Source organism: Oerskovia sp. NPDC057915, from assembly GCF_042887685.1.
Classification (GTDB): domain Bacteria; phylum Actinomycetota; class Actinomycetes; order Actinomycetales; family Cellulomonadaceae; genus Oerskovia.
Genome location: NZ_JBHVOS010000019.1, coordinates 53,158 through 105,979, shown reverse-complemented (window position 1 = coordinate 105,979; position 52,822 = coordinate 53,158). Strand labels below are relative to the sequence as shown.

The following is a 52,822-nucleotide window of genomic DNA, read 5'->3' as shown; positions in this document are numbered from 1 at the left end:
CGGGCGCTCCCCCGCCGGGGCGCGGGGGCCCCGCGGGGGCGCCCGCCCGGGGGGGGGGGGGGGCCGCCCCCCCCCCCCGCGCCCGTCGGGTGCCGGAGCCCCCGGCTGGCCCTCCCGAGCCGCCGGGAGGCCGGGGGCCAGGAGGCCGGGAGGCCGGGGTCAGCCTCGGCTGACGTCCGCGCCCAGCGCCTCGAGCTTGTCCTGGAAGTACTCGTACCCGCGGTCGATCAGGCCGATCCCCCGCACCGTCGAGGTCCCCTTGGCCGCGAGCGCCGCGATGAGGTGGCTGAACCCGCCGCGCAGGTCCGGGACCTCGATGTCGGCCGCGGACAGAGGGGTGGGGCCGGAGATGACGGCCGAGTGGTGGAAGTTGCGCTGCCCGAACCGGCACGGCAGGCCGCCCAGGCACTCCTTGTAGACCTGGATGGTCGCGCCCATGCCGCGCAGCGCGTCCGTGAAGCCGAAGCGGTTCTCGTAGACCGTCTCGTGGACGATCGACAGGCCCTTGGCCTGCGTGAGCGCCACGACGAGGGGCTGCTGCCAGTCCGTCATGAAGCCGGGGTGCACCGCGGTCTCGAGCACGATCGCGTTGAGGTCGCCGCCCGGGTGGTAGAACCGGATGCCGTCCTCCTCGACCTCGAACTCGCCGCCGACCTTCCGGAACGTGTTGAGGAACGTCATCATCTCGGGCTGCGTCGCGCCCTTGACGGTGATGTCGCCGCCGGTCGCGAGGGCCGCGGACCCCCAGGACGCCGCCTCGATGCGGTCGCCGAGGGCCGTGTGCTGGTAGCCCATGAGCTTGTCGACGCCCTCGATGCGGATCACGCGGTCGGTGTCGACCGAGATGATCGCGCCCATCTTCTGCAGGACGGCGATGAGGTCCATGATCTCGGGCTCGATCGCGGCGCCCGACAGCTCGGTGATGCCCTCGGCGCGCACGGCCGTGAGCAGGAGCTGCTCGGTCGCGCCCACGCTCGGGTAGGGCAGGGAGATCTTGGTGCCCTGGAGGCGGCGCGGGGCGCGGATGTGGATGCCCTGCTCGCGCTTGTCCACGACGGCGCCGAACTGGCGCAGGATGTCCAGGTGGTAGTTGATGGGCCGGTCGCCGATGCGGCAGCCGCCCAGGTCCGGGATGAACGCCTCGCCCAGGCGGTGCAGGAGCGGGCCGCAGAAGAGGATCGGGATGCGGCTCGACCCGGCGTGCGCGTCGATGTCCGCGACGTGCGCCGACTCGACGTCGGTCGGGTCGAGGTGCAGGACGCCCCCGGCCTCGTCCGAGACGACCTTGACGCCGTGCAGCTCGAGCAGTCCCGTCACGACGCCGACGTCGCGGATCTGCGGCACGTTCCGCAGCACGCTCGGCCCCTCCCCGAGCAGGGAGGCCACCATCGCCTTGGAGACGAAGTTCTTCGCCCCCCGCACGGTGATGGTCCCGTTGAGCGGAGTGCCGCCGTTGACGTACAGCAGATCGTTCATGTGGTCGTGGTCGCCTAGCTCTCTCGAGGATCGTCCGGATGGTCGTGCGTCCGGCGCGGGCTGCCCGCCCGTGCCGTCGTGCGGTACCGCTCGCGGTGCCGCACTCCCCCGTGCCCCAACGCAGGGCATCCGAAGATTATTCACCCACCGGGGCCCGCCCGACGACGACGCCCGCCCCGAGCGGTCGCTGACCAGCAGGAACGCGGTCGGCACGGGCGGGTCGCACGGCCGTCGTCCTGCCGGACTTGCCCGGCAGGACTGACATGCCCGGGGTGCCCGGGGTGCCCGACGGCGGAGGGTCGCCTCGCGCGTGAGGCGCGCTCCGCCGTCGGGCAGCTTGTCATGCCTGGGTGGGCTCGTACTGCTCGACGTAGCGGTCGATCTCCTCGAGGTACGCCGCGCGACGCTCCGCGTCGATCCACGAGGCCTCGAACGAGTTCTTCGCGAGCGTCACGACCTCTTCGGACGTGAGGCCGGCCTTGACCGCGACCGCGGCGTAGTTGTCGGCCACGTACCCGCCGAAGTAGGCCGGGTCGTCGGAGTTGATCGTGATCTTGACGCCGTCGCGCAGGAGCTGGGCGACCTCGACGGCCTTCATGTCGTCGGTCACGAAGCTGTTCGACACGGGGCAGCTCGTCAGGCCGATGCCGCGGGCCTTGACCTCGGCCACGAGCGCGGGGTCCTCGACGATGTTGGTGCCGTGGTCGATGCGGTCGACCTCGATGGTCTCCAGCACGGTGCGGATGTTGTCGATGCTGCCGACCTGGTCGATGTCGCAGTGCATCGTCAGGCGGTAGCCGAGCTCGCGGGCGCGGGCGAAGACCGCGGTGAACTTCTCGGGCGGGTTGCCGCGCTCGTCGGAGTCCAGGCCCACGCCCAGGATGAGGTCCTTGAACGGCACCGAGGCCTCGAGCGTCTCGGCGGCGCTCTCGGCCGAGAGGTCGCGCAGGAAGCACAGGATGAGGTCGGCGTCGACGCCGAAGTCGGCCGCGGCGGCCGCGGCCCGGTGGTAGCCCTTGACGACGGCCTCGAACGGGACGCCGCGCGCGGTGTGCGCCTGGGGGTCGAAGAACATCTCGGCGTGCTTGACGCCGTTCGCGGCCGCGCGCAGGAGGTACGCGTGGGCGAGCTCGAAGAAGTCGTCCTCGGTCTGCAGGACGTCCATGGCCGGGTAGTACACCGCGAGGAAGCTCGTGAGGTCGGTGAACCTGTACGTCGCCTGCACCTCCTCGACCGTGGTCTGGCCGATGTCGATGCCGTTGCGCTCGGCGAGGCGCAGCTTGAGGTCCGGTTCGAGGGTGCCCTCGAGGTGCAGATGGAGCTCGGCCTTGGGCAGCCCGGTGACGAAGTCCAGGGTGGGCTGGAGGGGCAGGGGCATGGTTCTCCTTCGTGTGGGGGTCGTCCTCCCATCATGCCCTGCGGGTCCTGGTGGTCCGGGCGGGCCTCGGTCCCGGGCTAGCCCCGGCGCAGGGTGACCACATCGCGAGACGCCCTGCTCGCCCTGCGGTCGCCGTCCTTACCGTGGGACGCGAAGTTACCGGGTAGTACGGTCCCCCTCGATGCCCAGGGGACCTCCTCGACGCTTCCCCGAACCCCGCAGGAGCACCTCCGTGACCACGACGGCAGCACACTCGACCGCCGACCCCTCCGGCACGACCGGCACCCCGGACGTCCCCGCCAACAGCAAGGGGCGCGTGATCTTCGCGAGCCTCATCGGCACCTCGATCGAGTTCTACGACTTCTACGCGTACGCGACCGCCGCGGTCCTCGTCTTCCCGGCCGTGTTCTTCTCGGCGCTCGACGGCAGCACGTCCCAGCTCCTCGCGTCGTTCGCGGTGTTCGGCGTCGCGTTCGTCGCACGGCCCCTCGGGTCGATCGTGTTCGGCCACTACGGCGACCGGATCGGCCGCAAGGGCACGCTCGTCGCCTCGCTGCTGACCATGGGCGTCGCGACGTTCCTCATCGGCCTGCTGCCACCGTCGTCGACCCCCGGCTGGTCGGTGCTCGCGCCCGCGCTGCTGGTCCTCATGCGCTTCTGCCAGGGCCTCGGGCTCGGCGGCGAGTGGAGCGGCGCAGCGCTGCTCGCGACCGAGAACGCCCCCGCGGGCAAGCGCGCGATCTGGGGCACGTTCCCCCAGCTCGGCGCCCCGATCGGGTTCATCCTCGCGAACACCACGTTCCTGGTCCTGGCCGAGACGCTGACCGACGAGCAGTTCTCCTCGTGGGGCTGGCGCGTGCCGTTCCTGGCCAGCGCGCTGCTCGTGATCGTGGGCCTGTGGGTGCGGCTGCGCCTGGTCGAGAGCCCCTCGTTCCAGAAGGTCGTCGAGACCGGCGCGGTCGCCAAGCTGCCCGTGGCGCAGGTGTTCCGCAGCTCGTGGCGCCAGATCGTGCTCGGCACGTTCATCATGCTCGCGACCTACGTGCTGTTCTACCTCATGACGACGTTCACGCTGACGTTCGGCACCGCGCCCGCAGAGGTCCCCGCGGGGAGCGGCGGCGCGCCGGGCCTGGGCTACGAGCGCACCGACTTCCTCGTGATGCTCATCGTCGGCGTCGTGTTCTTCGGGATCTTCACGCTCGTCTCCGGGCCGATGGCCGAGAGGTTCGGGCGGCGCAAGCACCTCATCTGGACGACGGTCGCGATCATCGCGTTCGGCGCCCTGTTCGTGCCGCTGTTCACGGGCGGGACCGTGGGCGTCATGGCGCTCCTCGTGGTGGGCTTCACGCTCATGGGCCTGACGTTCGGCCCCATGGCCGCGATCCTGCCCGAGCTCTTCCCCGCCAACGTCCGGTACACCGGCTCGGCGATCGCTTACAACCTGTCGTCGATCCTCGGCGCGGCGGTCGCGCCGTTCATCGCGGTCGCGCTGTGGGAGCAGGCGGACGGCTCGCCCGTGCTGGTCGGGGTCTACCTGTCGGCCATGTCGGTCCTGACGCTCGTGGCGCTGCTCGTGAGCAAGGAGACCAAGGACGTGGAGTACACGGACAACGTGAGCTGAGGCTCCCCGGCACTCGTCGCTCCCGCCGTCGGGCATTGCGGGTCAGGTCCGGATCACTCGAAGAGCGTGGTCTGCAGCGTGGTGTACAGGATCGTGTGGACGCGGTCACGCAGAGCGTTGCCCACCCCCACCGGGTCCTGGTCGACCGCGGCCTTCGTCGCCTTGTCCGAGCCCGGGAGCATCGCGAGCATCAGGTCGTTGCCGTAGCGGGCCGCGAGGCCGGGATCCATCCAGGCCCCGAGCACCGCGTCGGTCGAGACGACGCCCTGGAAGCCCCACTCGCCGCGGAGCACGTCCTGCAGGAGCTGCTCGTTGCCGCCCGCCCACACGCCGCCCATGTTGATGAACGAGCTCATGGCACCGGTCGGGTCGGCCTCCTTGACCGTGATCTCGAAGGGCTTGAGGTACAGCTCGCGCAGCGTCTGCTCGTCGACGAAGACGTTCACGCCGGTACGGGCGTTGACCTCCTGCTCGTTGAGCACGAAGTGCTTCATGAAGGTCAGGACGCCCTTGCTCTCGGCGCCCGAGACCATCGCGGCCGACATCATGCCCGACAGGTGCGGGTCCTCCGAGAAGTACTCGAAGTCGCGACCACCCAGGGCCGTGCGGTGCAGGTTCATGCCCGGGGCGTACCAGCCCTCGATGCCGTAGGCGTTCGCCTCGGTCCCCACGGACTCGCCGACCGCGCGGGCGAGGTCGTCGTTCCACGTCGAGGCCACGACGATCTGGGTCGGGTAGGCGGCCGCCTCGAGCGAGCTGAACAGGGAGTTCAGCCCGGCCGGACCGTCGAGCAGGTCCATCGCCGGGATGCCCAGGCGCTCGACCTCGTGCGTCCGGTACGCGCCCTTGGCGAAGAGGTCGACCTGCTCGTCGAGCGTGAGCTGGTCGAGGAACTCGTCCCACCGGGGGTCGTCGCGGTCGAGTCCCGCGAGGTCGGCCAGGACGAGGCCGTTGTCGGCGCCGTAGGTCGGCGTCTCGCCCTCGGCGGGCTCGATCTCCGGGTCCATGCGCGCGAGCAGCTCGTCGGAGGCCGTCGCGCCGGCCTCGGGCGCCTGCGGATACGTGCCCTCCCAGTCGGCGCGCGAGAGGTAGGTCAGGTCGCCCTCGACGTAGTCGAAGCGGTTGGTGAGCTCGTGCCCCGTGTCGGCGTCCGTGGCGTAGACGACGTCCTCGGCCACGACGTGGTCGAACCGCGCGACCGGGGTGTGGACGTCGGTGCGGACGGACACCTGGTAGGTCCCGGCCTCGAGCAGGTACGCGCCGTGTCCCTCGGTGTCCCAGGAGGCCATGTCGCGCACGTCGAACGTGACGGTCACGGTCTCGGACTCCCCCGGCTGGAGCATCGCCGTCTTGTCGTAGCCCGCGAGCTCGATCGCCGACTTCTCGATGCCGCCCGGCGTGTACGGGGCCGAGAAGTACACCTGCACGACGTCCTTGCCCGCCGTGCCGCCCGTGTTGGTCACCGTGACGTCGACGCTGATCGTCTCGCCGTCGACGCGCGGCGCCGCTGCCTCGTGCGCGAACGTCGTGTAGCTCAGTCCGTGGCCGAAGGGGAACTGCACGGCCTGCGCGTAGCCCGCCTCGTCACCCGCGTAGCGGGTCTCGTAGTAGCGATAGCCGACGTAGATGCCCTCCTCGTAGTCGAGGTAGGAGCGCTTGACGTTGGCGTAGTCGAAGTCGCCCACGTTGGCGACCGCCGGGGCGCTCGTCACGTCGTAGGCGTAGGTGTCGGTCAGGCGGCCCGACGGGTTCACGTCGCCCGTCAGCACCTTGGCGAGCGAGACCGCACCGCGCGGACCCGGCGTGCCGATCCACACCGCGGACCGGATCTGCGGGTACTCGTCGAGGAAGCCGAGCTCCAGCTGGTTGCCCGAGTTCACGACCACCACGACGTCGTCGAACGAGGCCGTGACCTTGTCGAAGAGCGCGCGCTGCTCGTCGGTCAGGCGCAGCTGCTCGGGGCTCATGTCCTGGCCCTCGACGCCGTCGTTGCCGACGACCACGAGGGCCGTGCCGGAGAACTCTGCGGCCTGCGCCATGACGTCGTCGGTCAGGTAGTCGGGGGCGGGCTCGCCCTCGTCACCGCCGCCGATCATCGCGCCCGCGATCTGCAGGAGCCCGTTGGCGCCGCCCGTCTCGGTCGTGGCACCCGCCTCCTCCATGGTCGCCTTGAGGTCCGGGTTGACCGTGATCCCCTGGTCGGCGAGGGCGTCGTAGAGCTGGACGGACTGCGACTGGTTGCTGCCGCCGGACCCGCCGCCCCCGAGGATCAGGTTGAACGACGCGAAGCTGAACACGTTGAGGGTCTCGTCCGCGAGCGGCAGGACACCGCCCTCGTTCTTGAGCAGGACGATGCCCTCGTCCGAGACGTCCTCCGACACCTGGGCGGCGTTCTCCCGGGCGGCCACGCCGGCCGGCGAGGACGAGTCGTACTCGATCGACATGAGGAACCCGATCGAGCTCGCGAACGGCGCCACGAGGGCGCCGATCCCGACCACGGCCACGGCCGTGACGCCCCAGCCGACAGCGCGGCGGGGCCGGTGCTCGACCTTGCGGTTGACGCGCGCGCGGCGCCTGTCCTCGCGGCGCTCGGCCCGGGTCATCCCGGCGCGCGCCGCGGTCCGCTCCGCCTTGGCGGTCTTGCGCGCCTCACGGGCCGCACGCTTGTCGGCGGCCTTGGCCGCCCTGCGCTCCTGCGGCTCCATCGCCTTCAGCTCGGCGCGCCGGGCCCGCCTGGTCGCGCGCAGCTCCTGTGCGCGCGCGACGGCGTCCCGCTTGATCTCAGTGCGTGTCGCCATTCCTTCTCAGTCCTTCTTCCGAGCCCGCGCGGCCATCGCGTGGGCACGCCATGCCGGGACCAGGCGGCGGACACCGCGCCAGAACCGGCCGTTGACCATCAGCAGCAGGCCGTCGAGCATCGCCTCGTCGACCGTGCCTGCGCTCATCCGCGACACCGACCGGAACGGCAGGTCGAGGACGAAACGGGTGTTGTTCGCCGCGTGGGGACGCCCCAGCAGCATGAGCAGCCGTCCGGCGGCGTCGATGAGCCGGACCAGGCCGCCTCCCACGCCGCCACGACCGCGCGCCTGGGCGATGATGTCGGCGCGCGTGAGCGGACGGCCCGCGGGCCAGTCCTGCGCCGGGGGCGTCCGCCCCAGCAGCGCCGCGAACTCGTCGTCGGGGACGCGGTCCACGTGGCCGCTCGCGTAGTGCGGGAGCCCCGCGGTGTCGGGGGCCCACGGCTCGCCGTCGACAACGACGGGCGCGGACACCCGGAGGTCGCGTGACGACGCGCCGACCTGGACCGTGTAGGTGCCCGGCACGGTGCGCCACTCGTGGCTGCCCGTGTCGTAGGCGTCGAACGCGTGCTCGGCGAGGTCGACGGTCACGCTCGCGCTCTCCCCCGGTTCCAGGGTGACCTTCGCGAACCCGGCGAGCTCGCGGGGCGCGCGGAACTCGCCCCGGGCCGCGCCCGGCGCCTCGACGTAGACCTGCACGGTCTCGGTGCCGGCACGCTCGCCGGTGTTCGTGACCGTGACCCGGACTCTCGTGCGGTCCGCGGCGAGGTCGCTGTGCTCGAACGTCGTGTAGCTCAGGCCGTGCCCGAACGGGTAGCGGACCGGCAGACCGACCTTGTCTGTGTGGCGGTACCCGACGTAGATGCTCTCGCGGTGCTCGGACGTCGCCTCGGTCCGCCCGAACGTCGCCGACGACGGCACGTCGGTGTAGCGCAGCGGGTACGTCTCGGCGAGGCGTCCGGCCGGGTCGACCACGCCGGTCAGCACGTCGGCGATCGCCTGGCCACCGCCCTGACCACCGAGGTAGCCGTGCACGATCGCGTCGACGTGCTCGGCGAACGGCAGCTCGACGGGCGCGCCACCGGCCAGCACGACCACGACGGGCACCCCGAGCCTCGTCAGCTCACGCGTGAGGGCGAGCTGGTTGCGGGCGATCCGCATGTGCGTCCGGTCGACGCCCTCGGCCTCGGCCGACTCGTCCAGGCCGAGGAAGAGCAGCACGACGTCGGCGCGCTCTGCGAGGCGCACCGCGCGCCGGCGGCGGCGGGCCGACGACGGCGAGTCCCACGCGCCCCGGCCCCCGTCGCGGCGGGCGAAGCCCTGCTCGTAGCCCACGACGTCCAGGCCGCTGGCTCGCAGCGCGTCGAGCGGCACGTCCACCCGGGTCGGGTTGACGAGCGAGCTGCCCGCGCCCTGGTACCGGGGGGTCGCCGCGAAGTCGCCGATCACCGCGACACGCCCCGAGTGCCGTCCGAGCGGCAGGGTGCCGCGGGCGTTGCGCAGCAGGACGACCGAGCGCTGAGCGGCCTCGACCGCGAGCGCGTGGTGCGCGTCGAGGTCGACGGGTGCGGCGCCGTCGGGCGTGGTGGTGCCACCAGGGCGCGCGGTGCTGTCGAGGGGCGCGGCGCCGTCGGGCCGGTCAGTCGTGGCGCCCTGGGGGCGCGCGGTCTCGGCGCGTGCCGACTCGGTGCGCTCGATGAGCGTGAGCAGCTCGTCGACGCGGGCGTCGAGGACTGCCTCGTCGAGGCGCCCCTCCTCGACCGCGCGCACGACCTCGGCGTCGGTCACGCCGTCGGTCGACGGCATCTCGAGCGCGTTGCCCGCGACGAGGCCCGCGACGCGGTCGTTGTTGCCGCCCCAGTCGGTCACGACCAGGCCGTCGAAGCCCCACCGCTTGCGCAGGATCTCGTCGAGGAGCTCGCGGTGCTCGTTCGCGTAGGTCCCGTTGACCTTGTTGTACGAGCTCATGACGGTCCAGGGCCGGCCCTCGGTGACCGCGATGCGGAACGCCTCGAGGTAGGTCTCGTGGAGTGCCCGCTCGTCGACGACCTCGTCCATCGTCATGCGGTGCGTCTCCTGGCTGTTCACCGCGAAGTGCTTGGCGCTCGCGCCCACCCCGCGGGACTGGATGCCGCGGATCTGCGCCGCGGCGAGTCGGCCCGCGAGCAGCGGGTCCTCGGAGAAGTACTCGAAGTTGCGGCCCGCGAGCGGGTTGCGCTTGATGTTGAGGCCGGGGCCCAGCAGGACGCTGACGTTCTCGGCAGCGGCCTCGGTGCCGAGCGCCTCGCCGACCCGCTCCACCAGGCCCGGGTCCCAGCTGTTGGCGAGCGTGGCGGCCGTCGGGAAGCACGTGGCGGGGATGCTCGCGTTGAGACCGAGGTGGTCGGCCGCCCCGCCCTGCTTGCGCAGACCGTGCGGGCCGTCGGTGAGCATGATCGAGGGAACACCGAGGCGGTCGACCGGCTTGGTGTTCCAGAAGTTCGCGCCTGAGGTGAGCGAGGCCTTCTCGGTGAGGGTCATCTCGCTACGGGCACGTCGTCGGGCGTCAGGAGGAAGCACGGCCCAATGCTAGCCCAACGTCCACCACTTGGTGGAATTACGTGAGGGGGTAGCCTCTGACCTCGGAGGGGATGCACCGTGACCACGCAACAAGCAGCCACGACCGGGCGGTCGGGATACGCCACCGGGCGCGCGACCAAGCAGTCGATCGTCGCCCGAGCCGCCGAGGCCTTCGCCCAGAAAGGGTTCTACGGGGCCTCCCTGCGCGGCATCGCCCGCGAGGCCGGGATCGACCACTCGACCCTCCTGCACCACTTCGGCAACAAGACCGCGCTGCTGCTGGCAGTCATCGAATGGCACGACGCACAGCACGCACCACCGTCGATGCCCTCGGAGTTCACCGCCGACGACCTCGTCGACGGGTTCGTGCACGTCGCCGAACGCAACCGGGAAGCGCCCGGCCTGGTCCAGCTCCTCTCGACCCTCTCCGCCGAGGCCGGGACGCCCGGCCATCCCGCTCGGCCAGTGCTGCAGGAACGGCACCAGGTGCTGGTCTCGATCATCGGCGGGATGATCCGGACACAGCGTTCTCGTGGGGTGCTGGACGACGCCGGCGCCTCGCCCGACGAACGCGCCGCACTCTTCATCTCCACCTGGGAAGGGCTGCAGGTGTACGACGCGCTGCACCCCGGGGCCGTAGACGTGCCGGGGATGGTCGGGGAGATGCTGCGGCGGGAGTTCGGGGTCGGGTAGGCCCCGTGGGCGCCCGGGGCGCAGGCCCCCCAAGGTGCACGACGACGGAGCGCGCCGTCGCGCGGAAGGTGGGCTCCGGCGTCGGGAGCGCTCGGCAGCATCTAGCATGAGCCGCCATGCGACCTGTCGTGACCGTCCGCCCAGCCCGTCCCGACGACGCCGATGCCATGGCGAGCGTCCACGTCGAGTCCTGGCAGCAGACCTATCGAGGGCTGATGCGCGACGAGGTGCTCGACGACCCGGACCTGCTCCCTGCGCGCCGCCGCTTCTGGCGGGCCGTGCTCACCGAGGAGCGGTACGGGTCGTTCCGGGCTGCTGTCGCGGTGGACGATGACACGGTCGTCGGCATCGCCCTCGCCGGGCCGGCGACCGATCCCGACGTGACGTGGGACGCGCAGCTGTACGTCCTGTACCTCCTGGAGGCGTTCCATGGCAGCGGGGCTGGACACGGACTGATGAACGCCGTCCTCCCGGGCGGTGACTCCGCCGCGCTCTGGGTCGCAGACCCCAACCCACGAGCCCAGGCGTTCTACGCGAAGCAGGGCTTCGAGCCCGACGGAGTGGTGAAGGTGGAGGACGGGGTGAGCGAGGTGCGGTTGGTTCGGACAGAGGCACGCGTTGACCCCGGCAACTGAAGCTCGCGGCTCGGCAGGCACATCGTCGGGCCCCTCGGCCCGCAGTGGCCCTGACCGCGGACAACCTTCATAGTCACCTCGATGTAGCAGGACCCACACCATGCCGAACGGCCCCCTTCGCTCTACGTCGTTCACGCAACTGAACCGCCCCCATGCGCAACACCCCTGCAACACCGAGCTCAAGGGGGTGAAATTCCGTCGTGGTCGCCACTCAACCAGTGATCCTCGCTATGGTCTCGACTGAACTGGGGCAAGTGACCGGGCAAGGATGACCGGGACAGCGTTCCGACAGGCCTCAGCGTTGGACGGTGCACGCACACCCTCATCCGGGCGGCTGCAAGCACAACTTCCCCCTCAAGAACCAACCTACTCGACGAAGCGAACCGCAAAGGACAGCCACTCAGCATGGAGATCTTACTGACGATCCTACTTGTCGTCTTGGCGTTTACAGTCCTGCCTCCCGCGATTCGGAGTATTCGCAAGAGGCGATACTTTGCAAGCGAAGAGTTCCTTGCCCAGAAGAACGCGATCACGTCGGTCGTGACCGAGCATAACGAGGTTGCAGCGTACACCTCGGAAATACGTTCCCATGGCTCCTATCGGCTTGGCGCGTCATCAACGGGAGCCCAGGCGCACCTGGCCTCGTTTCAGAACACAAGCAATTACAATTACCGACGGGACAGGAATGTTGCAGCATACAACGCCCCGAACGTGCACAACTGTTCGCTGCAAGTCGTGCGAAACGCCAGTGCGGACCCTCTCAAATACTTGATGAAGTACTTCAACATCAAGTCCGACGAGCCTACCCTCGCCGACGTGGAGAGACTCGGCGAGAGCATCGCGCGGCTTGAGGATGCCGTGAGCAACCTCCATCAGCGCGAGGCCGACATCACGAAATCGATCAATCCGCCCGCGTTCATTCTGAAGCATTACTCAGATGAGTTCATGGCACACGTCGGGGTCGATCTGTCTCCCATCAATGTGCCATACCCCACCTACTTCTTCGAGTACGTCAGTGCTGGCGGGAACAGCTCTCAGCGGACAAAGATCGTTCTGGACACCCGAACCATCGACGCCCTTATCGAGGTGCTTTCACAGAAGATTCGCTTTCGAAAAAGCGCTGCCGGACAGCGTGCCCTGATGACCGCTCGACTACGCACCTTCATCAAGTCGCGCGACAACCACGCATGCCGGTACTGCTCGGTCTCGCTCGCAGCGGAGCCTCACCTGCTTCTCGAGGTGGACCATGTCATCCCGGTTTCGAAGGGGGGGCTCTCCACTCCCGACAACTTGCAGACCTTGTGCTGGAAATGCAACAGGAGGAAGTCGAACAAGCTCCCGGTTGTCTGACAACCTGCGAGGGGCCCAGACTCGATGAGTCTGGGCCCCTGAACGGCCGGATTAACCTTGGCCGACGTACTCTTCGGTCAGAAGTTGATCATGTGCCCCGCGAGCCCATGGATCGCCTCCTGCACGGCCTCCGACAGCGTCGGGTGCGTGTGCACGTTGCGCCCCAGCTCGGACGCCGTGAGGTCCCACTTCTGCGCGAGGGTGAGCTCGGGCAGCAGCTCGGACGCGTCGGGGCCGATCAGGTGGCCGCCAAGGAGCTCGCCGTAGCGGGCGTCGGCGACGAGCTTGACGAAGCCCGTGGGTTCCCCCAGGCCGTGCGCCTTGCCGTTGGCGGTGAAGGGGAACTTGGAGACCTTGACGTCGAAGCCCTCGTCGCGGGCCTGCTGCTCGGTGAGGCCGAAGCTCGCGATCTGCGGCTGGCAGAACGTCGCGCGCGGCATCATGCGGTAGTCGCCGAGCGTCATGGTCTCGGCGCCGCCGATGGTCTCGGACGCGACGACGCCCTGCGCCTCGGCGACGTGCGCGAGCATGAGCTTCGCGGTGACGTCACCGATCGCGTAGATGTGGGGGACGTTGGTGCGCATGACGTCGTCGATCGCGATCGCGCCGCGGTCGGTGAGCTGCACGCCCGTGTTCTCGAGGCCGAAGCCCTCGACGTTGGGTGCGAAGCCGACGGCCATGAGGACCTTGTCGACCTCGATCGAGCCGGGCTTGTCGTCCTTGACGCCCTTGTAGGAGACGGTCACGGACGAGCCCCCATCCACGACGGTCTGCACCGCGGTCGACGTCAGGATGTTCACGCCGAGCTTCTTGTACTGCTTGGCGATCTCCTTGGAGACCTCGACGTCCTCGTTGGGCAGCGCGCGGTCGAGGAACTCGATGATCGTCACGTCGACGCCGTAGTTCTTGAGGACGTACGCGAACTCCATGCCGATCGCGCCCGCGCCGACGATCGCGATCGAACGCGGCAGCTCGCGCGTCAGGATCTGCTTCTCGTACGTGACGACGTTCTCGCTCAGCTCCACGCCCGGCAGCAGGCGGACCTTCGAGCCCGTCGCGATGATGACGTTCGCGAACGTCACGGTCTCGGTCTGGCCCGAGGACAGCGCGACGTCGATCGTGTTCGCGTCGCGGAACGTGCCGCGGCCGTCGAACTCGGTGATCTTGTTCTTCTTCATGAGGAAGTGCACGCCCTTGACGCGGCCGTCGGCGACGTCACGGCTGCGGTCGAACGCCTTGCCGAAGTCGAACGACACGTCACCCGTCATGCCGAAGAAGTCGGCCTGGTGCGTGTACAGGTGGGCGAGCTCCGCGTTGCGCAGGAGCGCCTTGGAGGGGATGCACCCGACGTTGAGGCACACACCGCCCCAGTACTTCTCCTCGATGATCGCGACGGACTGGCCGAGCTGGGCCGCGCGGATGGCGGCGACGTAGCCGCCGGGGCCCGCGCCGAGGACGACGACGTCGTAGTGGTTAGCCATGGGGACCAGCCTAGGACGTCTGCCCGACGGCGGAGCGACCGATCGCGTCACACGTCGCCCGGGGAGCGCCGAGGGTGACGCCCAGAACCGCCGACGGCGACGTACCTGTTCGCCGACGGTGACGCCCGAGACCGCCGACGGTGACCACCTGGTCGCCGACGGTGACCGCACGAGCCGCCGAGGGTGACGGACCCGAAGGCCAAGGGGACACGCCCCCGGGAACTGAGCGACGCCGTCGGGCAGCAGACGTGTCACTTCGACGGGCGAAGCCGTCGCCCTCAGCGGGCGCGAGCGTCACCCTCGGCGGGCGCGAGCGTCACCCTCGGCGGGCGCGAGCGTCACCCTCGGCGGACAAGTACGTCACCCTCGGCGGACGCGGGCGTCACCCTCGGCGGGCGCGAGCGTCACCCTCGGCGGGCGCGAGCGTCACCGTCGGCGGCCAAGTACGTCACCCCCGTCCCGCGGACGGGTCGCGACGGCCGGGCGCCCGAGTCGTTACGATGCGCTACAGCCGCGTCGATTCCCGACCTCAGGGCTCGTGGGCGGCGACACGGGCCTCGTGGAGACCTCATGGCCGTTGGACTCGCAGCCCTCCTGGACGACATTGCAGCGTTCGCCAAGCTGGCGGCCGCGTCCGTCGACGACATCGGCGCCGCGGCGGGGCGGGCGAGCGTCAAGGCGACCGGCGTCGTGATCGACGACACCGCGGTCACGCCCCAGTACGTCGCCGGGCTGGCCGCGAAGCGCGAGCTGCCCGTGATCAAGCGCATCGCGATGGGCTCGCTGCGCAACAAGCTCCTGTTCATCCTCCCCGCGGCCCTGCTGCTGAGTCAGTTCCTGCCGTGGCTGCTGACGCCGCTGCTCATGGTCGGTGGCGCCTACCTCGCGTTCGAGGGTGCGGAGAAGCTCTGGGAGATGGTCTCGGGCAAGCACGGCGAGGCCGTCGACGACGCCGCCGCCAAGAAGGCCGTCGACGAGGACAGCGTCGTGTCGAGCGCGGTGCGCACCGACTTCATCCTCAGCGCGGAGATCATGGTCATCGCGCTCAACGAGGTCGCGGCGGAGGGCTTCTGGGCCCGCGCGATCATCCTGGTCGTCGTCGCGCTTCTCATCACGGCGGTCGTGTACGGGATCGTCGGGCTCATCGTGAAGATGGACGACATCGGCCTGCACCTCGCGGGACGCGAGACCGGCTGGGTCAAGTCGTTCGGCCACGGCCTGGTCAAGGCGATGCCCCGCGTCATGGCCGTCATCTCGATCGTGGGCACGGTCGCGATGCTGTGGGTCGGTGGACACATCCTGCTCCAGGGCACGTACGACCTGGGCTGGCACGCGCCCTACGACCTGCTGCACGTCCTCGAGGACGCCGTGCACGGCGTGCCGGCCGTGGGCGGGTTCCTGGTGTGGCTCGTCGACACCCTGGGTTCGGCGATCATCGGCGTCGTGGCGGGAGCGGTCGTCGTGACGGTCGTGCACTTCATCCCACGCAAGAACAAGCACCACTGACCCTCGCCCTCGCAGGGCGCTGCGGGCGGGTTCCCGGTCCTCCGGGAGCCCGCCCGTCGTCGTTCTCGCGGCGCGTGTGGGTGGCCGCCCCTACCGTGGGAGGACCGCCAACGAGTCGCAGGAGGATGTCATGGGCTTGCAGTTCGGGTTCGTCGGGAGCTTCGGTTCCGCGTCAGAGCTGGTCCAGATGGCCCGCGAGGCCGAGGAGCACGGTTGGGACGGCTACTTCACGTGGGACGGCATCAGCCTGCCCGGCATGGAGGGCTACGACCCGTGGGGCATCCTCGCCGCGGCGGCCGTCCAGACGCAGCGCGTGACGCTCGGTGCGCTCGTGTTCGCCCTGCCGCGCAGGCGCCCGTGGGAGCTCGCTCGCCAGGCGCTGACCGTTGATCACCTGTCCGGCGGTCGGCTGGTCCTGCCTGCAGGGGTCGGGGTGCTCGACGACGCCGGCTTCAGCGCGGTCCCCGGTCAGCTCACGTCGCTGCGTGAGCGGGCCGAGCTGCTCGACGACGTCCTCGCGTTCCTCGAGCGTTCCTGGTCCGGTGAGGCGTTCTCGTTCGACGGGAAGCACATCTCGACCGGCGAGATGACGATCTCACCCCAGCCCGTCAACGGGCGCATCCCGGTGTGGCCCGTGGGCGTCTTCCCGAGCGAGAGGTCGATGAGCCGCGCGGTGCGCTGGAACGGCGTGACCGTCCAGCTGCGCGGCGACCGCGGCATGGACCCGCTCACGCCCGACGACGTGCGCGAGGTCGCGAGCTGGGTCGCCGAGCACCGCGACCCCGGCGCCGGGGAGTTCGAGCTCGTCGTCCAGCGCGACTTCGCGACCGACCTCGACGCTGCCGCCGAGGACGCGCGGGCGCTCGAGGCGGCAGGCGCGACCTGGTGGATCGAGGCCGGCTGGGACCCGACGAAGGTCACCGCCGAGTCGCAGCTCGCGAGGATCCGCCAGGGCCCGCCGCGCCCCTGAACGAGGGCTGCACGCCGAGGGTGACGCGGTCGCCCGCCGAGGGTGACGGGACTGCCCGCCGAGGGTGACCGCCCGGCCCGTCGGCGGTGACCCGAGCGCGGCCGCGGTAGCGGTCGGCGCCTCCTGCGATCCTCCGCAGGGCAACTTCAGCACTGGTACCCGTCACCCTCGGCGGCCGTGTCCGTCACCTTCGGCGCACCAGCACGTCACCCTCGGCGGCCGTGTCCGTCACCTTCGGCGCACCAGCACGTCACCCTCGGCGGGCAGTTCCGTCACCCTCGGCCGGCGTGTCGGTCACCGTCGGCGCACCTCGCCGTCACCGTCGGCGACAGCCCGCGCACCCAGGGACCACACGCCGACGGCGCCGCTCCCCACCCAGGGGAGCGGCGCCGTCGGGCCGGTTCACACGCGCGTCACGCGGACGGGCGTGCCGCCTCGATCTCGACCGTCGGCAGGTGCTTCGCCGGCAGCGTCTTGGGACGCCACGACGCACGCGTCTGCTCGAACGCCGTGATGTCGGCCTCGTGCTGGAGGGTCAGGCCGATGTCGTCGAGGCCCTCCATGAGGCGCCAGCGCGTGTAGTCGTCGATCTGGAAGCGGACCACGACGTCGTCGGCCGTGGCGGTGCGCTCGACCAGGTCGACCGTGACCTCGGTGCCGGGCTTGGTCTCCAGGACCTTCCACAGCAGCTCGATGTCCTCCTGCGCGACGATGCCCGCGACGAGGCCCTGCTTGCCCGAGTTGCCGCGGAAGATGTCCGCGAAGCGCGAGGCCAGGACAACCTTGAAACCGTAGTCCTTGAGGGCCCAGACGGCGTGCTCGCGCGACGAGCCGGTGCCGAAGTCGGGGCCCGCGACCAGCACGGAGCCGGACGTGTACGCGGGCTGGTTCAGGACGAACGCGGGGTCCCCGCGCCACGCCGCGAACAGGGCGTCCTCGAAGCCCGTGCGCGTCACGCGCTTGAGGTAGACGGCGGGGATGATCTGGTCCGTGTCGACGTTGCTGCGGCGCAGCGGGACACCGACACCGGTGTGGGTGGTGAACTTCTCCATGATGCTTCTGCTTCCTCGATGAGTGTCGTCAGGTGGCCTGCCGGGGTGGGTGGCGCCCCGCGCGGGGCGCCGGGTCCCGGTGTCAGACCTGCAGCGGGACGCGCGGGTCGAGCGGCGCGAGCGGCGTGCCGTCGAACGACGTGATGTCGACGTCGGCGGGCAGGTCCAGGTCCGCCAGCGAGGACAGGGTCCCGCGGATGGCGGTCGCGGCCGCGACGAGCGGCGAGACGAGGTGGGTGCGCCCGCCCTTGCCCTGGCGACCCTCGAAGTTGCGGTTGGACGTGGAGGCCGAGCGCTCGCCGGGGGCGAGCTGGTCGGGGTTCATGCCCAGGCACATGGAGCAGCCGGCGTTGCGCCACTCGGCACCGAAGTCGAGGAAGATCTGGTCGAGCCCCTCGGCCTCGGCCTGGAGGCGCACGCGGGCCGAGGCGGGCACGACCAGGACGCGCAGCGAGTCGGCCTTCTTCTTGCCCTGGACGACCTTGGCGACCGAGCGCAGGTCCTCGATGCGGCCGTTGGTGCACGAGCCGATGAAGACCGTGTCGATCGCGATGTCGCGCAGCGGCGCGCCCGGGGTCAGGCCCATGTACTCGATCGCACGCTCGGCGGCTACGCGCTCGTTCTCGTCGGCGATCTCCGAGGGGACGGGGACGTTCGCGGACAGGGGCAGGCCCTGGCCGGGGTTGGTGCCCCACGTGATGAACGGCTCGAGGTCGGCCGCCTCGAGGACGACCTCCTCGTCGAAGGTGGCGTCGTCGTCGGAGCGGAGCGTCTTCCAGTACTCGACCGCGGCGTCCCAGTCGGCGCCCTCGGGCGCGTGCGGGCGGCCCTTGAGGTACTCGAACGTGGTCTCGTCGGGCGCGATCATGCCGGCGCGTGCGCCTGCCTCGATCGACATGTTGCAGACCGTCATGCGGGCTTCCATGGTCAGCTTGCGGATGGCCTCGCCGCGGTACTCCAGGACGTAGCCCTGGCCGCCGCCGGTGCCGATCTTCGCGATGATCGCGAGGATGATGTCCTTGGACGTCGCGCCCGGGGGCAGCTCGCCGTCGACCGTGATGGCCATGGTCTTGAAGGGTGCGAGCGGGAGGGTCTGGGTCGCGAGCACGTGCTCGACCTCGGACGTCCCGATGCCGAATGCGAGGGCCCCGAACGCACCGTGCGTGGAGGTGTGGGAGTCGCCGCACACGACGGTCAGGCCGGGCATGGTCAGGCCGAGCTGCGGGCCGACCTGGTGCACGATGCCCTGGTCCGCGTCGCCGAGCGAGTGGATGCGCACGCCGAACTCCTTGGCGTTGTTGCGCAGCGTGTCGATCTGGGTGCGGCTCGTGAGGTCCGCGATCGGCAGGTCGATGTCGAGCGTGGGGGTGTTGTGGTCCTCGGTCGCGATCGTCAGGTCGGTGCGGCGCACCTGGCGGCCGGCGAGCCGCAGGCCCTCGAAGGCCTGGGGACTGGTGACCTCGTGGATGAGGTGCAGATCGATGTAGAGGAGGTCGGGCGACCCGTCGGTGCCACGTCGCACCAGGTGCGCGTCCCAGACCTTCTCCGCCAGCGTGCCGGCCATGTTGGTTCTCTCCTACCTGTGTCCTGCGGTGGTCGCTCACGCGGGGGCCGTGGGCGACGATCGGGGGGTACATCTCGGTCCTGGCCCGGGGCGAATCTCCCGGCCCTTCGTCGACACGACACCCGCTGACTTGCATCTCACTGTGCGAGACGTCAATATCGACCTATGGACAATTCTAGCGGAGTCGGCGTGCTGGACAAGGCGGCGTCCGTTCTGGGCGCCCTGGAGTCCGGACCAGCCACCTTGGCCCAGCTCGTCACCGCCACCGGACTCGCCCGTCCGACGGCTCATCGCCTCGCAGTCGCGCTCGAGCACCACCGCATGGTGGCCCGCGACATGCAGGGCCGTTTCGTCCTCGGGCCGCGCCTGAACGAGCTCGCGACGGCAGCAGGCGAGGACCGCCTGCTCGCCGCGGCGAACCCCGTTCTCACGGCCCTGCGCGACCACACCGGCGAGAGCGCCCAGCTCTACCGGCGCCAGGGCGATCATCGCATCTGCGTCGCCGCGGCCGAGCGTCCCGTCGGCCTGCGAGACTCCATCCCCGTCGGCGCGACGCTCACCATGGGCGCGGGCTCCGCGGCCCAGGTGCTGCTCGCGTGGGAGGAGCCGGACCGCCTGCACCGCGGCCTGCGCGAGGCCGTCTTCACGGCCACGATCCTCTCGGGTGTCCGACGGCGCGGCTGGGCCCAGTCCGTCTCGGAGCGCGAGCTCGGGGTCGCCTCGGTGTCGGCGCCCGTCCGCGGGCCGTCCGGGCGCATCGTCGCCGCCGTCTCGATCTCGGGCCCGGTCGAGCGCCTGACCCGTCAGCCGGGCCGCCTGCACTCGGGCTCGGTCGTCGCCGCGGCCAACCGCCTGACCGAGGTCCTGCGCCGCGCCGGAGAGTAGTCCTCCATCGACCTGGGAACGTGAGGGGCGGGCACCGCGAGGTGCCCGCCCCTCACCGTGCCCGGGCTCACGAGCGGGCGAGCGGTCTCGCGCCGCGCCTGTACCGCCTTGTCATGACACAGGCCCCACGACCGATTCGGGCGAAACGCTAGACTCGTCGTCGGCGCGCCTCCGACGGTGCTCCGTCCGCTCTGGTCACCATGGCGAGCAGAGCCGAGAACCGCCCCGATCGACGACGTGAGGACCACACGATGCCCGGCAAGGCCAAGACCATCCTGATGTGGGTCGTCATCGTCTTCCTGCTGTACGCGGTCGTCCAGAGCCCCGACCGCGCAGCAGACATCGTCCAGGCCATCTGGGACGTCATCCTGGGCGCGTTCCAGAGCTTCGGGCAGTTCGTCCAGTCGCTCATGAAGTAGGCGAACCGTGGCGCAGGACCTCCCCGCACCGGCGCACGAGTCCGCGCCGCGCCTGAGCGCGCGCCACCTGCGGCGGTACATCCTGCCCGGCGAGCGCGTCGTCCTGGCGACGCGCGCCCACTGGGGCAAGCTCGCCGAGCCCGTCGCCACGACGTTCGCCGCGTTCGTGCTCGCGGCCTGGCTCGTCAGCGTCCTGGCCCCGGCCGTGGGCGAGGGCTCGCTGCTTCTCTGGTGGGCCTGGGTCCTGGTCGCGCTGCGACTGCTGTGGAAGGTGCTCGACTGGCGCAACGAGTGGTTCGTCGCGACCGACAAGCGCATGCTCCTGATGTTCGGCCTCGTGACCCACAAGGTCGCGATGATGCCCCTCGGCAAGGTCACCGACATGAGCTACAGCCGCTCGATCCTCGGGCGGATCCTCGGCTACGGCCAGTTCATCCTCGAGTCCGCCGGTCAGGACCAGGCCATGAGCCGCATCAACTGGGTCGCCAACCCGGACGCCACGTACCGCAAGCTGTGCGACACGATCTTCATCCCCGGCGGGCGCGGCGGGCCGTGGGGCCAGCATCCGCAGGGCGGCACACCGGGTGGGGGCGCGGCTCCCCCGCCCACCGCACACCCCGGACCAGCCCCGCTCGCGACCCCGCAGCAGGCGCCCACCCCCGTCCCTGGCCGGTTGAGCTGGGCACCGACGAGCGACGGGCCGGAGGGCGACCTGTCCGCCGCCGCGACACAACCCATCGCCGTGCGCTCGGTGCAGGCGGGCGGGCAGGGTCACCTGTTCGTCGCACCCCGCGGGAGCTCGCCCCGGCTGGCCGGGACGGACCGACCCGTCATGGCTCCCCCGCCGCCACCTCCCGCGGCCGATCGACCGGTCTCGCGTGACGACCGGCCGGACACACCTGCCGACCTGCTCGATGACGGGACCTCCGGCGAGGCCGATGGCCCGGCGTGGGAGGTCTCCGACGACGACCGGGGCCGGTTCGTTCCCGTCACGCCCTGGGACCCGCAGAGCGGTTGGCAGGCGACGGACCCGTGGTCGCGTCCCGACGATTCCTCGGGCCCGACGGCGACGACCGGTCCGCCCGTCCCACCACCGCCCGGCTGACTCGCTGGACGAACCCACCGCCCAGGACGCACGTCGGGCATGCGTGACTCCTCCACCAGGTTCGGGTCCTTCGACCCTGTTCTCGACCCGGGTCTCCAACCTACGGTGCAGTAACCACCCGCACCCAGGCCTGAGAAGGGTCCACCTGTGACCACGCTGTCCCTGCCCGTCCCCGCATCGTTTCCGCCCCTGCCACGAGTGATCCAGGGCGGGATGGGGATGGCGGTCTCGTCCTGGCGCCTCGCGTCGGCCGTCGCGCGCACCGGGCAGCTCGGCCTGGTCTCCGGGACCGCGCTGGACCTCGTCCTGGCGCGCAGGCTGCAGAACGGCGACCGCGACGGCGCGGTCCGCCGGGCGCTCGACGCCTTCCCGGTGCCCCGCTTCGCCCAGCGTGTGCTCGCTCGTTACTTCCGCCCCGAGGGGCGTGGTGAGGACCAGCCCTACGCTCCCGTGCCACGCCTCGCGCTCCGTCAGACCCGTCTCGCGCAGGAGCTCATGATCCTGGGGAGCTTCGTCGAGGTGTGGCTCGCCAAGGAGGGGCACGACGGCCGGGTGGGGATCAACTTCCTCGAGAAGATCCAGATGGCGGCTCCCGCGGCCACCTACGGGTCGATGCTCGCGGGTGCCGACTACGTCGTGACCGGCGCGGGCATCCCGCGCGACATCCCGCACCTGCTGGACCAGCTCGCAGGCCACGAGACTGTCCAGTTCCCCGTCTCGGTGGTCGGTGGCAGCCACCACACGGTCGACCTGGACCCCGACTCGCTCCTCGGCGGGTCGCTGCCGCCCGTGACCCGGCCGACGTTCCTCGCCGTCGTCTCCGCGCACGCCCTGGCCGAGCACCTGGTGCGCGAGGACCGCACCCGGCCCGACGGCTTCGTCGTCGAGGGTCCTCCAGCAGGCGGGCACAACGCCCCTCCCCGCGGGCGGCTGACGCTCGACGAGGCCGGGCAGCCGGTCTTCGGCCCGCGAGACCAGGCCGACCTGACGAAGGTCGCCGCGATCGGCCTGCCGTTCTGGCTGGCGGGCGCGCAGGGCACCCCGGAGGCGCTGACCGCTGCGCGCGAGGCCGGAGCGGCGGGCGTCCAGGTCGGCACGCTCTTCGCCCTGTCGACCGACTCGGGGCTCGACTCCGCGCTGCGGGAGGACGTGCTCGCGCAGCTGCGCGCCGGGACCCTCGACGTCCGGACCGAGCCCCTCACGTCACCGACCGGCTTCCCGTTCAAGGTCGCCCAGCTCGCGGGGACCCTCTCGGACGTGGACGTCGCGGCGGCGCGGCCCCGGCTGTGCGACCTGGGCTACCTCCGCACCCCGGTCGAGAAGGACGACGGCAAGGTCACCTACCGCTGTCCCGCGGAGCCGGCGCACATGTTCGAGCGCAAGGGCGGAGGGGCCGACGACACCGTCGGGCGGTCGTGCCTGTGCAACTCGCTCGCGGCGGACGTCGGGCTCGGTCAGACGCGTGCGGACGGCTACGTCGAGCTGCCCCTCGTCACCCTGGGAGCGGACGTCGCCGGGGCGGCACGGCTCGCGGAGCGGCACGACGGCGCGTGGTCGGCCGGCGACGTGCTCGACTGGCTCCTCGACGAGGAGGGAAACGGCCCGACGGGCTGAGGTCGAACGAGAGTGCCGTCGAGCGGGAGTGCCGGCGAGCCGGTTCGCCTGCCTCAGCCCGGGGTCGGGGAGCGGCGGGACCTGACCCGCTCAAGCTGCGCCGCGAGGTCCCAGTCGGCAGGCCGCGCTTCGGGGGACGACCAGCGTGCTCCGGCGTCGACCCAGGCCTTGCGGGCACGCAGTGCGGTGCGCCAGGACACGTCCTCGACGCCGCTCTCGGATCCGCAGCAGTCGCAGATGACGTAGAGGGGGACTCCCCCGTGCCAGAGTTCCTCGGGGTCCGTCGGAGCGGACCAGCCACAGACCCTGCACGTCTCGTCGATGAGCATCGCAGGAACGTAGCACCTCACCGGCGCCCTCCGGGCGGGCGACCGGCTCCCGGACCGGGCCGGTCTCCCTCAGCGCACCCGCTCGGGGGCACCCGTCCGTAAACGCCGGAGAGCAGGGTCCGGGTGCGCCCGTCCACGAAGCACGGCCCGGGAGCGCCCGTCCACGAAACGACAAGAACTCGATCATCTTCCGATGATCGAGCTCTGTGTTGGTACCCCCAACGGGATTTGAACCCGTGTTACCGCCGTGAGAGGGCGGCGTCCTAGGCCGCTAGACGATGGGGGCCAGGACCGCTCCCCCACTCCGAGGAGTGAGTGAGCGTCATCGAGGCCCGGTCATCTGACGATGGCCAGGCCTCGCACGTACCCCCAACGGGATTTGAACCCGTGTTACCGCCGTGAGAGGGCGGCGTCCTAGGCCGCTAGACGATGGGGGCCTAAGCTCGTCACCCCGAGGGGCGCCGTGCCGTTGAGAACTCTACTGCACGTTTCGTGTCGGTTTGACCGACTCGATGCGCTGCATGCTCTGCGCTGGGGTACCAGGACTCGAACCTAGAATGACGGTACCAGAAACCGTTGTGTTGCCAATTACACCATACCCCAAGGAGGTATCAGCGCCGCGCCCTCGTCCCGTTCCCGGGCCGCGGGTGAGCGCCTCACCGAGAGAAAACATTACCGGACACTTCCGGCCCGGCCAAATCGCCTCCTCTCCCCGGTCGGCTCCCCGCTCCCTCCCGTCCGGACCGCCAGTCCGGCCCCCCAGTCCGTCCGGAGCTCCTGGCCCACCCAGTCCGTCCGGCCCACCCAGTCCGTCCGGCCCACCCAGTCCGTCCGACCCCCAGTCCCTCCAGCACGGCCGACCCGTCCAGCCCGCCCGGCAGCGGCAGCAGCCCGCACCCTGCGACACGTCGTGCGCCAGATGTGGACCTCGCCGCCCGGACGTGGCACCGTCGAAGACGTGAGCACCGACGACGCCTCGACCCCCGCCACTCCTCGCGCCTCGCACGCCGAGCGTGCGTCCTCGTTCGGCGCCGGAGCGGGTGAGTATCGCGCCGTCCGCCCCTCGTACCCGGACGCGGCGATCGACTGGATGCTCCCCGCAGGCGCACGGCACGTGCTCGACCTTGCTGCGGGTACGGGCAAGCTCACCGAGCGCCTCGTGGCGCGCGGGCTCCACGTGACCGCCGTCGAGCCCTCCGAGGGCATGCGCGCCGAGCTCCAGGACGCGGTGCCGGGAGCCCATGTCCTGCCCGGTACCGCCGAGCGGATCCCGCTCGAGGACGGGAGTGTCGACGCGGTCCTCGTCGCCCAGGCGTGGCACTGGTTCGACGTCGCGACCGCGGTCCCGGAGATCGCGCGGGTCCTGCGCCCCGGCGGGCGTCTGGGTGTCGTGTGGAACGTCCGCGACCACACGGTCGACTGGGTCGAGAGCTTCACCGAGATCATCCACCGGGGCGACTCGCTCGAGCCGGTCCACCGGACCCCGACGATCGACGACGCCGACGGGGCCTTCACGCCGCTCGAGCACGCGACGTTCTCCTGGGCGGACCACCTGCCGGCCAGGTCGCTGAGGACGCTCGCGTCGACGCGCAGCCATCTCCTGACCCTGCCGCCCGCCGAGCGCGACGAGCTGCTCGACGCCGTCGACCGGCTCGTGGCCACGCACCCGGCTCTTGCCGGGCGCACCGAGATCGACCTCCCGTACCGCGCCGAGTGCTGGCGCGCTGACCGCGTCCGCGGCACCGACGCCGACGCGGTCGACGCATGAGCGCCCAGCCGGAGGACGTCTCGACCGCGCTGGCCCCGGGACCTGTCACGCCCGACGACGTCCGCACGGCCTCCCGCTGGCTCGCCGACGGCGTCGCGCGGCATCCTGACGCCGCCTTCGACGCGCAGGCGGGTCCCGTGCGGTGGTCGTGCTGGGCGACCGCCGAGCACGTGGTCGACGACCTCCTGGCCTACGCGCTCCAGGTCGCGGGCCTCCCCCTGCTCGACTACCTGCCGCTGGCCGGCCCCAAGGGCGAGGACGAGATCGCGCACGTCAAGCGCGACGCGGGTCCCGCGGGCCTGGCCGAGGTCATCGTGGCGGGCGGCGAGCTGCTCGCGGCCCAGGTCGCGGCCCGACCGTCCACGGCCCGCGCCTACCACCCGTACGGGCTCTCGGACCCGGAGGGCTTCGCGGCCATGGGGGTCGTGGAGATCCTCGTCCACGGCCGGGACGTCTTCCAGGGGCTCACGGGTGCGGCCCCGTCGCCTCCTGCGGGGCTCAGCGACCGGGTGCTCGCCCGGCTCTTCCCCGACCTGCCGCCGGCAGCGCTCGACCTTCCCGCGGACGACGCCCTCGTGTGGGCGACGGGCCGCAGCGACCTGCCCGGCCTGCCGCGACGGACCCGGTGGCGCTGGGACGCGACCGTCAGGTAGCCCGTCCCCGACGGCGTCGGACCGTCGAGGAGACCGGGTATCGAAGGGACCGGGTGTCGGGGGCCACGGGTGTCGAGAGGACCGAGACGCGGGGGAACCCGGGTCAGGTCAGCAGGAGGACCGCGACGAGGGACACCCCGGTCACGACCGCGGCCGACGCGGTGCCGAGCACGAGCGCGCGCCGACCCGTGCGGACCAGGTGCGCGGCGTCGACCCCGAGGCCCATCGCGAACATCGCGGCGGTGAACAGCAGCGTGGTCACCATGGTCGTCACCTCGATGACGGACGCGGGCAGGATGCCCGTGCTCCGCACCAGCACGGCCACGAGGAAGCCCACGACGAACAGCGGCACGGGCGGGGTCCGACGGGCCGTCGGTGCCCCGGCGGCGACCTCGACGTCCGCGGGTCGCGCCACCCGCTCGCGCCGCGCCGTGAGCACCCCGGCCCCGGCCACGAGCGGGGCGAGGAGCACCACGCGGGCCAGCTTGCTCACGGTCGCGGTCGCGAGCGCGGCGGCCGAGACGGCGCCGCCCGCGGTCACGACCTGCGCGACCTCCTGGACGCTCGCGCCGATCCACAGCCCGGCACGCTCGTCGCCGAGCCCCAGCAGGCCGGCGAGCCACGGCAGGACGAAGATCGCGAGCGACCCGAAGATCGTCACGAGCGCGAGCGCGGTCGCCACGGCGTCGTCGGCCTCGCGGCGCGACTCCTCGTCGTCGCCGGTCCCGACGACTCCCTGCATCGCGGAGATCGCGGCGGCACCGCAGATCGAGAACCCGGTCGCGACGAGCAACGAGGTCACGCGCGGCACGCGCAACGCCCGTCCGAGCGCGAGCGTCGCGCTGAACGTCACGGCGACCGTGATCCCGACGACCGCGAGCCCGCGCCACCCGAGCGCGAGGACCTCGGGCAGCGAGAGCTGGAGACCCAGCAGCACGACGCCGGCACGCAGGACGCGTGTCGCGGTCCACCGCGTCCCCTCCTGGGTGCGGGACGTGAGCGCGGTGGCCCACCGCGCGGCGCCCGTCCGCTGCCCGACGGCGACGCTCGCCCCACCCGCGCGCCCCAGGCTCCCGAGCAGCGAGCCGACGACGGCGCCCACCAGGAGGGAGAGCACGAGCGGCGAGAGCGGGACCACCTGAGCGAGCAGGTAGGCGACCAGGGTCGCGGCGGCACAGAACGCGAGGCCGGGGGCGGCGCGACGGACCCAGGGTGCAGGGCTCTTGGTCGGGGCCGGGCTCTTGGTCGGGGCCGGGCCGCCGGTCGGGGCCGGGCGGTCGGGGGTGCGCGTCGCACCCGGGGTGGGGGCTGCGAGGTCGTTCGTGGGGGTCATGGTTCCACCGTGCCGCGTCCGCGCCCGCACCAGAAGGCCCACATCGCGACCTAGCCATAGGATGAGGCTATGACCGAGGCCGACCAGCGACCCCCCGCGACCACTGTTCCCCCGCGCCGCGACCGCACCTCGCTGGCCCTGCTCGAGCTGCTCGTCGCGACCGACCGGCACGGCTCGATCAGCGCGGCCGCCCGCGCGCTCGGTGTGTCCCAGCCCAGTGCCTCGGCGGGCATGCGGCGACTCGAGAAGCACCTGGACCTCGAGCTCGTGACCCGCTCGACCCGGGGAGCCCGCCTGACCGAGACGGGGCGCGCGACCGCGACCTGGGCCCGCGAGGTCATCGAGGCCTCGGACCGCTTCGAGACCTCGGCGGCGGCGCTGCGCGAGGCCCCCTCGGCCCGCATCCGTCTCGCGGCGAGCCTCACGATCGCCGAGTACCTCGCACCCCGGTGGCTCGCGGCGCTCGCGCTCGACGGGCTCGCCTCGGGGCACGACGCCGCGACCGGTCGAGCGTCAGGTCCGAGCGATCCCGCGGCGGCCGCCCGCAGACCGTCCTCACCCGACGTCGAGCTGCTCGTGCGCAACTCCCGGACCGTCATGGAGCTCGTGCTCTCCGACGAGGCCGACCTCGGGTTCATCGAGAGCTCGACCATGCGTCGCGGGCTGCGCAGCCGGACCCTGGCCCGCGACGAGCTGGTCGTGGTCGTCGCCGCGACACACCCGTGGGCCGGGCGTCGCCGCCGCACCGCGACGGTCGAGGACCTGCTCGCCGGCGGGCTCGTCGTCCGCGAGCGGGGATCGGGCACGCGCGAGACGCTCGAGAAGTCACTGGTCACGGCAGGTGCCCGGTTGCCCGAGCACCTGCCCCACCTGGGGTCGACCTCGTCGCTCAAGACCGCCGTGCAGTACGGCGGTGCGGTCGCGGTGCTGTCCCGCCTGGCCGTCGCGGACGACCTCGCCCGCGGTGCGCTCGTCGAGATCCAGGTGCCCGGCCTGGACCTGTCACGGCGGCTGCGCATGGTCTGGAAGGACGGCACCGAGCTGTCGGCCGCGGCCAGGCGGATCGCGGCGGTCGCGACGGGAGGGCCCGCACCCTCGGCACTCCCCCCGAACCAGTGAGGTAGAGGGCCGTAGCCCTCTACCGCACCAGAACCCTCAACCTCGGCGAGACCTCGGCGGGTCAGCGACCGCCGAGCACCAGGTCCCCGACCTCGTCGAGGCTCGCCACGACGTGCACCCCGGCCGCTCGCGCGGCCTCGGGGTCCTCCTCGGCCGGGCCGCCGCGCCGGGTCCCCGGCCGGTCGATCCACACGCCCGTCAGCCCGGCCGCCGCGGCGGCACGGGCGTCGACGTCGAGCTCGTCGCCCACGTAGACCGTGCGGGCCGGGTCGGTCCCCAGGCGCGCGCACGCCTCGACGAAGACCCGCGGATCGGGCTTGCCGAAGCCCAGGGTGTCGACGCCCACGAGCATGGGCACCTCCGACAGCCCGGACCGCGACAGCTTGTCCGTCTGGAGCGCGACGGCCGCGTTCGACAGGGCGCCCACCCGCACCCCTGCGGCGGCGAGCCGCTTGAGGACGGGAGCGGCGTCGTCGTGCGCCTGCCAGCTCTCCTCGAACGTGCCCCAGAAGACGGACTTCCAGCCCGCGTACCCGTCCTCGTCGAGGACCGCGCCACCGAACGTCTCCTGGAGCTCGTTCGCGCGCAGCATGCGCTGGCCGTCGAACGTCAGCTCGCCGCGCGTGTACGCCCGGTACCAGCCGTGCGGGTCGCTGCGCCACAGCGCCAGGACCTCGCCGTACCGCTCGACCGGCAGGTGCGGCAGGTACACCTCGCACACCGCGTCGATCGCGAGCGCGAACGCGCCGCGCGTGTCGACGAGGGTGTCGTCGACGTCGAAGAGGACACCGTCCACCGCGCCCGGTGCCGCTCCCCTCTCGAGGTGAGCGGCGCCGTCGGGCAGCGTGGGCTCAGGGGCGGTCACAGCGACGCGCGCAGCGCACGCAGACGCGCGAGGGTCGACTCCTTGCCGAGGATCTCCATCGACTCGAACAGCGGCGGGGACACGCGGCGGCCCGTCACGGCCACGCGCAGCGGCGTGAACGCGAAGCGCGGCTTGATGCCCAGCTCCTCGACCAGGACGGCCTTGAGCGCCTCCTGGACCGGGTCGGTCGAGAAGTCGTCCAGGGCGTCGAGCACGCGGATCGCGGCGTCGAGCACGGCCGGGGCCTCCTCGCGCAGCGCGGCGCGCGCCTCGTCCTCGACGGGCACGGCGTCGTCGGCCACGAACAGGAAGCCCAGCATGCCCTTGGCCTCGCCGAGCAGGACCATGCGCTCCTGCACGAGCGGCGCGCCCGCCGTCACGAGCGCCTGGTGCTCGGCCGACAGGTCCGCGAACGAGTCGGCCGGGACGAACCCGCCCTGGTGGAGGTACGGCACCAGGCGGTCACGGAAGTCCTCGGGGGCCAGCATGCGAAGGTGCGTCGCGTTGATCGCCTCGGCCTTCTTGAGGTCGAACCGGGCCGGGTTCGGGTTGACGTCGGCGACGTCGAACGCAGCGACCATCTCCTCGACCGTGAAGATGTCGTTGTCCGCGGAGATGCTCCAGCCCAGCAGCGCGAGGTAGTTCAGCAGGCCCTCGGGCGTGAAGCCCCGCTCCTTGTGCAGGAACAGGTTGGACTCGGGGTCACGCTTCGAGAGCTTCTTGTTGCCCTCGCCCATGACGTACGGCAGGTGACCGAACTCGGGCATGACCTGCGCGACGCCCAGCTCGAGCAGCGCGCGGTACAGCACGACCTGGCGCGGCGTCGAGGACAGCAGGTCCTCGCCGCGCAGCACGTGCGTGATGCCCATGAGCGCGTCGTCGACCGGGTTGACGAGCGTGTACAGCGGCTGGCCGTTGCCGCGCACGATCACGTAGTCCGGGACCGAGCCCGCACCGAACGAGATCTCGCCGCGCACCAGGTCCGTGAACGACACGTCGGTGTCGGGCATGCGCATGCGCAGCACGGGCTCGCGACCCTCCGCGCGGAACGCGGCCTTCTGCTCGTCCGTCAGGGTGCGGTCGAACCCGTCGTAGCCCATGGCCTTGGGGCGACCGGCCGCGACGTTGCGCGCCTCGATCTCCTCGGGCGTCGAGAACGACTCGTACGCGTACCCGCCCTCGACGAGGCGACGGACGACGTCCTGGTAGAGGTCCCCGCGCTGCGACTGGCGGTAGGGCTCGTGCGGGCCACCGACCTCGACGCCCTCGTCCCAGTCCATGCCGAGCCAGCGCAGCGCCTCGAGGAGCTGCTGGTAGCTCTCCTCGGAGTCGCGCGCGGCGTCCGTGTCCTCGATGCGGAAGACGAACGTCCCGCCCACGTGCCGGGCGTACGCCCAGTTGAACAGGGCCGTGCGGATGAGGCCGACGTGCGGGGTACCCGTGGGCGACGGGCAGAAGCGGACGCGGACGGGCGAGGAACCAGGTGCAGGGATCACGTCCCACAGCCTATCGCCGCTCGGTCGGGCGGGCCGTGCGCCGGCCCCGGGCGCCCGGTCGGGCGCCCGCACGGCAGGGCGTGGGCCGCCCACCGGTCGGTGCGCCTGCCGCGCGCCGGACAGGACGCCACCCGCCCGCCGGGCACAGGGCCGCGCCGAGGCGCACAATCGCGTACATGGCAGGTTCCGACCACTCCCCGACCACCGCGACCGACCCCTCCGACCACCCCGCCGGCACCGGCGCGAGCGGCCTCATCGCGGACGCGCTCGCCGCGGTGCACGAGGCCTTCCGCGGTCTCGACGAGGGCACCGTCGCGACCTACATCCCCGAGCTCGCGACGGCCGACCGCTCGCTGTTCGGCGTCGCGCTGGCCGGGGTCACGGGCAGCATCTACACCGCGGGAGACGCCGACGCCCCCTTCACGATCCAGTCCCTGTCGAAGCCGTTCGTGTTCGCGCTGGCGCTCATGGACCGGGGGCTGCCCGAGGTGCTCGGGCACGTCGGCGCCGAGCCCAGCGGCGAGGGCTTCAGCTCGATCCGCCTCGACCCCGTCACGGGACGGCCACCGAACCCCATGGTCAACGCGGGCGCGATCGTCACGACGTCGCTCGTGCGCGCCGACACCGAGGAGGAGCGGTTCGCACGCATCCTGCACGTGCTGGGCGCGTTCGCGGGGCGCCCGCTCGAGGTCGACGGCCGGGTCTACGTGAGCGAGTCGGAGACCGGGGACCGCAACCGCGCGATCGCCTACCTCATGCACAGCACAGGAGCCCTGGCGGCGGACGTCGAGGGCACGCTCGACACGTACTTCCGCCAGTGCGCGGTCCTCGTCACGGCCCGCGACCTCGCGCGCATGTCGGCGACCCTCGCGAACGGCGGCGTGAACCCGGTCACGGGCGAGCGCGTGGTCGACGAGGTCGTGACCGAGTGGGTGCTCGCGGTCATGGCGACGAGCGGCATGTACGACTACGCGGGCGAGTGGCTCCTGCGCGCGGGGCTGCCCGCGAAGAGCGGGGTCTCGGGCGGGTTGGTCTCGGTGGGCGTGGGCCAGTTCGGCCTGGGCCTGTTCAGCCCGCCGCTCGACGCGCGCGGCAACAGCGTGCGCTCGGTCGCGGCCGCGCAGGAGATCTCCCGGCAGTTCGACCTGCACCTCATGCACCGCCCGGACCGTGACGTGCCCACGCTCTACCGCTCGACGCGGGCGGACCGCCTGCGCCACCTCGCGCACCGCACGCCCGCCCAGCTCCTGCGGCTGCGGGAGCTGGGCGCTGCCATCTCGGTGCGCGCGGTCCAGGGCACGGTCGAGTTCGCGGCGGCCGAGACCATCCTGCGCTCGGTCGACGACCTGCCCTCGCCGCTGCCGGGTGGCGAGCGGTGGCTGATCCTCGACCTGCACCGCACGTCACGCGTGGTCACGCTCGGCGCGCAGCTCCTGCGCGCCCTCGTGGCCCGGTTGCGTGCTCAGGGCGTGCACGTGGTCGTGGTCGACCCGTTCGAGCGTCGTCTGCTCGCGGGCGTCGACCACGAGTTCACGACGTTCGAGAACGCGCAGCGCTGGTGCGAGGACCGCCTCCTGGAGGCGGCCCGGGCCGTCTGACCCCAGGGAGAGGCGCGTGGGCGGGGCGGTGGCCGCCGTTCCTCGCGGGACGGCGGCCACGAGTTCGCCCACGACGGCGAGTGTCAGCGGCGGACGACAGGGTTCGAGAGCACTCCCAGCCCCTCGACCTCGCACTCGACGCGGTCGCCCGCGTCGATGCGCCCGACACCCGCGGGCGTGCCCGTGAGGATGACGTCGCCGGGCAGCAGCGTGAACGCCTCGGAGATGTACGACACCAGGTAGGGGACGTCGAAGATCATGTCGCGCGTGCGACCGTCCTGGCGGGTCTCGCCGTTGACGCGCGAGGTCACCGCGAGGTCGTCGACGTCGAGGTCGGTGTCGATCCACGGGCCCAGCGGGCACGCCGAGTCGAAGCCCTTGGCGCGGGCCCACTGGCCGTCGGTGCGCTGGGCGTCACGCGCGGTCACGTCGTTCGCGACGGTGTACCCGAGGATGTAGGACGCCGCGTCCTCGGGACGCACGTCCTTCGCGATGCGCCCGATCACGACCGCGAGCTCGGCCTCGTAGCTGACCTCCTCGGTGAAGTCGGGCAGCACGATGGGGTCGTCCGGGCCCACGACCGAGGTGTTGGGCTTGAAGAAGATGAGCGGCGTCGTCGGGACGTCGTTGCCCATCTCCGCCGCGTGAGCCGCGTAGTTGCGCCCGACAGCGACGACCTTGGACCGCGGGATCACGGGCGCGAGGAGGCGGACGCCGTCCCCGAGCTCGATCCGCTCGCCCGTCGGCAGGACGGGCATGTAGAGGGGGTCGCCGTTGAGGACGGCGAGGTAGGTCTTGCCCGCCTCCTCCTGCACGAGGGCGTAGCGGGGGTCTTCTCCGGTGGTGAATCTGGCGATGCGCACGGGCCCAGCCTACCGACGCGGGAGGCCGCGGCCCCCTGGTCGGGGGTCGCGGCCTCGTCGCGGTGCGTGCGCCGGCACGGCCCGACGGCGGAGCTAGGCCCGGGCGAGCACCTCGCCGTTGAGGACGGCGAACCATCCGGCGGGCTCCTCGGCCCAGCGCAGCCACTCCTGCGCGAGCTGTTCGAGGGCGACGTCGTCCGCGAGCGCCGACTCCTTGGCCTGGACGGCGAAGTTGGACGCGATGCAGCGCTCGGCCCACAGCCCGCCCCACCAGGCGCGGTCCGCGGGGGTCGAGTAGCACCAGACCCCTGCCGACGGCACGATCTGGGCCGGGTCGAACCCTGCTTCCTGGACCCAGGCGAGGAGGCGTCGGCCGGCGTCGGCCTGGTAGCCGTAGGCGTGCGTGACCTCGTGGTAGAGCTCGTTCCACTCGGTGAGGCCCGCGGACTCGGGGTACCAGGTCATGGCGGCGTAGTCGGCGTCGCGCACGGCGACGATGCCGCCGGGCTTGGCGACGCGCTTCATCTCGCGCAGGGCGGCCAGCGGGTCGGACAGGTGCTGGAGGAGCTGGTGCGCGAACACGACGTCGAACGTGTCGTCGGCGAAGGGCAGCTCGTAGGCGTTGGCCTGCTGGAACGAGACGTTGCTCAGCCCGGAGCCGGCGGCGAGCTCGCGTGCGCTCTCGAGGACCGCGGCCGAGGCGTCGACCCCGATCACGGTGCCTCCGGGCACGTGCCGGGCCAGGTCGACCGTGAGGGTCGCGGGCCCGCAGCCGACGTCGAGGACCTGGTGGTCGCTGCGAAGGTGCGGCAGGAGGAAGCCTGCGGAGTTCTCCGCGGTGCGCCAGCGGTGCGAGCGCAGGACGGACTCGTGGTGGCCGTGGGTGTACGACTCGGACTCCATGCTGGGCGTGCTGCCCAGGGCCCCGGTGGGGGCGTCGGGCGCATGGGCGTCGGGCGTGGCGTCGGCGGTGACGTCCTGGCCCGGCGTGGGGGTGTGGGTCATGCTTGCACGGTAGAACGCTTCCACCCTTCCCACAGCCCTGTTCTCACATCATGGGCGGGGAAGGGTCGGGGTGCGGTTCGTCCCGTCGCGCGCGCCGCACGGCCGGGGCGGGCGACCACCCGGGAGAATCGGTGCGTGACCACTGTCCCGGCCGCCCCTGCCCGCCCTGCCCCCGCGACGTCGTCGAACGGGTTCTGGCGTCGGCACGCCGCCCTCCTGCTGCCTGCGGGCGACCGGGTGCCCGGCGTCGACCTGGCCCGTGGGCTCGCGATCCTCGGGATGTTCGCGGCGCACGTCGGCGTGACGTCGGACGACTTCTCGACGGGCGACGGCTGGCTCTCGCTCGTGCACGGGCGGTCCTCGATCCTGTTCGCGGTAATCGCGGGGGTCTCGCTCGCGCTCGTCTCGGGACGCCGCACCCCCCTGTCGGGCGTACCGGCGCTCCAGGCGCGCACGCGCATCCTGGTGCGGGCCGTGCTGCTGCTCGCGCTCGCGGGCCTGCTCGACCTGCTCGGCACCCCGGTGGCCCTGATCCTGGGCTTCTACGCGGCGTACTTCGTGCTCGCGCTGCCGTTCCTGCGGTGGGCCCCGCGGCGGCTGTTCGGGCTGGCGCTGGTGGTCGCGGTCGTGGGGCCGTTCCTCACGTACTGGTTGCCCGAGGTCCTGCTGCGGGCCGAGCTCACGCTGCCCGTGGACGGGTCGGGGGCGCTCACGGACTTCCTGCTCACGGGGCACTACCCGGCGCTCGTGTGGATGGCGTTCGTGCTCGTGGGCCTCGGGCTGGGGCGGCTCGACCTGACCTCGCGGCGGCTCCAGGTGCGGCTCGTGGGTGGCGGCGCGGCCACGGCGCTGGGTGCGTACCTGCTGTCCGCGCTGTTCACGGGCACGACGCTGACCCAGGTCCTCGCGGGGTCGGGGCGGGCCGAGCGGATCCAGGAGTCGGCCGCGTACGCGTCGGGCCTCTACCAGCCCGAGCCGCTGCCGTGGTCGGCCCCGCTGCCGACGTCGGACTACCTGTGGCTCGCCGGGCCGCACACGGACACGACGCTCGAGGTGCTGGGGTCGGGAGGGTTCGCGCTCGCGGTCCTGGGTCTGTGCCTGTTGCTCGGTGGCCGGCGCCCGGTCCTGCGCGTGCTCGCCCCGCTCGCGGCCGTGGGGTCCATGGCACTGACCGTCTACTGCCTGCAGATCGTCGCGATCTGGGCATGGGAGAAACCGCTCATGGCGGGGACGGGCAACGGCGAGCTGCTCCTGCTCGTCGTCGCGAGCCTGGTGTTCGCGACGGTGTGGCGGTGGTGGTTCGGGCGCGGCCCGCTCGAGAGGTTCGTGGGGTGGGTCGCGGGGCGTGCAGCGTCGATCCCTGCACCTCGCGACGCCCACGGGGTCTCGTCCCCGCTCGCGGTCGAGGACGACGAGACCACCCGGCGAGACGCCGTCCCGACGGCGCAACCCACCCCCGGCGGGGACGTACAGTCGGGCGCATGACGACTTCTTCACCCGACTCCCCTGCCCGCCCCGAGGTCCGTCGCCTGGGTTCGTCCGGCCTCGCGGTGTCCGCGATCGGCCTGGGCTGCAACAACCTGGGACGCCCGCGCACCGCGACCGAGTCCCTCGACGGGTCCCGCGCGCTGGTCGACGCCGCGCTCGACGCGGGCATCACGTTCTTCGACGTCGCCGACGTCTACGGCGCGCAGCCCGGCCTGAGCGAGGAGCTGCTGGGCAAGGCGCTGGGCTCGCGGCGTGAGGACGTCGTGGTCGCCACGAAGTTCGGCATGCCCATGCACGGCGCCAACGGCGAGGACTTCCGGGCGCGCGGCTCGCGGCGGTACGTCGTGAAGGCGGTCGAGGCGTCGCTGCGTCGCCTCGGGACCGACTGGATCGACCTCTACCAGTTCCACACGCCGGACAGGCGCACGCCCGTCGAGGAGACGCTCTCCGCGCTCGACGACCTGGTCCGTGCGGGCAAGGTCCGCTACGTCGGGCACTCGAACCGTGCGGGCTGGCAGATCGCCGACGCCGAGTACCAGGCGCGCCTGGCGGGCACCGTCCGCTTCGTGTCGGCGCAGAACCAGTACAACCTGATCGACCGCGAGGCCGAGCTCGAGGTCCTGCCCGCGGCCGCCGCCTACGGGCTGGGCGTGCTGCCGTTCTTCCCGCTCGCGAACGGTCTCCTGACGGGCAAGTACGCGGACGGCACCGGGCCCGACGACGGCCGCCTGGTCCACTCCAAGCCGCACCTGCTGGAGTCCGCGCCGTGGGAGGCTCTGCGGGCGCTCCACACGTTCGCGCGCGAGCGCGGCGTGACCGAGGTCGAGGTCGCGTTCGGGTGGCTGCTGGCCCAGCCGCAGGTGTCGAGCGTGATCGCCGGGGCGACCCGGCCCGAGCAGGTCCGCCAGAACGCCGCGGCCGGCGCCTGGGTTCCGAGCGCCGAGGACCTGGCCGCGCTCGACGAGATCTTCCCCCGGGCGCGGAAGGTCGCACCGTTCTGACCCTGCTGCACGACCTCCGGTCCCGGGCGGGCCGGAGGTCCGGGGCAGGCCGGAGGTCCTGGACGGGGCTCCGGTCCAGGGCGGGCGTCGGTAGGGTGGGGCCATGGGAGAGAACCCGCGACCGGTCGTCCTGGGAGTCGTTCGTGGGCAGCCCGAGGAGGTCCTGCGTGTCGCGTCCGGGCTCGCGGTGCGCCTCGGCACCGAGCTGATCTGCGCGACGGTGAACCCCGCACGCTTCGTCGTCTCGGAGAGCGCCGACGGGCACGTGACGTCCGCACCGATCGACCCGGACTTCCACGACGCGCACGACGACGAGCTCGACCCGGACCTCCTCGAACGCCTCGCGTCGGCCCTCGACGCGGTCGGCGTCCGCTGGAGCACCCGGCTGCTCGCCGGGGACCCGGCGGACGCGCTGGCCCGGCTCGCGCAGACCGTGGACGCGGAGCTGGTCGTCGTGGGCACCCACGGACCCGGCCGGGGCATCCACGAGCTCTTCAACCGGTCCGTGGCGATCCACCTCGCGCACCGTCAGACCCGTCCCGTCGTGGTCGTCCCGATGGTCCCCCCGGGCACCGGATCCTTGCCCGCCGAGGGCCGCGCCTGATGCCGGCACGCGAGAGGCCGAACCACCTGCGCCCGGCCGCGATCGGGCTCGTCGTGGTCGGCGGAGCGCTCGGGGCCGCGGGGCGCGAGGCCGTCGTGCTGGCCGTGCCGGACGTCGACCGGCTGCCCTTCGCGATCCTGCTGGTCAACGTCGTCGGTGCCTTCGTCCTCGGACTCCTCTACGAGTCCCTGACCCGTCGCGGGACCGGTGAACCGCGCGCCGGCCGGCTGAGGCTGTTCCTCGGGACGGGGTTCTGCGGCGGGTTCACGACGTACAGCACCCTGGCGACCGGCACGGCGCTGCTCGTCGACGCGTCGCGCACGGACGTGGCCGCGGTCTACGTCGCCGCCACGCTGGTCGTCGGGACCGCGGCGACGGTGCTCGGGATCGTCGTCGGCGCGAGGCTCCCCGCGTCCGGGCGTCCCGTCGACCGGGAGGTGCGCCGGTGACGTTCGTCCTCTTCCTCGTCGTCGCCGTCGCGGGCGGCCTGGGCGCCGGGACCCGCTTCGTCGTCGACGGCGTCGTCCGCTCGACGGTCCGGACCGCCTTCCCGTGGCCGACGACGGTCATCAACCTGTCCGGCTCCCTCGCGCTGGGCGTCCTCACGGGCCTGGTCGTGGCCCGGCTCGCACCGGCGGACGTGGCCGCGGTGATCGGCACCGGGTTCCTGGGCGGCTACACGACGTTCAGCACCGCGAGCTACGAGACCGTCCAGCTGGTCCGCCAGAAGAGGTACGGCACGGCGTTCGCGTACTCGATCGGGGTGCTCGTGGCGTGCGTCGCGCTGGCGCTCGCGGGATACCTCTGGGGTTCGTCGCTCTGAGCGTCGGGACGTACCGCTCGGGAGCGAGCGGTGACAGCGTGCGCGCCGGGGCGTAGCGTCGGAGCATGGCCACGTGGGAGGACGTCGGACGGATCGCGGCGGTGCTGCCCGACACCGCCGAGCACCGCCCGCGCGAGTGGGCCGTGCACGGACGGAACTTCGCCTGGGAGCGGCCGCTGCGCCGTCGGGACCTGGACGAGCTGGGCGCGTCCGCGCCGGACGCCGCGCCCCTCGGTCTCTACGTCGCCGACGAGGGCGAGAAGCTCGCGCTCGTGGGCGACGAGCCGAGCACCTTCTTCACGACGGCCCACTTCGCGGGGTACCCGATCGTGCTCGCGCGGCTCGACCGCGTCGCGGTCCCCGAGCTCGAGGAGCTGCTCGAGGACGCGTGGCTCGCACGGGCGCCCAAGCGCCTCGCGCAGGCGTTCCTCGACGCGACCGAGTAGGCGACGTGGCCGCCTAGGAGGCCCACCGTTCCCGCGCGCCCTCGTCGGCGCGCAGGTCGTCCTCAGGTCTAGCGACCTCGGCCCAGACTGCGTCGAGGGACAGGCCGAGGACGTCCGCGATCGCGGCGACGGTCGGGAACGCGGGGGTGGCGACCCTGCCCGTCTCGATCTTCCGGAGGGTCTCCGGTGAGACGCGCGCGGAGAGCGCGACCTCGAGCATCGAGCGATCCCCCCTGGCCCGACGCAGGAGAGCCCCGAGGCGCTGCCCGCGCTCGACCTCGGCTGGAGTGAGCGGCAACCTGACCATGGATCCGATTCTAGTACCGGGATAACATGGCCGGTATAGTTATTGGATTCACGAGGAAGGCGCCGCATGATCGAGCTGTTGAACCCCACCGAGCTGACCCGAGCACGAGAGACGGGGGCCCTGGTCGCCCACGTCCTGCACACGCTCAAGGACCGCTGCACCGTCGGGACGAACCTCCTGGACCTCGACCGGTGGGCGAAGGACCTGATCGTCGAGGCCGACGCCGTGTCCTGCTACGTCGACTACGCCCCGTCGTTCGGGCGCGGACCCTTCGGCCACCACGTCTGCACGGCCGTCAACGACGCCGTGCTGCACGGACGGCCGCACGACTACCGGCTCGCCGACGGCGACCTGCTGACGCTCGACCTCGCCGTCTCCCTGAGGGGCATCGCCGCCGACGCCGCGATCAGCTTCGTGGTGGGTGACGCGCGGCCCGCGGAGAGCGTCGCCATGATCGAGGCGACCGAGCGCGCCCTCGCGGCGGGCATCGCGGCCGCTCGACCCGGCGCCCGGGTCGGCGACCTCTCCCACGCCATCGGCACGGTCCTCGGCGACGCCGGATACCGGGTCAACACCGAGTTCGGGGGGCACGGCATCGGATCGACCATGCACCAGGACCCCCACGTCTCGAACGCGGGACGGCCCGGCCGCGGATACCGGCTGCGCCCCGGGCTGCTGCTCGCCCTCGAACCCTGGGTCATGCAGGACACCGTCGAGCTCGTCACCGACGCCGACGGGTGGACGCTCCGGAGCGCGACGGGCTGCCGGACCGCGCACAGCGAGCACACGATCGCGATCACGGACGACGGGGCCGAGATCCTCACCCTGCCGAGGCCCTCGTGAGGCCGGCACCCCGCGCGGACCCGCTCGCCTGACCGGCGCCCGCCACCCGGCCGGCCCGTCCCGACCAGCCCGTCCCGACCAGCCCGCTCGGCCGTTCCGGCCTACGCTCGGCTCATGACGTTCGCCGAGGTGATCGAGGTCGTCGGCAAGGTGGTCGACGCGGCGGGCGTCGCCGCGATCGTGGTCGGTGCGCTGTACGCGGCGTTCCTGTCCCTGACCCGACGCCGGGAGGGCAACGTCTACCGCCTGTTCCGGCGGCGGCTGGGCCGCTCGATCCTGCTCGGGCTCGAGCTCCTGGTCGCGGCCGACATCATCCGCACCGTCGCGATCACGCCGACGCTCGAGAGCGTCGCGGTGCTCGCCGCGATCGTCCTCATCCGGACGTTCCTCAGCTTCTCGCTCGAGCTCGAGATCACGGGCCGGTGGCCCTGGCAGCAGGCCCCCGAGCAGGACCCGGCGCCCGTCGGGGACGGGTCGGCGGAGCCCACGCGCCCGTAGGCCCCGCCGGCGTCAGCCCGTCGTCGAGAAGACGACCGCGTCGTACTCCCACGCCCCGACGTTGACCTCCATGGTCAGGTCGGCGGGGTCCGTGACGCCGAAGACCACGGGGAACGTCACGGACTGCCCCGGGAGGACGGCCGCGCTCGGGGTGCTGCTGATCTCGTGCGCCGCGTCGAAGACCTGGGCCCCCTCCGCACCGCCCGAGGAGATCGTGACGTAGGTGAGCGTCGGGTCGAACGTGTCCGCGGTGCCGTTCGTCAGGGTGACGTCGATGCGCACGAACTGGGTGAACCCCTCGTCGCCGGCGGCCGTGTCGCTGGGCGTGAACGCGGCCGGCGCGCTCACGCCGACCTCGAGACCGTCCTCGTAGACCGCGGCGTCCCCGAAGGCGAGGGCCGGCGACGTCGCACCGGCCGCGGGGTCCCCGACGTCCGCGCCCGTCCCGTCCGCGGGGACCTCGTCGGAGGCCGTCTCGTCGGGGGACGAGCTCGAGATGCTCGTCGACCCGAGGCTCGACGAGAGCTCGTCGAGCGCGGCGACGAAGAAGATCTGGGAGACGACGACACCGATGCCCGCGACCACCGAGATGACGATCGCGGCGATCGACATGCCCTTGCCGCTGCCGAGCGTCCCTGCCTTGACGAGCCCGACGATGCCCAGGACGAGCCCCGCGAGCGCCAGGACCGCCGCGAAGAGGTTGATGATCGGGATCAGGCAGAGCACGAGCCCGACGATCGCGAGCACGAGTCCCGTGATCGCCAGCGCGTTGGACCTCCTGGGCGGGACCACGCCGTAGGGCGGGTAGCCGCCCTGCTCCGGCCCCCAGGCCGCGGGCTGTCCGGGGTAGGCGGGCTGTCCGTACGGCGAGGGCTGCGGCGCTCCGGGCTGGCCGAGCGACGGCGGGGTCGGCTCTGCGGGTCCGGGAGGGGGGTACGTCATTCGTCTGCTCCTCTTCTGGTCGTGGACGGCACGGCGACGCCGGGGTCTGCGGAGGTGGGAGGCGCGCGCGTCCCCCGCGCGCACTCTGGAACGAGTGTTCCATGTGTGGAGATGACGCGAAGGGGACTGACGGGTGAAAACGCCCGCGACCGCGCACACGTCCCCCGACGGCCCACCCCGGGCCGGCACCTACCCTGGAAGCATGCCCACGCTCCCTGCTCCCCACCGGGCGCGCCCTGCGACGGCGCGCACCGCCGTCGGGCCTGGTCCTCTCGCCGGTGACGAGTGGCTCCCCCTCGCCGCGGCGCACGCCGAGCGCGCCGACGCCCTGACCGCCGGCTGGCGCGAGCGCAAGGCCCGCGGCGAGAAGCACGCCGTGGAGGACTTCCTCTTCACCTACTACCCCACGCGCCCCGCCCAGCTCCGCCGGTGGCACCCGGGTGCGGGCGTCGTCCTCACGTCAGCCGGCACCGCACGGCCCGACGACGTCGCGCCCCTCCTCGCCGAGCGCGCCTCCTGGCGGTGGTACCGGACCGGCGCGGGCGACGACGTCGCGCTCGACGTCGACGCGTTCCTCGCCGACCGGGGCGACACCGTGCGCTACGCCCGCGACCTGCTCGCCGCCACCGCCTCGCGGCCCGCGACGCTCGGGTGCTTCGGGCTGCACGAGTGGGCCATGGTCTACCGCGACCACGCCCAAGGTCGCGACCACCGCCACCCGCTGCCGCTGCGGCTCGGCGCCCGCGGCACCGACGAGGTCGTCGCGACGCATCCCGTGCGCTGCTCGCACTTCGACGCCTTCCGCTTCTTCACCCCCGAGGCCGTGAGCCTCAACCGGCTCCAGCCCACGCGCGAGACACAGCCCGCGCTCGAGCAACCGGGGTGCCTGCACGCCAACATGGACCTCTACAAGTGGGCCGTGAAGCTCAGCCCCGCCGTGCCGAGCGGGCTCGTGCTCGACGCGTTCGAGCTCGCACGCGACATCCGCTGGGTCGACATGCGGGCGAGCCCCTACGACGTGTCGTCGTACGGCGAGACCCCCGTCGCGATCGAGACGCCCGCGGGCAAGGCCGAGTACGTGCGGCTCCAGCGCGGGTTCGCGGAGCGCTCGGCCGTGCTGCGCGCACGGCTGCTCGAGGTCTGCGAGCGCCTGCTGGGCTGACGCGGGGCCGGGTACGAGAGGCGCCAGGTACGAGGTGGGCGGTTCGGCGCGAGACGGGTGGTCCGGACCGAGGCGCAGGCACCCGTCTCGCGGGGGACCACCCGTCTCGGCGGTGCTGGGCGGCCTGGCAGGATCGGAGCATGTCGCGTCCGCCGCTCGCAGAGATCCCCACCCGTCCCGTGCCCGTGCCGGCCGCCGTCCGCTCGCTCGTCGACTCCGGGGGCGGTGGGGACCTGGTCGCGGTGTGGCAGAACGACCTCGGTGGTCTCACGTTCCGCTGGGGCACCGACCGGTACGTCAAGTGGGTCGCGGCCGGGACCCCGGAGATCGACCTGCTCGCCGAGGCCGAGCGGCTCGCGTGGGCGTCACGGTTCACCACCGTGCCGCGCGTGCTCGACGCCGGGCAGGACGAGGTCGGTGCCTGGCTCGTGACGGAGGCGATCGACGCGGCATCGGCCGTCGACCCGCGCTGGATCGCCGAGCCCGCGACGGCCGCAGCGGCGATCGGCCACGGGCTGCGCGTCCTGCACGACGCCCTGCCCGTCGACGACTGCCCCTTCACGTGGAGCGTCGAGCAGCGCGTCGCGCGCGCCGACGAGCGGATCGCCGACGGCGAGGGACCGTCCGAGTGGTTCCCCGAGCACGCCCGGCTCACGGTCGCGCAGGCCCGCCCTCTGCTCGACCTCACGCCCCCGGTGGACCGGCTCGTCGTGTGCCACGGCGACGCGTGCGCGCCCAACACCCTGCTGTCCGCCGACGGCTCGTTCGCGGCGCACGTCGACCTCGGGTCGCTCGGGGTCGCCGACCGCTGGGCCGACCTGGCCGTGGCCGCGTGGAGCACCGAGTGGAACTACGGGCCCGGCTACGACGGGATCGTGTACCAGGCCTACGGGATCGAGCCGGACCCCGAGCGCATCGCCTACTACCGGCTGCTGTGGGACCTGGGCTGACGCTGCTCCCCCGACGCACCCAGAGTTCTGCGGGCTACGCCTTCGAGTCCTGCTGAACCGGCGCCCACACGTCGCCCGGCACGTCGCCGGGCAGGTCGGGGTTCCCGGTCCCGACGAACCGGGCGTCGGTCCCGTCCTTGCGGACGCGCTCGAAGTCCTTCAGCGCGCCGAACGCCCAGCGACCCAGCAGCGTGATCGCGACGAGGTTCACGAGGGCCATGAGCGCCATCGCGACGTCCGCCACGGCCCAGACCGCCTCGAGCTCGATGAGCGACCCGATGCCGATCGCCGCGAGCACGAGCGTGCGCAGCGCCGTGAGCGCCTTGGCGCGGATGCCGAGGAACGTCAGGTTGACCTCGGCGTACGAGTAGTTGCCGAGCACCGAGGAGAACGCGAAGACGAACACGAGGACCGTCATGGGCCACACGGTCCACGTCCCGAGCTGGGCCGCGACGGCCTCCTGCGTGAGCGAGGCGCCGGCGGCGTCGGTCGTGGTCCCGGGGTCGAAGACGGACGGCCCCGCCATGAGGATGATGAAGGCCGTGGCAGAGCACACCACGATCGTGTCGACGAAGACCCCGAGGGACTGGATGAGCCCCTGCTTGGCGGGGTGCGAGACGGTGGCCGTCGCGGCCGCGTTCGGGGCGCTGCCCATGCCCGCCTCGTTCGAGAACAGGCCGCGCTTGACCCCGTTGAGCAGCGCCGCGAGGATGCCGCCCGCCGTGCCCGCGACCGCCTGGTCGAGCCCGAACGCGCCCTCGACGATCTGCCGGACCACGCCCGGCACGGCGCCGAGGTTCATGAGGATGATGGTCGCCGCGAGCAGGACGTAGACGCCCGCCATGACCGGCAGCACGATCCCCGCGACCTTGGCGACGCGCTTGACGCCGCCGAACAGCACCGGGGCGGCGAGGACCATGAGGAGCACCGCGGTCCAGCCCGGCGAGACCGCGTGGCCGTTGTCGAGCGCCTCGCTGATCGTGTTGGCCTGCACCATGTTGAACGCGAACCCGAACGCAAAGATCAGCAGGATCGCGAACACGATCCCCCACCGGCGCGACCCCAGTCCGCGCTGGATGTAGTACGCGGGGCCGCCGCGGTAGGACCCGTCGTCGGCGCGGACCTTGAAGATCTGGCCGAGCGTCGCCTCGACGAACGCCGTCGCCATCCCGATGAGCGCGACGCACCACATCCAGAAGATGGCCCCCGGGCCGCCGAGCGTCAGCGCGATCGCGACACCCGCGATGTTGCCCGTCCCCACGCGGGACGCGAGGCCCACGCAGAACGCCTGGAACGAGGAGATGCCGCCCTCGGCCGCGCCGGTCGAGCCTCCGACGAGGCGGAACATGAGCCCGAACAGCCGCACCTGGACGGCGCGCGTGCGGATCGTGAACCAGATGCCCGCGCCGATGAGGACGTAGATCAGGACGTACGAGTACAGGGCGTTGCTCAACGGGTCGATCAGCGCCTCTTGCAAGACGTCCATGCTTCTTTCCTCCAGCCCGACGGCGGTGCAGCCGTCGCGAGGACGCTAACCTCCCGCGGTGCCCCGTGTCGCGGCGGGTCCCTCAGCGGGGCTGGGAGTGCGCGCGCTCCCCACGCTGCGCCTTCTCGGCCGTCTCGGCGATGCGGGCCGCGCGGGTCGGGGCCCGCTTGGCCTCCGCGATCCAGCCGAGGATCAGCCGGCGCACGCCGGGCGGGAAGGCGTCCCAGTGCTCACGAGCAGGCGGTGCGCCGGTGAACGCCGAGGCCAGGTCGTCGGGGACGACCAGCGCCTCGGCGTCGTCGTACCTCGTCCACGACCCGTCCGCCCGGGCGGCGTCGACGACCGCGCGACCCGCATCGGTCATCCTGCCGTCGGCCTCGGCGCGCGCGACCCGCTCCTTGCTCAGGCGCGTCCACCGGCTGCCCGGCCGCCGCCGTGTGAGCCACATCATGGAGCGCTCGTCGTCGATCGTCTGGACGGTCCCGTCGATCCACCCGAAGCTCAAGGCCTCCTCGATGAGCGCGTCGTAGTCGATCGGGTCACGACCGCTCGCACGCCGCCACTGCACGACCCACACGCCGGGCACCTCGTCGTCGTGGTGCTCGGCGAGCCACGCACGCCACTGCGCCGCGGTCTCGGGGTGGAAGCGGGGCGCGTCCGCGCGCCGGTCGGTCACCATGCGCACAGACTTCCACGGGCAGCCGCGGGTCCGCGCGGCGAGTGCGCGGGGGCCCGCGATCCCCCGGCGGACAACGCCTCTGCGACAATGGCCACGATGAGCACCACGACCCCCACCACCCGTCCCGAGCCCGGCCTGGTCCGTCACCTGCCGGCACCGGACGGCTCGGGCACCCCGGACCCTGACGCCCTCTACGAAGGGTTCACCGAGTGGGCCACCGAGACGGGGATCGACCTCTACGCCCACCAGGACGAGGCCGTCATCGAGATCTTCTCGGGCGCGCACGTCATCCTGGCCACGCCCACGGGCTCGGGGAAGTCGCTCGTGGCGGTCGGCGCGCACTACGCGGCCCTCGCCGCGCACCGCTCGGGGGTCCCTGGGCGCAGCTACTACACGGCCCCGCTCAAGGCTCTCGTGAGCGAGAAGTTCTTCGCGCTCGTCGCGGTGTTCGGGTCCGCGAACGTGGGCATGATGACGGGCGACTCGTCGGTCAACCCCACCGCGCCCATCATCTGCTGCACGGCCGAGATCCTCGCGAACATCGCGCTGCGCGACGGCGCCGACGCGGACGTCGCGCAGGTCGTCATGGACGAGTTCCACTACTACGCGGACCCGCAGCGCGGCTGGGCCTGGCAGGTCCCGCTCCTCGAGCTGCCCCAGGCGCAGTTCGTGCTCATGTCCGCGACCCTGGGCGACACCTCGACGTTCACCGAGGACCTCGAGTCCCGCACGGGACGCCCCGTCGCCGAGGTCACGAGTGCCGAGCGTCCCGTGCCGCTGACGTTCGCGTACGTCGTCGAACCGCTGGGCGAGGTCATCGAGGAGCTCGTCACGACGCACCGGGCGCCCGTCTACGTCGTGCACTTCACGCAGAAGGACGCGGTCGACCGCGCCCAGGCCCTGCTGAGCATCAACGTCGCGAGCCGCTCGGAGAAGGACGCGATCGCGGCCGAGCTGGGCGACTTCCGCTTCACCTCGGGGTTCGGCAGGACGCTGTCGAAGTTCCTGCGCCACGGCGTGGGCGTGCACCATGCGGGCATGCTGCCCAAGTACCGGCGCGTGGTCGAGCGGCTGACCCAGGCGGGGCTGCTCAAGGTCGTGTGCGGCACCGACACCCTGGGCGTGGGCATCAACGTCCCCATCCGCACGGTCCTCATGACGAGCCTCGTGAAGTTCGACGGCGAGCGCATGCGCCACCTCACGGCGCGCGAGTTCCACCAGATCGCGGGGCGCGCAGGCCGCGCGGGCTACGACACGCTCGGCGAGGTCCTCGTGATGGCCCCCGAGCACGTCATCGAGAACCGCAAGCTGCTCGCCAAGGCGGGCGACGACCCCAAGAAGCTCAAGAAGATCGTCCGCAAGAAGGCGCCCGCGGGAGCGGTCAACTGGACCGACGCGACGTTCGAGCGCCTGCGCGACGCCGACCCCGAGGCCCTGACCAGCCACTTCACGGTCAACCACGCCATGGTGCTCAACGTGCTCGCGCGCGGCGACCGCGGGGTCGATCCAGTCCGAGCGATGAAGCACCTGCTCACGGCCAACCACGACACCGAGGCCCAGCGCGAGCGCCACGTGCGCCAGGTGTTCCGCATCTACCGCTCGCTGCGCGTCGCGGGCATCGTCGAGCGCGTGCGCGTGCCCGACCCGACCTACCCGAGCGGGCAGCGCCCCACGGTGCGCCTCACGGTCGACCTGCCGCGCGAGTTCGCCCTCAACCAGCCGCTCTCGCCGTTCGCGCTCGCGGCGCTCGACCTGCTCGACGTCGAGTCCCCCACGCACGCGCTCGACGTCGTCTCGGTCCTGGAGGCCACGCTGTCCGACCCGCGCCAGGTGCTCGTCGCGCAGCAGCACCGGGCCCGCGGGGAGGCCGTCGCGGCCATGAAGGCCGAGGGGTACGAGTACGAGGAGCGCATGGCGCTGCTCGAGACCATCACGTGGCCCAAGCCCCTCGCGGACCTCCTCGAACCGGCGTTCGTGACCTACAAGCACTCGAACCCGTGGGTCTCGGACGCCGAGCTCTCGCCCAAGTCCGTCGTGCGGGACATGGTCGAGCGGGCCATGACGTTCGCCGAGTTCGTGTCCGTCTACGGCCTGGACCGCACCGAGGGCGTCGTGCTGCGCTACCTCGCGGACGCGTACCGCTCGATGCGCCAGACGATCTCCGAGGAGCACCGCACCGAGGAGGTCCAGGACATCACCGAGTGGCTGGGCGAGCTGGTGCGCGGCACCGACTCGTCGCTGCTCGACGAGTGGGAGCGGCTGGCCAACCCCGTGGACGACGACGCGGACGACGAGGTCGGTGACGGCCCGCTGTCCGGCACGGGAGCCGAGGCCCCGGTCCGCCCCGTCACGGGCAACCCGCGCTCGTTCCGCGTCCTGGTCCGCAACGCCCTGTTCCGCCGGGTCGAGCTCGCAGCGCGCGAGAACTACGACGCGCTCGAAGCCCTCGACAAGGCGAGCGGCTGGGACGGCGACGCCTGGGCCGACGCCCTCGACCCGATGTTCGAGCTGCACGGCAACGACGCGATCGGCGTGGACGCCGCGGCGCGATCGTCGGCCCTCGTCCAGATCGTCGAGAACGGCGTGCGCCCCGACGGCGAGCGCGTCGAGCCCGGCACGTGGTTCGTCCGCCAGGTGCTCGACGACCCGGCCGGCGACCACGACTGGGCGATCAGCGCCGTCGTCGACCTTGCGGCGAGCGACGAGGCCGGAGCCGTGGTGCTGAGCGTCGTGGCGGTCGGGACGATCTGACGCGAGACGGGTGGTCCCGCACGAGACGGGTCCTCTCACCACGGGCGGGGAGACCCGTCTCGTGCGCGAGCACCCGTCTCGGTCGGCCTACCGGACCACGTCGTCGGCCGGGCGGCGCGGAGTGCGGGGGGACGTCGTGCTGTAGCCCAGCCGCATGACCATCTGCGGGACGCCCGCTTCGAGGGCCGCGGTGAGCTCGGCCCGCGTGGCCGGGTTCTCCAGGACGGTCGTCGCGAACGACGCGTGCACGAAGTAGGTGGTCGCGGTCAGCAGGACCCGTTCGAGCGCCTGACCCGCCGCGAGCCAGTCCCGTACGGTGTCGCCCGGGGTCGTGAGGACCGCGAGCGTCGACCGGTGCTCGAACGCCGCCCGGTCGCTCGTGGAGTCACCGCCGAAGTGGCGGACGGGCGCCAGGGCGTCCTCGCTCCGGGGCCCGAGCGCCGCGACCGGGATGCCGTCGGGGCGGTCGGGGTCGTTCGTGACCCAGCGGGCCTGCTCGACGCGGCCCGAGTGGTCCCGCCCCGCCTCCTCCTCGGCCCGCCGGACGAGGTCCAGCAGGACGGTCCGCTCAGGGGCCTGCGGCGCGAGGCTCACCAGGCGGGCCCCCTCCGAGGCGGCGGCCCCGTCCAGGTCGTCGACGACGTCGGCGTCGAGCGGCTGGTCCTCGAACGGCACGCGGGACGTCGAGCGACGCTCGATCGCGACCGCGAGGTCGAGCTCGTCGGCGTCGGGCAGGACGCCCGGCACCAGGTCGACGCGGGCGACGAGCGCGGGATCGCCGTCGTCCGGCAGGACGGACAGCACCGGGCGGAAGGACTCGCGACGTGCCGCGACCCGCAGGTTGGCGAGGAACGCCCCACAGCTGATGAACATCTCGCGCCCGGCGGGGTCCGCGTGGGCCAGGCGACGCGAGTCGTCGGCCCGCACGTCGAGCATCGTGCCGTGCACGTGGACCGACCACGGCTGGGTGTTGTGCACGCTGGGGGCCCGGGACGCGGCCGCGAGGATCCGATCGATTCGGGGGTCGTCGATGCTCATGCGCGTTCTCCCTGCTCCCGATGCGCCCCTGACGCATCCCCTGCCGGCGGTCACCTCTGCCACCACGAGCCTCTCAGGAGGTGCCCGGATCGGCCAGGGACGAAGGTCCTGGCGGGGCTGAGGTGCAGGTCACAGGCCTGGGCGGTCAGGCTGGACGACCAGAGGGCGAGACCTGTCGCGGCGCAGTGCGGCCCACCACGACAAGCCCGCTCCCCCGTCCTACGGTGGCCTCATGAGCGCACCGGGACCGCAGACGACTCCGCACGAGGGCGAGCAGCACCGCAGCGACGGGACCGGTGCGCGGCTCAACCGCCTCCGGGCCGGGGTGCTCGGCGCGAACGACGGGATCGTGTCGACCGCGGGCGTCGTGGTGGGCGTCGCCGCGACCAGCACGTCGATCCCGGTCATCGCGACCGCGGGTGCCGCGGCGCTGCTCGCGGGCGCCCTGTCGATGGCCGCGGGCGAGTACGTCTCGGTGAGCACGCAGCGCGACACCGAGGAGGCCATGCTCGCCAAGGAGCGCGAGGAGCTCGCGACCATGCCCGACGAGGAGCTCGCCGAGCTCGCCGGGATCTACCGGGCCAAGGGGCTCACGCCCGAGCTCGCGCACGAGGTCGCGGTCCAGCTCACGGCGAACGACCCGCTCACGGCCCACGCGGACGCCGAGCTGGGCATCGACCCCGACGACCTGACGTCGCCGTGGGAGGCTGCGGTCGCGTCGATCGTGTCGTTCACGGTCGGCGGCCTGCTGCCCATGGCCGCGATCCTGCTCGCCCCCACCGCGGCCCGGATCCCCGTGACGTTCATCGCTGTCGTCCTGGCGCTGGTGCTCACAGGGTGGGGCAGCGCACGTCTCGGCCAGGCGCCTACCCGGCGCGCGACGATCCGCACCGTCCTGGGCGGCGCGATCGCCATGGGCGTGACCTACGGGATCGGGTCGCTCGTCGACGTCAACGTCTAGAAGTCCCCAGCCGCTCAGTCATCGCGCGGCCCTTGCAGACCTCCGTCACCCGGCCGGTGACTGCGTGGCGTCGCTCGCAGTCACCGGCCGTGACGACGTCCTCCGGACCGAACGGCGTCACCACCGGGGCTGGGTCGAACCACCCGATGCTGCGCTGCGACGGCTCACAGGCCAGCGACCGCGCGACCCGCCCCTGGTCCAGGATCTCCTGCGGGAGCTGCCCACCCGCCCCGGCGCGCAGGTGTCCGTCCTCACCCCGCACGACCTCGTACGCGCTGTACTCCCAGTCCGCCTCCAGGTCCACGGTCATGTCCTGCAACGACACCCACGTCCCACCGAACTCGCAGACGACGACGGTCGCGCTCCGGCCCGACCGGTCCACATCCACCTGCACAGGCTCGAACGCCAACGGCGCCAGCACCACCAACGGGTTGTCGGGCTCCGAAGCGGCACGGCTAGACACGTGGGACGTCGAACTGGCGATCAGAAACGAAGACCTGGTGTTCCACAGGTCAATGTCGCTGAAGTCGTGCGCGTTCACCGCCAACGCCCTGTTCAGCTCCGACGCCCGCACCGCCTGCACCCACGGATCCGACTCCAACGGCCCCGACGGCTCACCCCCCTCCCACCGAATCTCCGGCGTCGCCAGATCCGACGGCCCCACCGGAAGGGTGGGAGCGGGAGAACACCCCGCTGACGCACCGACGACGAGCGCCGCGAACCCCAAGGTTCCCCGCGAACGACGCGGCCACCACCGGGCTCCCCACGTCCGCACCATGCCTGCGCCCGCTCCGGAACCTGCCCCGCCAACGCCGACAACCGCGTCGACCCGTCGCTCAACGCCTCGTACGACACGCCCAGATCCCCTACCAGCACGAAGCCCCCTTCTTGTGCGCCGATGACGGCACCGGACGCTAGCAGAGCCACGGGGCGCGCAGCGGCACCGTCCGGGTTGACGCGTCCGGGTCGCCGCACCTCCCGCTGCGTCAGGAGGCGTGGGGGCACAATCGTCCTGTGGCCAAGAAGCAGAAGTCCTCCCCCCACGCAGGCACCCCCGCCCTCGTCGTGCTCGAGAAGGCCGGCGTCCCGCACACCGTGCACCCCTACGAGCACGACCCGTCCTCGGACCTGAGCTACGGGCTCGAGGCGGCTGCGGCGATCGGCATCCCCGCCGAGCAGGTGTTCAAGACCCTGGTGGCGTCGGTCGACGGGTCGCTCGTCGTGGGTGTCGTGCCCGTGGACCGCAAGCTCGACCTCAAGGCCCTCGCGCACGCGGCGGGCGGCAAGAAGGCCGCCATGGCCGAGCAGGCCGCGGCCGAGCGCGCGACCGGGTACGTGGTGGGCGGCATCTCGCCGCTCGGCCAGCGCCAGCGGCTGAGCACGGTGCTCGACGAGTCGGCGCTCGGGTTCGACGCGGTGTACGTCTCGGGCGGGCGGCGCGGGCTCGACGTGGGGCTCGCGCCTGCGGACCTGGTCTCGCTCACGGGCGCGACGACCGCGCCGATCGCGCGCGACTGACGCCTCCTGCAGCCTCCCGACGGCCGCCACCGAGGCAGCGGGTAACACTGTCTCAGCATGCGCGACGGGCCTTCCGGTCCGTGGACGGCGTTCCTAGAGTGGCGGACGTGCCCGAGCGGTACCGACCGCGCCGGCACGCACGTCTCAGCTCGATCCCGCCCGCCCCGTCCTGCGGGCATCCCCGCCGCCGCCCTGCCAGCCCATGAGCCCTCAGGAGGACACCATGTCCGCTCCCCTCGACACGACCGAGAAGATCGCCGCCTACGCCCACCCCGACCGCCTGGTCTCCACGGACTGGCTCGCCGAGCACCTGCACGACGAGGACGTCGTCGTGGTCGAGTCCGACGAGGACGTGCTGCTCTACGAGACGGGCCACATCCCCGGGGCGGTCAAGGTCGACTGGCACACCGACCTCAACGACCCCGACCTGCGCGACTACCTCGACGGCAAGGGCTTCGCCCAGCTGCTCGGCTCCAAGGGCATCTCGCGCGACACGACGGTCGTCCTGTACGGCGACAAGAACAACTGGTGGGCCGCCTACTCGGCGTGGGTCTTCACGCTCTTCGGCCACGAGGACGTCCGCCTCCTGGACGGCGGGCGCGGCAAGTGGATCGCCGAGGGCCGTGAGACCACGACCGACGTCCCGTCCCCCGAGCCCGTCGAGTACCCCGTGGTCGAGCGCGACGACGAGACGATCCGCGCCTTCAAGGAGGACGTGCTCGCGCACCTCGGCAACGGCCCGCTCGTCGACATCCGTTCGCCGCAGGAGTTCACGGGCGAGCGCCTGCACATCCCGGACTACCCCGAGGAGGGCGTGCTGCGCGGCGGCCACATCCCCACGGCGCGCAACGTCCCGTGGGCGACCGCGGTCGCAGGCGACGGCACGTACAAGTCGCGCGAGGAGCTCGAGGCGATCTACCAGGAGGGCGGCCTGGGCCTGTCGACCGACGACGAGGTCATCACGTACTGCCGCATCGGCGAGCGCTCGAGCCACACGTGGTTCGCGCTGACGTACCTGCTGGGCTTCGACAAGGTCCGCAACTACGACGGTTCGTGGACCGAGTGGGGCAACGCGGTCCGCGTCCCGATCGTCAAGGGCGCCGAGCCGGGCGAGGTCCCCGCGCGTCTCTGACGCGCGCCTTCTCGCAGCGATGCCCGACGGCGGTGGGCCGGGTGCGGTGACAGGCCCA

General features: G+C 72.2%; 46 protein-coding genes and 3 tRNA genes. 28 read left to right on the top strand and 21 right to left on the bottom strand.

Going from position 1 to position 52,822, the window contains the following annotated elements:
• Positions 1-159 precede the first annotated feature (159 nt).
• Both murA and ACFVQ3_RS13950 read right to left on the bottom strand, forming a co-directional pair.
• Positions 160-1,476 carry a UDP-N-acetylglucosamine 1-carboxyvinyltransferase gene (gene murA / locus ACFVQ3_RS13955; RefSeq protein ID WP_377679678.1) on the bottom strand — a complete coding sequence of 439 codons (1,317 nt, stop codon included), beginning with the start codon at positions 1,474-1,476 and terminating at the stop codon, positions 160-162.
• Positions 1,477-1,816: 340 nt separating this feature from the next.
• Complete coding sequence (locus ACFVQ3_RS13950) at positions 1,817-2,854, bottom strand: adenosine deaminase (RefSeq protein WP_387640037.1); 1,038 nt, start codon at positions 2,852-2,854, stop codon at positions 1,817-1,819.
• A gap of 232 nt (positions 2,855-3,086) precedes the next feature.
• Here ACFVQ3_RS13950 and ACFVQ3_RS13945 point away from each other — a divergent pair, with 232 nt between their 5' ends.
• Positions 3,087-4,475 carry an MFS transporter gene (locus ACFVQ3_RS13945; protein ID WP_387640034.1) on the top strand — a complete coding sequence of 463 codons (1,389 nt, stop codon included), beginning with the start codon at positions 3,087-3,089 and terminating at the stop codon, positions 4,473-4,475.
• A 53-nt stretch (positions 4,476-4,528) separates the two neighbouring features.
• On the opposite strand, the gene ACFVQ3_RS13940 is transcribed toward ACFVQ3_RS13945, so the two are convergent.
• Together ACFVQ3_RS13940 and ACFVQ3_RS13935 are read right to left on the bottom strand one after the other, a co-directional pair.
• A complete protein-coding gene (locus ACFVQ3_RS13940; RefSeq protein ID WP_387640032.1) occupies positions 4,529-7,273 on the bottom strand; it encodes a glycoside hydrolase family 3 C-terminal domain-containing protein in 2,745 nt (914 codons plus the stop codon).
• A gap of 6 nt (positions 7,274-7,279) precedes the next feature.
• Entirely contained in the window at positions 7,280-9,832 is a 2,553-nt protein-coding gene (locus ACFVQ3_RS13935; RefSeq protein ID WP_387640030.1) for a glycoside hydrolase family 3 C-terminal domain-containing protein, read from the bottom strand.
• A 78-nt stretch (positions 9,833-9,910) separates the two neighbouring features.
• Between ACFVQ3_RS13935 and ACFVQ3_RS13930 the strand changes: the two genes are divergently transcribed.
• The 3 genes from ACFVQ3_RS13930 (at position 9,911) to ACFVQ3_RS13920 (ending at position 12,510) form a co-directional block, all read left to right on the top strand.
• Positions 9,911-10,525 carry a TetR/AcrR family transcriptional regulator gene (locus ACFVQ3_RS13930; protein ID WP_387640028.1) on the top strand — a complete coding sequence of 205 codons (615 nt, stop codon included), beginning with the start codon at positions 9,911-9,913 and terminating at the stop codon, positions 10,523-10,525.
• A gap of 116 nt (positions 10,526-10,641) precedes the next feature.
• A complete protein-coding gene (locus tag ACFVQ3_RS13925) occupies positions 10,642-11,160 on the top strand; it encodes a GNAT family N-acetyltransferase (protein ID WP_387640026.1) in 519 nt (172 codons plus the stop codon).
• A gap of 405 nt (positions 11,161-11,565) precedes the next feature.
• The gene (locus tag ACFVQ3_RS13920) at positions 11,566-12,510 is read left to right on the top strand and encodes an HNH endonuclease (protein WP_387640023.1); all 945 of its coding nucleotides are present in this window, start codon (positions 11,566-11,568) and stop codon (positions 12,508-12,510) included.
• 77 nt (positions 12,511-12,587) lie between these two features.
• Here ACFVQ3_RS13920 and lpdA read toward each other — a convergent pair whose 3' ends face one another.
• Positions 12,588-13,991: a dihydrolipoyl dehydrogenase gene (gene lpdA / locus ACFVQ3_RS13915; protein WP_387640021.1), complete on the bottom strand. Its 1,404-nt coding sequence runs from the start codon at positions 13,989-13,991 to the stop codon at positions 12,588-12,590.
• A 570-nt stretch (positions 13,992-14,561) separates the two neighbouring features.
• Between lpdA and ACFVQ3_RS13910 the strand changes: the two genes are divergently transcribed.
• Together ACFVQ3_RS13910 and ACFVQ3_RS13905 are read left to right on the top strand one after the other, a co-directional pair.
• Entirely contained in the window at positions 14,562-15,497 is a 936-nt protein-coding gene (locus ACFVQ3_RS13910; protein WP_387640019.1) for a DUF808 domain-containing protein, read from the top strand.
• Positions 15,498-15,627: 130 nt separating this feature from the next.
• Entirely contained in the window at positions 15,628-16,467 is an 840-nt protein-coding gene (locus tag ACFVQ3_RS13905) for an LLM class flavin-dependent oxidoreductase (protein ID WP_387640017.1), read from the top strand.
• Between the two features lie 413 nt (positions 16,468-16,880).
• Here the strand turns inward: ACFVQ3_RS13905 and leuD are convergent, their stop codons facing one another.
• Both leuD and leuC read right to left on the bottom strand, forming a co-directional pair.
• Entirely contained in the window at positions 16,881-17,519 is a 639-nt protein-coding gene (gene leuD / locus ACFVQ3_RS13900) for a 3-isopropylmalate dehydratase small subunit (RefSeq protein ID WP_387640015.1), read from the bottom strand.
• Between the two features lie 82 nt (positions 17,520-17,601).
• Positions 17,602-19,083 (bottom strand): 3-isopropylmalate dehydratase large subunit, encoded by a 1,482-nt coding sequence (gene leuC, locus ACFVQ3_RS13895; RefSeq protein ID WP_387640013.1) that lies wholly within the window; start codon positions 19,081-19,083, stop codon positions 17,602-17,604.
• A 165-nt stretch (positions 19,084-19,248) separates the two neighbouring features.
• Here leuC and ACFVQ3_RS13890 point away from each other — a divergent pair, with 165 nt between their 5' ends.
• The 4 genes from ACFVQ3_RS13890 (at position 19,249) to ACFVQ3_RS13875 (ending at position 23,106) form a co-directional block, all read left to right on the top strand.
• The gene (locus ACFVQ3_RS13890) at positions 19,249-19,968 is read left to right on the top strand and encodes an IclR family transcriptional regulator (protein WP_030150819.1); all 720 of its coding nucleotides are present in this window, start codon (positions 19,249-19,251) and stop codon (positions 19,966-19,968) included.
• 251 nt (positions 19,969-20,219) lie between these two features.
• A complete protein-coding gene (locus tag ACFVQ3_RS13885) occupies positions 20,220-20,387 on the top strand; it encodes a hypothetical protein (protein WP_164984114.1) in 168 nt (55 codons plus the stop codon).
• A 7-nt stretch (positions 20,388-20,394) separates the two neighbouring features.
• Positions 20,395-21,492, top strand: a complete 1,098-nt coding sequence (locus tag ACFVQ3_RS13880; RefSeq protein ID WP_387640010.1) for a PH domain-containing protein — start codon at positions 20,395-20,397, stop codon at positions 21,490-21,492.
• Between the two features lie 147 nt (positions 21,493-21,639).
• Positions 21,640-23,106 (top strand): nitronate monooxygenase, encoded by a 1,467-nt coding sequence (locus tag ACFVQ3_RS13875; protein WP_387640007.1) that lies wholly within the window; start codon positions 21,640-21,642, stop codon positions 23,104-23,106.
• Between the two features lie 539 nt (positions 23,107-23,645).
• Here the strand turns inward: ACFVQ3_RS13875 and ACFVQ3_RS13870 are convergent.
• From ACFVQ3_RS13870 to ACFVQ3_RS13860, 3 genes are all read right to left on the bottom strand, one after another.
• A tRNA-Glu gene (locus tag ACFVQ3_RS13870) sits at positions 23,646-23,721 on the bottom strand.
• A gap of 78 nt (positions 23,722-23,799) precedes the next feature.
• Positions 23,800-23,872: transfer RNA gene (locus ACFVQ3_RS13865), tRNA-Glu, on the bottom strand.
• Between the two features lie 94 nt (positions 23,873-23,966).
• Positions 23,967-24,038 (bottom strand) — tRNA-Gln (locus tag ACFVQ3_RS13860).
• Positions 24,039-24,393: 355 nt separating this feature from the next.
• On the opposite strand from ACFVQ3_RS13860, the gene ACFVQ3_RS13855 reads away from it, so the two are divergent.
• Entirely contained in the window at positions 24,394-25,203 is an 810-nt protein-coding gene (locus ACFVQ3_RS13855) for a class I SAM-dependent methyltransferase (RefSeq protein WP_387640004.1), read from the top strand.
• Positions 25,200-25,856, top strand: a complete 657-nt coding sequence (locus ACFVQ3_RS13850; protein WP_387640002.1) for a hypothetical protein — start codon at positions 25,200-25,202, stop codon at positions 25,854-25,856. The genes ACFVQ3_RS13855 and ACFVQ3_RS13850 overlap by 4 nt, the downstream gene beginning before the upstream one ends.
• A 103-nt stretch (positions 25,857-25,959) precedes the next feature.
• Here ACFVQ3_RS13850 and ACFVQ3_RS13845 read toward each other — a convergent pair whose 3' ends face one another.
• Entirely contained in the window at positions 25,960-27,189 is a 1,230-nt protein-coding gene (locus ACFVQ3_RS13845) for a YeiH family protein (protein WP_387639999.1), read from the bottom strand.
• Between the two features lie 69 nt (positions 27,190-27,258).
• Here ACFVQ3_RS13845 and ACFVQ3_RS13840 point away from each other — a divergent pair, with 69 nt between their 5' ends.
• The gene (locus ACFVQ3_RS13840; protein ID WP_387639996.1) at positions 27,259-28,308 is read left to right on the top strand and encodes a LysR family transcriptional regulator; all 1,050 of its coding nucleotides are present in this window, start codon (positions 27,259-27,261) and stop codon (positions 28,306-28,308) included.
• A gap of 61 nt (positions 28,309-28,369) precedes the next feature.
• On the opposite strand, the gene ACFVQ3_RS13835 is transcribed toward ACFVQ3_RS13840, so the two are convergent.
• Both ACFVQ3_RS13835 and gltX read right to left on the bottom strand, forming a co-directional pair.
• A complete protein-coding gene (locus ACFVQ3_RS13835) occupies positions 28,370-29,173 on the bottom strand; it encodes an HAD family hydrolase (protein ID WP_387639993.1) in 804 nt (267 codons plus the stop codon).
• Positions 29,170-30,669: a glutamate--tRNA ligase gene (gltX, locus tag ACFVQ3_RS13830; RefSeq protein WP_387639990.1), complete on the bottom strand. Its 1,500-nt coding sequence runs from the start codon at positions 30,667-30,669 to the stop codon at positions 29,170-29,172. The genes ACFVQ3_RS13835 and gltX overlap by 4 nt, the downstream gene beginning before the upstream one ends.
• A gap of 176 nt (positions 30,670-30,845) precedes the next feature.
• Between gltX and glsA the strand changes: the two genes are divergently transcribed.
• The gene (gene glsA, locus ACFVQ3_RS13825; protein ID WP_387639987.1) at positions 30,846-32,267 is read left to right on the top strand and encodes a glutaminase A; all 1,422 of its coding nucleotides are present in this window, start codon (positions 30,846-30,848) and stop codon (positions 32,265-32,267) included.
• 83 nt (positions 32,268-32,350) lie between these two features.
• Here the strand turns inward: glsA and ACFVQ3_RS13820 are convergent, their stop codons facing one another.
• Both ACFVQ3_RS13820 and ACFVQ3_RS13815 read right to left on the bottom strand, forming a co-directional pair.
• Positions 32,351-33,130, bottom strand: coding sequence for a fumarylacetoacetate hydrolase family protein (locus tag ACFVQ3_RS13820; protein WP_387639983.1), 780 nt, complete (start codon positions 33,128-33,130; stop codon positions 32,351-32,353).
• A 93-nt stretch (positions 33,131-33,223) separates the two neighbouring features.
• A complete protein-coding gene (locus tag ACFVQ3_RS13815; protein WP_225228420.1) occupies positions 33,224-34,033 on the bottom strand; it encodes a methyltransferase domain-containing protein in 810 nt (269 codons plus the stop codon).
• A 237-nt stretch (positions 34,034-34,270) separates the two neighbouring features.
• Between ACFVQ3_RS13815 and ACFVQ3_RS13810 the strand changes: the two genes are divergently transcribed.
• The 6 genes from ACFVQ3_RS13810 (at position 34,271) to ACFVQ3_RS13785 (ending at position 38,497) form a co-directional block, all read left to right on the top strand.
• Positions 34,271-35,620 carry a heparan-alpha-glucosaminide N-acetyltransferase domain-containing protein gene (locus ACFVQ3_RS13810; RefSeq protein WP_387639980.1) on the top strand — a complete coding sequence of 450 codons (1,350 nt, stop codon included), beginning with the start codon at positions 34,271-34,273 and terminating at the stop codon, positions 35,618-35,620.
• Complete coding sequence (locus ACFVQ3_RS13805) at positions 35,617-36,624, top strand: aldo/keto reductase (RefSeq protein ID WP_387639977.1); 1,008 nt, start codon at positions 35,617-35,619, stop codon at positions 36,622-36,624. The genes ACFVQ3_RS13810 and ACFVQ3_RS13805 overlap by 4 nt, the downstream gene beginning before the upstream one ends.
• A gap of 103 nt (positions 36,625-36,727) precedes the next feature.
• Positions 36,728-37,228: a universal stress protein gene (locus ACFVQ3_RS13800; RefSeq protein ID WP_387639975.1), complete on the top strand. Its 501-nt coding sequence runs from the start codon at positions 36,728-36,730 to the stop codon at positions 37,226-37,228.
• Positions 37,228-37,677, top strand: coding sequence for a fluoride efflux transporter FluC (locus ACFVQ3_RS13795; RefSeq protein ID WP_387639972.1), 450 nt, complete (start codon positions 37,228-37,230; stop codon positions 37,675-37,677). Before ACFVQ3_RS13800 ends, ACFVQ3_RS13795 begins: the two co-directional genes overlap by 1 nt.
• Positions 37,674-38,051, top strand: a complete 378-nt coding sequence (gene crcB / locus ACFVQ3_RS13790; RefSeq protein ID WP_387639969.1) for a fluoride efflux transporter CrcB — start codon at positions 37,674-37,676, stop codon at positions 38,049-38,051. Before ACFVQ3_RS13795 ends, crcB begins: the two co-directional genes overlap by 4 nt.
• A 65-nt stretch (positions 38,052-38,116) precedes the next feature.
• Positions 38,117-38,497, top strand: a complete 381-nt coding sequence (locus tag ACFVQ3_RS13785; RefSeq protein WP_387639966.1) for an MmcQ/YjbR family DNA-binding protein — start codon at positions 38,117-38,119, stop codon at positions 38,495-38,497.
• 13 nt (positions 38,498-38,510) lie between these two features.
• On the opposite strand, the gene ACFVQ3_RS13780 is transcribed toward ACFVQ3_RS13785, so the two are convergent.
• The gene (locus tag ACFVQ3_RS13780) at positions 38,511-38,804 is read right to left on the bottom strand and encodes a helix-turn-helix domain-containing protein (protein ID WP_387639963.1); all 294 of its coding nucleotides are present in this window, start codon (positions 38,802-38,804) and stop codon (positions 38,511-38,513) included.
• 66 nt (positions 38,805-38,870) lie between these two features.
• Here ACFVQ3_RS13780 and map point away from each other — a divergent pair, with 66 nt between their 5' ends.
• The gene (map, locus tag ACFVQ3_RS13775) at positions 38,871-39,647 is read left to right on the top strand and encodes a type I methionyl aminopeptidase (protein WP_387639960.1); all 777 of its coding nucleotides are present in this window, start codon (positions 38,871-38,873) and stop codon (positions 39,645-39,647) included.
• A gap of 114 nt (positions 39,648-39,761) precedes the next feature.
• The gene (locus ACFVQ3_RS13770; RefSeq protein WP_387639957.1) at positions 39,762-40,145 is read left to right on the top strand and encodes a DUF1622 domain-containing protein; all 384 of its coding nucleotides are present in this window, start codon (positions 39,762-39,764) and stop codon (positions 40,143-40,145) included.
• A gap of 12 nt (positions 40,146-40,157) precedes the next feature.
• Here ACFVQ3_RS13770 and ACFVQ3_RS13765 read toward each other — a convergent pair whose 3' ends face one another.
• Positions 40,158-41,087: a DUF4190 domain-containing protein gene (locus ACFVQ3_RS13765; RefSeq protein WP_387639954.1), complete on the bottom strand. Its 930-nt coding sequence runs from the start codon at positions 41,085-41,087 to the stop codon at positions 40,158-40,160.
• A 202-nt stretch (positions 41,088-41,289) separates the two neighbouring features.
• Between ACFVQ3_RS13765 and ACFVQ3_RS13760 the strand changes: the two genes are divergently transcribed.
• A complete protein-coding gene (locus ACFVQ3_RS13760) occupies positions 41,290-42,249 on the top strand; it encodes a 3-methyladenine DNA glycosylase (protein ID WP_387639951.1) in 960 nt (319 codons plus the stop codon).
• A 140-nt stretch (positions 42,250-42,389) separates the two neighbouring features.
• The gene (locus tag ACFVQ3_RS13755; RefSeq protein WP_387639949.1) at positions 42,390-43,199 is read left to right on the top strand and encodes a phosphotransferase; all 810 of its coding nucleotides are present in this window, start codon (positions 42,390-42,392) and stop codon (positions 43,197-43,199) included.
• Between the two features lie 34 nt (positions 43,200-43,233).
• Here ACFVQ3_RS13755 and ACFVQ3_RS13750 read toward each other — a convergent pair whose 3' ends face one another.
• Positions 43,234-44,685, bottom strand: a complete 1,452-nt coding sequence (locus ACFVQ3_RS13750; RefSeq protein ID WP_387639947.1) for an alanine/glycine:cation symporter family protein — start codon at positions 44,683-44,685, stop codon at positions 43,234-43,236.
• An 82-nt stretch (positions 44,686-44,767) separates the two neighbouring features.
• Positions 44,768-45,364: a YdeI family protein gene (locus ACFVQ3_RS13745; protein ID WP_387639945.1), complete on the bottom strand. Its 597-nt coding sequence runs from the start codon at positions 45,362-45,364 to the stop codon at positions 44,768-44,770.
• Between the two features lie 96 nt (positions 45,365-45,460).
• On the opposite strand from ACFVQ3_RS13745, the gene ACFVQ3_RS13740 reads away from it, so the two are divergent.
• Complete coding sequence (locus ACFVQ3_RS13740) at positions 45,461-48,115, top strand: DEAD/DEAH box helicase (protein ID WP_387639943.1); 2,655 nt, start codon at positions 45,461-45,463, stop codon at positions 48,113-48,115.
• An 87-nt stretch (positions 48,116-48,202) separates the two neighbouring features.
• Here ACFVQ3_RS13740 and ACFVQ3_RS13735 read toward each other — a convergent pair whose 3' ends face one another.
• Entirely contained in the window at positions 48,203-49,153 is a 951-nt protein-coding gene (locus tag ACFVQ3_RS13735; protein WP_387639939.1) for an Acg family FMN-binding oxidoreductase, read from the bottom strand.
• A 232-nt stretch (positions 49,154-49,385) separates the two neighbouring features.
• Between ACFVQ3_RS13735 and ACFVQ3_RS13730 the strand changes: the two genes are divergently transcribed.
• Entirely contained in the window at positions 49,386-50,114 is a 729-nt protein-coding gene (locus tag ACFVQ3_RS13730; protein ID WP_387639936.1) for a VIT family protein, read from the top strand.
• Here ACFVQ3_RS13730 and ACFVQ3_RS13725 read toward each other — a convergent pair.
• A complete protein-coding gene (locus tag ACFVQ3_RS13725) occupies positions 50,104-50,655 on the bottom strand; it encodes a hypothetical protein (RefSeq protein WP_387639933.1) in 552 nt (183 codons plus the stop codon). The two genes, ACFVQ3_RS13730 and ACFVQ3_RS13725, sit on opposite strands and share 11 nt — an antisense overlap.
• A 473-nt stretch (positions 50,656-51,128) precedes the next feature.
• Here ACFVQ3_RS13725 and ybaK point away from each other — a divergent pair, with 473 nt between their 5' ends.
• Positions 51,129-51,632 carry a Cys-tRNA(Pro) deacylase gene (ybaK, locus tag ACFVQ3_RS13720; protein WP_387639931.1) on the top strand — a complete coding sequence of 168 codons (504 nt, stop codon included), beginning with the start codon at positions 51,129-51,131 and terminating at the stop codon, positions 51,630-51,632.
• Between the two features lie 223 nt (positions 51,633-51,855).
• The gene (locus tag ACFVQ3_RS13715; protein WP_387639928.1) at positions 51,856-52,764 is read left to right on the top strand and encodes a sulfurtransferase; all 909 of its coding nucleotides are present in this window, start codon (positions 51,856-51,858) and stop codon (positions 52,762-52,764) included.
• Positions 52,765-52,822: the final 58 nt, after the last annotated feature.

Excerpts from the sequence above, each read along its gene's own strand:
- ACFVQ3_RS13760 (WP_387639951.1), top strand. The coding sequence starts at position 41,290 with ATGCCCACGCTCCCTGCTCCCCACCGGGCGCGCCCTGCGACGGCGCGC.
- ACFVQ3_RS13925 (WP_387640026.1), top strand. The coding sequence starts at position 10,642 with ATGCGACCTGTCGTGACCGTCCGCCCAGCCCGTCCCGACGACGCCGAT.
- lpdA (WP_387640021.1), bottom strand. The coding sequence starts at position 13,991 with ATGGCTAACCACTACGACGTCGTCGTCCTCGGCGCGGGCCCCGGCGGC.
- ACFVQ3_RS13765 (WP_387639954.1), bottom strand. The coding sequence starts at position 41,087 with ATGACGTACCCCCCTCCCGGACCCGCAGAGCCGACCCCGCCGTCGCTC.
- ACFVQ3_RS13885 (WP_164984114.1), top strand. The coding sequence starts at position 20,220 with ATGCCCGGCAAGGCCAAGACCATCCTGATGTGGGTCGTCATCGTCTTC.
- leuD (WP_387640015.1), bottom strand. The coding sequence starts at position 17,519 with ATGGAGAAGTTCACCACCCACACCGGTGTCGGTGTCCCGCTGCGCCGC.
- ACFVQ3_RS13890 (WP_030150819.1), top strand. The coding sequence starts at position 19,249 with ATGGACAATTCTAGCGGAGTCGGCGTGCTGGACAAGGCGGCGTCCGTT.
- ACFVQ3_RS13750 (WP_387639947.1), bottom strand. The coding sequence starts at position 44,685 with ATGGACGTCTTGCAAGAGGCGCTGATCGACCCGTTGAGCAACGCCCTG.
- ACFVQ3_RS13815 (WP_225228420.1), bottom strand. The coding sequence starts at position 34,033 with ATGGAGTCCGAGTCGTACACCCACGGCCACCACGAGTCCGTCCTGCGC.
- ACFVQ3_RS13905 (WP_387640017.1), top strand. The coding sequence starts at position 15,628 with ATGGGCTTGCAGTTCGGGTTCGTCGGGAGCTTCGGTTCCGCGTCAGAG.
- map (WP_387639960.1), top strand. The coding sequence starts at position 38,871 with ATGATCGAGCTGTTGAACCCCACCGAGCTGACCCGAGCACGAGAGACG.
- ACFVQ3_RS13850 (WP_387640002.1), top strand. The coding sequence starts at position 25,200 with ATGAGCGCCCAGCCGGAGGACGTCTCGACCGCGCTGGCCCCGGGACCT.
- ACFVQ3_RS13940 (WP_387640032.1), bottom strand. The coding sequence starts at position 7,273 with ATGGCGACACGCACTGAGATCAAGCGGGACGCCGTCGCGCGCGCACAG.
- ACFVQ3_RS13845 (WP_387639999.1), bottom strand. The coding sequence starts at position 27,189 with ATGACCCCCACGAACGACCTCGCAGCCCCCACCCCGGGTGCGACGCGC.
- ACFVQ3_RS13795 (WP_387639972.1), top strand. The coding sequence starts at position 37,228 with ATGCCGGCACGCGAGAGGCCGAACCACCTGCGCCCGGCCGCGATCGGG.
- ACFVQ3_RS13730 (WP_387639936.1), top strand. The coding sequence starts at position 49,386 with ATGAGCGCACCGGGACCGCAGACGACTCCGCACGAGGGCGAGCAGCAC.
- ACFVQ3_RS13805 (WP_387639977.1), top strand. The coding sequence starts at position 35,617 with ATGACGACTTCTTCACCCGACTCCCCTGCCCGCCCCGAGGTCCGTCGC.
- ACFVQ3_RS13740 (WP_387639943.1), top strand. The coding sequence starts at position 45,461 with ATGAGCACCACGACCCCCACCACCCGTCCCGAGCCCGGCCTGGTCCGT.
- ACFVQ3_RS13950 (WP_387640037.1), bottom strand. The coding sequence starts at position 2,854 with ATGCCCCTGCCCCTCCAGCCCACCCTGGACTTCGTCACCGGGCTGCCC.
- ACFVQ3_RS13755 (WP_387639949.1), top strand. The coding sequence starts at position 42,390 with ATGTCGCGTCCGCCGCTCGCAGAGATCCCCACCCGTCCCGTGCCCGTG.
- murA (WP_377679678.1), bottom strand. The coding sequence starts at position 1,476 with ATGAACGATCTGCTGTACGTCAACGGCGGCACTCCGCTCAACGGGACC.
- ACFVQ3_RS13770 (WP_387639957.1), top strand. The coding sequence starts at position 39,762 with ATGACGTTCGCCGAGGTGATCGAGGTCGTCGGCAAGGTGGTCGACGCG.
- ACFVQ3_RS13840 (WP_387639996.1), top strand. The coding sequence starts at position 27,259 with ATGACCGAGGCCGACCAGCGACCCCCCGCGACCACTGTTCCCCCGCGC.
- ACFVQ3_RS13910 (WP_387640019.1), top strand. The coding sequence starts at position 14,562 with ATGGCCGTTGGACTCGCAGCCCTCCTGGACGACATTGCAGCGTTCGCC.
- ACFVQ3_RS13800 (WP_387639975.1), top strand. The coding sequence starts at position 36,728 with ATGGGAGAGAACCCGCGACCGGTCGTCCTGGGAGTCGTTCGTGGGCAG.
- leuC (WP_387640013.1), bottom strand. The coding sequence starts at position 19,083 with ATGGCCGGCACGCTGGCGGAGAAGGTCTGGGACGCGCACCTGGTGCGA.
- ACFVQ3_RS13920 (WP_387640023.1), top strand. The coding sequence starts at position 11,566 with ATGGAGATCTTACTGACGATCCTACTTGTCGTCTTGGCGTTTACAGTC.
- ACFVQ3_RS13735 (WP_387639939.1), bottom strand. The coding sequence starts at position 49,153 with ATGAGCATCGACGACCCCCGAATCGATCGGATCCTCGCGGCCGCGTCC.
- glsA (WP_387639987.1), top strand. The coding sequence starts at position 30,846 with ATGGCAGGTTCCGACCACTCCCCGACCACCGCGACCGACCCCTCCGAC.
- ACFVQ3_RS13745 (WP_387639945.1), bottom strand. The coding sequence starts at position 45,364 with ATGGTGACCGACCGGCGCGCGGACGCGCCCCGCTTCCACCCCGAGACC.
- ACFVQ3_RS13780 (WP_387639963.1), bottom strand. The coding sequence starts at position 38,804 with ATGGTCAGGTTGCCGCTCACTCCAGCCGAGGTCGAGCGCGGGCAGCGC.
- ACFVQ3_RS13715 (WP_387639928.1), top strand. The coding sequence starts at position 51,856 with ATGTCCGCTCCCCTCGACACGACCGAGAAGATCGCCGCCTACGCCCAC.
- ACFVQ3_RS13785 (WP_387639966.1), top strand. The coding sequence starts at position 38,117 with ATGGCCACGTGGGAGGACGTCGGACGGATCGCGGCGGTGCTGCCCGAC.